The 55872-nt window shown below is 54.9% G+C and carries 60 protein-coding genes (2 of these 60 cut by a window edge); 34 read left to right on the top strand and 26 right to left on the bottom strand.

The features are described 5' to 3' along the window. The 5 genes in view from purB to rluE are tightly spaced (at most 48 nt apart) and all read right to left on the bottom strand, a layout consistent with a single transcriptional unit that may run on beyond the window. Nucleotides 1-268: the beginning of an adenylosuccinate lyase gene (gene purB / locus RCF31_RS05190; protein WP_313686246.1), read on the bottom strand. The gene continues 1103 nt to the left of window position 1, outside the view; the window shows 268 of its 1371 coding nt (coding positions 1-268); the start codon lies at nt 266-268; its stop codon lies off the left edge, out of view. Between the two features lie 48 nt (nt 269-316). Further along, nucleotides 317-958: a high frequency lysogenization protein HflD gene (gene hflD, locus RCF31_RS05185; RefSeq protein WP_416412713.1), complete on the bottom strand. Its 642-nt coding sequence runs from the start codon at nt 956-958 to the stop codon at nt 317-319. Nucleotides 959-992: 34 nt separating this feature from the next. Then, on the bottom strand, nt 993-2105 hold the full coding sequence (gene mnmA, locus RCF31_RS05180; protein WP_084873921.1) for a tRNA 2-thiouridine(34) synthase MnmA: 1113 nt from the start codon (nt 2103-2105) through the stop codon (nt 993-995). 39 nt (nt 2106-2144) lie between these two features. Next, a complete protein-coding gene (locus RCF31_RS05175) occupies nt 2145-2621 on the bottom strand; it encodes an NUDIX domain-containing protein (protein ID WP_299452139.1) in 477 nt (158 codons plus the stop codon). A gap of 16 nt (nt 2622-2637) precedes the next feature. Continuing rightward, nucleotides 2638-3288, bottom strand: a complete 651-nt coding sequence (gene rluE, locus RCF31_RS05170) for a 23S rRNA pseudouridine(2457) synthase RluE (protein WP_299452141.1) — start codon at nt 3286-3288, stop codon at nt 2638-2640. Nucleotides 3289-3419: 131 nt separating this feature from the next. Here rluE and icd point away from each other — a divergent pair, with 131 nt between their 5' ends. Then, nucleotides 3420-4670, top strand: a complete 1251-nt coding sequence (gene icd, locus RCF31_RS05165; RefSeq protein ID WP_084873924.1) for an NADP-dependent isocitrate dehydrogenase — start codon at nt 3420-3422, stop codon at nt 4668-4670. A gap of 124 nt (nt 4671-4794) precedes the next feature. On the opposite strand, the gene RCF31_RS05160 is transcribed toward icd, so the two are convergent. Then, nucleotides 4795-5250: a hypothetical protein gene (locus tag RCF31_RS05160; protein ID WP_416412711.1), complete on the bottom strand. Its 456-nt coding sequence runs from the start codon at nt 5248-5250 to the stop codon at nt 4795-4797. Between the two features lie 357 nt (nt 5251-5607). Here RCF31_RS05160 and RCF31_RS05155 point away from each other — a divergent pair, with 357 nt between their 5' ends. Next, nucleotides 5608-6324, top strand: a complete 717-nt coding sequence (locus tag RCF31_RS05155; protein WP_416412710.1) for an autoinducer binding domain-containing protein — start codon at nt 5608-5610, stop codon at nt 6322-6324. A 179-nt stretch (nt 6325-6503) separates the two neighbouring features. Here the strand turns inward: RCF31_RS05155 and RCF31_RS05150 are convergent, their stop codons facing one another. Further along, a complete protein-coding gene (locus tag RCF31_RS05150) occupies nt 6504-6914 on the bottom strand; it encodes an Exc2 family lipoprotein (RefSeq protein ID WP_416412709.1) in 411 nt (136 codons plus the stop codon). A gap of 239 nt (nt 6915-7153) precedes the next feature. Between RCF31_RS05150 and RCF31_RS05145 the strand changes: the two genes are divergently transcribed. Both RCF31_RS05145 and RCF31_RS05140 read left to right on the top strand, forming a co-directional pair. Beyond that, entirely contained in the window at nt 7154-7351 is a 198-nt protein-coding gene (locus RCF31_RS05145) for a DUF6404 family protein (RefSeq protein WP_416412708.1), read from the top strand. 122 nt (nt 7352-7473) lie between these two features. Continuing rightward, on the top strand, nt 7474-7665 hold the full coding sequence (locus RCF31_RS05140; RefSeq protein ID WP_416412707.1) for a hypothetical protein: 192 nt from the start codon (nt 7474-7476) through the stop codon (nt 7663-7665). A gap of 83 nt (nt 7666-7748) precedes the next feature. On the opposite strand, the gene RCF31_RS05135 is transcribed toward RCF31_RS05140, so the two are convergent. Both RCF31_RS05135 and RCF31_RS05130 read right to left on the bottom strand, forming a co-directional pair. Continuing rightward, nucleotides 7749-10748, bottom strand: coding sequence for a glycosyl hydrolase family 18 protein (locus tag RCF31_RS05135; protein ID WP_416412706.1), 3000 nt, complete (start codon nt 10746-10748; stop codon nt 7749-7751). A 189-nt stretch (nt 10749-10937) separates the two neighbouring features. After that, nucleotides 10938-11186: a DUF883 family protein gene (locus RCF31_RS05130; protein WP_084873934.1), complete on the bottom strand. Its 249-nt coding sequence runs from the start codon at nt 11184-11186 to the stop codon at nt 10938-10940. A gap of 152 nt (nt 11187-11338) precedes the next feature. Here RCF31_RS05130 and RCF31_RS05125 point away from each other — a divergent pair, with 152 nt between their 5' ends. After that, nucleotides 11339-11545: a DUF2767 family protein gene (locus RCF31_RS05125; RefSeq protein ID WP_299452160.1), complete on the top strand. Its 207-nt coding sequence runs from the start codon at nt 11339-11341 to the stop codon at nt 11543-11545. 26 nt (nt 11546-11571) lie between these two features. Here RCF31_RS05125 and RCF31_RS05120 read toward each other — a convergent pair whose 3' ends face one another. Together RCF31_RS05120 and RCF31_RS05115 are read right to left on the bottom strand one after the other, a co-directional pair. Further along, a complete protein-coding gene (locus tag RCF31_RS05120) occupies nt 11572-12579 on the bottom strand; it encodes a Ppx/GppA phosphatase family protein (RefSeq protein WP_416412704.1) in 1008 nt (335 codons plus the stop codon). 53 nt (nt 12580-12632) lie between these two features. Beyond that, nucleotides 12633-12962, bottom strand: coding sequence for a hypothetical protein (locus RCF31_RS05115; protein ID WP_416412703.1), 330 nt, complete (start codon nt 12960-12962; stop codon nt 12633-12635). 211 nt (nt 12963-13173) lie between these two features. Between RCF31_RS05115 and RCF31_RS05110 the strand changes: the two genes are divergently transcribed. Next, entirely contained in the window at nt 13174-13356 is a 183-nt protein-coding gene (locus RCF31_RS05110; RefSeq protein ID WP_299452167.1) for a hypothetical protein, read from the top strand. Nucleotides 13357-13397: 41 nt separating this feature from the next. Here the strand turns inward: RCF31_RS05110 and RCF31_RS05105 are convergent, their stop codons facing one another. Together RCF31_RS05105 and RCF31_RS05100 are read right to left on the bottom strand one after the other, a co-directional pair. Then, a complete protein-coding gene (locus RCF31_RS05105) occupies nt 13398-13754 on the bottom strand; it encodes a DUF4186 domain-containing protein (RefSeq protein ID WP_416412702.1) in 357 nt (118 codons plus the stop codon). Between the two features lie 99 nt (nt 13755-13853). Further along, a complete protein-coding gene (locus RCF31_RS05100; RefSeq protein WP_416412701.1) occupies nt 13854-14711 on the bottom strand; it encodes a hypothetical protein in 858 nt (285 codons plus the stop codon). 228 nt (nt 14712-14939) lie between these two features. On the opposite strand from RCF31_RS05100, the gene RCF31_RS05095 reads away from it, so the two are divergent. The 3 genes from RCF31_RS05095 to RCF31_RS05085 all read left to right on the top strand — a co-directional run bounded on the left by RCF31_RS05095 (nt 14940) and on the right by RCF31_RS05085 (nt 16111). Beyond that, complete coding sequence (locus RCF31_RS05095; RefSeq protein ID WP_084873940.1) at nt 14940-15164, top strand: YgdI/YgdR family lipoprotein; 225 nt, start codon at nt 14940-14942, stop codon at nt 15162-15164. Nucleotides 15165-15287: 123 nt separating this feature from the next. Then, complete coding sequence (locus tag RCF31_RS05090) at nt 15288-15671, top strand: hypothetical protein (protein ID WP_416412700.1); 384 nt, start codon at nt 15288-15290, stop codon at nt 15669-15671. Nucleotides 15672-15697: 26 nt separating this feature from the next. Further along, the gene (locus tag RCF31_RS05085; protein ID WP_416412699.1) at nt 15698-16111 is read left to right on the top strand and encodes a GNAT family N-acetyltransferase; all 414 of its coding nucleotides are present in this window, start codon (nt 15698-15700) and stop codon (nt 16109-16111) included. On the opposite strand, the gene RCF31_RS05080 is transcribed toward RCF31_RS05085, so the two are convergent. Beyond that, nucleotides 16112-16774, bottom strand: a complete 663-nt coding sequence (locus RCF31_RS05080; protein ID WP_084873943.1) for an MBL fold metallo-hydrolase — start codon at nt 16772-16774, stop codon at nt 16112-16114. Between the two features lie 24 nt (nt 16775-16798). Continuing rightward, nucleotides 16799-17722: a muramoyltetrapeptide carboxypeptidase gene (ldcA, locus tag RCF31_RS05075; RefSeq protein WP_299452185.1), complete on the bottom strand. Its 924-nt coding sequence runs from the start codon at nt 17720-17722 to the stop codon at nt 16799-16801. Between the two features lie 182 nt (nt 17723-17904). Between ldcA and emtA the strand changes: the two genes are divergently transcribed. Beyond that, nucleotides 17905-18516 carry a membrane-bound lytic murein transglycosylase EmtA gene (gene emtA / locus RCF31_RS05070; protein ID WP_244193611.1) on the top strand — a complete coding sequence of 204 codons (612 nt, stop codon included), beginning with the start codon at nt 17905-17907 and terminating at the stop codon, nt 18514-18516. A 10-nt stretch (nt 18517-18526) separates the two neighbouring features. Here the strand turns inward: emtA and RCF31_RS05065 are convergent, their stop codons facing one another. Further along, the gene (locus RCF31_RS05065) at nt 18527-19477 is read right to left on the bottom strand and encodes a sugar-binding transcriptional regulator (RefSeq protein WP_299452188.1); all 951 of its coding nucleotides are present in this window, start codon (nt 19475-19477) and stop codon (nt 18527-18529) included. A 184-nt stretch (nt 19478-19661) separates the two neighbouring features. Between RCF31_RS05065 and RCF31_RS05060 the strand changes: the two genes are divergently transcribed. From RCF31_RS05060 to RCF31_RS05030, 7 genes are all read left to right on the top strand, one after another. Further along, complete coding sequence (locus tag RCF31_RS05060) at nt 19662-20603, top strand: D-ribose ABC transporter substrate-binding protein (RefSeq protein ID WP_299452191.1); 942 nt, start codon at nt 19662-19664, stop codon at nt 20601-20603. Nucleotides 20604-20616: 13 nt separating this feature from the next. Further along, on the top strand, nt 20617-21228 hold the full coding sequence (locus tag RCF31_RS05055; protein WP_299452194.1) for a DUF2291 family protein: 612 nt from the start codon (nt 20617-20619) through the stop codon (nt 21226-21228). After that, on the top strand, nt 21228-22742 hold the full coding sequence (locus RCF31_RS05050; RefSeq protein WP_299453146.1) for a sugar ABC transporter ATP-binding protein: 1515 nt from the start codon (nt 21228-21230) through the stop codon (nt 22740-22742). The genes RCF31_RS05055 and RCF31_RS05050 overlap by 1 nt, the downstream gene beginning before the upstream one ends. Before the next feature lie 2 nt (nt 22743-22744). Next, a complete protein-coding gene (locus tag RCF31_RS05045) occupies nt 22745-23854 on the top strand; it encodes an ABC transporter permease (RefSeq protein ID WP_416412698.1) in 1110 nt (369 codons plus the stop codon). Nucleotides 23855-23945: 91 nt separating this feature from the next. After that, nucleotides 23946-24776 carry a transketolase gene (locus RCF31_RS05040; protein ID WP_416412697.1) on the top strand — a complete coding sequence of 277 codons (831 nt, stop codon included), beginning with the start codon at nt 23946-23948 and terminating at the stop codon, nt 24774-24776. Then, nucleotides 24769-25713: a transketolase family protein gene (locus tag RCF31_RS05035; protein WP_299452201.1), complete on the top strand. Its 945-nt coding sequence runs from the start codon at nt 24769-24771 to the stop codon at nt 25711-25713. The genes RCF31_RS05040 and RCF31_RS05035 overlap by 8 nt, the downstream gene beginning before the upstream one ends. Nucleotides 25714-25715: 2 nt before the next feature. Beyond that, nucleotides 25716-27203 (top strand): FGGY family carbohydrate kinase, encoded by a 1488-nt coding sequence (locus tag RCF31_RS05030; RefSeq protein ID WP_416412696.1) that lies wholly within the window; start codon nt 25716-25718, stop codon nt 27201-27203. Nucleotides 27204-27242: 39 nt separating this feature from the next. Here RCF31_RS05030 and RCF31_RS05025 read toward each other — a convergent pair whose 3' ends face one another. Next, entirely contained in the window at nt 27243-27977 is a 735-nt protein-coding gene (locus tag RCF31_RS05025; protein ID WP_299452207.1) for a flagellar brake protein, read from the bottom strand. Between the two features lie 183 nt (nt 27978-28160). On the opposite strand from RCF31_RS05025, the gene RCF31_RS05020 reads away from it, so the two are divergent. After that, nucleotides 28161-28409, top strand: a complete 249-nt coding sequence (locus RCF31_RS05020; protein WP_299452209.1) for a GlsB/YeaQ/YmgE family stress response membrane protein — start codon at nt 28161-28163, stop codon at nt 28407-28409. An 85-nt stretch (nt 28410-28494) separates the two neighbouring features. Here RCF31_RS05020 and RCF31_RS05015 read toward each other — a convergent pair whose 3' ends face one another. Both RCF31_RS05015 and treA read right to left on the bottom strand, forming a co-directional pair. Next, nucleotides 28495-30594, bottom strand: coding sequence for a TonB-dependent siderophore receptor (locus RCF31_RS05015; protein ID WP_416412695.1), 2100 nt, complete (start codon nt 30592-30594; stop codon nt 28495-28497). A 247-nt stretch (nt 30595-30841) separates the two neighbouring features. Beyond that, nucleotides 30842-32521, bottom strand: a complete 1680-nt coding sequence (gene treA / locus RCF31_RS05010; RefSeq protein WP_416412694.1) for an alpha,alpha-trehalase TreA — start codon at nt 32519-32521, stop codon at nt 30842-30844. A gap of 208 nt (nt 32522-32729) precedes the next feature. On the opposite strand from treA, the gene ghrA reads away from it, so the two are divergent. Genes ghrA through RCF31_RS04995 form a run of 3 tightly spaced genes read left to right on the top strand, consistent with a single transcriptional unit; the run spans nt 32730 to nt 35040 of the window. Next, a complete protein-coding gene (ghrA, locus tag RCF31_RS05005; RefSeq protein ID WP_416412693.1) occupies nt 32730-33668 on the top strand; it encodes a glyoxylate/hydroxypyruvate reductase GhrA in 939 nt (312 codons plus the stop codon). Between the two features lie 47 nt (nt 33669-33715). Next, entirely contained in the window at nt 33716-34453 is a 738-nt protein-coding gene (locus RCF31_RS05000) for a phosphatase (RefSeq protein WP_208714704.1), read from the top strand. A 26-nt stretch (nt 34454-34479) separates the two neighbouring features. Next, complete coding sequence (locus tag RCF31_RS04995) at nt 34480-35040, top strand: TorD/DmsD family molecular chaperone (RefSeq protein WP_084873960.1); 561 nt, start codon at nt 34480-34482, stop codon at nt 35038-35040. 1 nt (nt 35041) lies between these two features. Here RCF31_RS04995 and RCF31_RS04990 read toward each other — a convergent pair whose 3' ends face one another. Beyond that, the gene (locus tag RCF31_RS04990) at nt 35042-36406 is read right to left on the bottom strand and encodes a CoA transferase (protein WP_416412692.1); all 1365 of its coding nucleotides are present in this window, start codon (nt 36404-36406) and stop codon (nt 35042-35044) included. 36 nt (nt 36407-36442) lie between these two features. Then, nucleotides 36443-37327 (bottom strand): DMT family transporter, encoded by an 885-nt coding sequence (locus RCF31_RS04985; protein WP_208717104.1) that lies wholly within the window; start codon nt 37325-37327, stop codon nt 36443-36445. Nucleotides 37328-37510: 183 nt separating this feature from the next. Between RCF31_RS04985 and RCF31_RS04980 the strand changes: the two genes are divergently transcribed. Beyond that, entirely contained in the window at nt 37511-38236 is a 726-nt protein-coding gene (locus RCF31_RS04980; RefSeq protein WP_416412691.1) for a glutamine amidotransferase, read from the top strand. Here RCF31_RS04980 and RCF31_RS04975 read toward each other — a convergent pair. Then, a complete protein-coding gene (locus RCF31_RS04975; RefSeq protein ID WP_299452226.1) occupies nt 38224-38787 on the bottom strand; it encodes a class I SAM-dependent methyltransferase in 564 nt (187 codons plus the stop codon). The two genes, RCF31_RS04980 and RCF31_RS04975, sit on opposite strands and share 13 nt — an antisense overlap. A 315-nt stretch (nt 38788-39102) precedes the next feature. Between RCF31_RS04975 and RCF31_RS04970 the strand changes: the two genes are divergently transcribed. From RCF31_RS04970 to glnT, 11 genes are all read left to right on the top strand, one after another. Beyond that, nucleotides 39103-40623: an aldehyde dehydrogenase family protein gene (locus RCF31_RS04970; RefSeq protein ID WP_084873965.1), complete on the top strand. Its 1521-nt coding sequence runs from the start codon at nt 39103-39105 to the stop codon at nt 40621-40623. A 123-nt stretch (nt 40624-40746) separates the two neighbouring features. Then, nucleotides 40747-42084 carry an aryl-sulfate sulfotransferase gene (locus tag RCF31_RS04965; RefSeq protein WP_416412690.1) on the top strand — a complete coding sequence of 446 codons (1338 nt, stop codon included), beginning with the start codon at nt 40747-40749 and terminating at the stop codon, nt 42082-42084. Nucleotides 42085-42337: 253 nt separating this feature from the next. After that, nucleotides 42338-43225 carry an ABC transporter substrate-binding protein gene (locus tag RCF31_RS04960; protein ID WP_416412689.1) on the top strand — a complete coding sequence of 296 codons (888 nt, stop codon included), beginning with the start codon at nt 42338-42340 and terminating at the stop codon, nt 43223-43225. After that, the gene (locus RCF31_RS04955; protein ID WP_416412688.1) at nt 43222-44859 is read left to right on the top strand and encodes an FAD-dependent oxidoreductase; all 1638 of its coding nucleotides are present in this window, start codon (nt 43222-43224) and stop codon (nt 44857-44859) included. The genes RCF31_RS04960 and RCF31_RS04955 overlap by 4 nt, the downstream gene beginning before the upstream one ends. Further along, nucleotides 44847-45614, top strand: coding sequence for an SDR family NAD(P)-dependent oxidoreductase (locus RCF31_RS04950; protein WP_416412687.1), 768 nt, complete (start codon nt 44847-44849; stop codon nt 45612-45614). The genes RCF31_RS04955 and RCF31_RS04950 overlap by 13 nt, the downstream gene beginning before the upstream one ends. Beyond that, a complete protein-coding gene (locus RCF31_RS04945; RefSeq protein ID WP_299452239.1) occupies nt 45611-46393 on the top strand; it encodes an amino acid ABC transporter ATP-binding protein in 783 nt (260 codons plus the stop codon). Before RCF31_RS04950 ends, RCF31_RS04945 begins: the two co-directional genes overlap by 4 nt. A 67-nt stretch (nt 46394-46460) precedes the next feature. Next, nucleotides 46461-47342: an amino acid ABC transporter permease gene (locus tag RCF31_RS04940; protein ID WP_416412686.1), complete on the top strand. Its 882-nt coding sequence runs from the start codon at nt 46461-46463 to the stop codon at nt 47340-47342. A gap of 2 nt (nt 47343-47344) precedes the next feature. Next, a complete protein-coding gene (locus RCF31_RS04935) occupies nt 47345-48412 on the top strand; it encodes an LLM class flavin-dependent oxidoreductase (RefSeq protein ID WP_416412685.1) in 1068 nt (355 codons plus the stop codon). Nucleotide 48413: 1 nt separating this feature from the next. Further along, nucleotides 48414-49577, top strand: a complete 1164-nt coding sequence (locus RCF31_RS04930) for an aromatic ring-hydroxylating oxygenase subunit alpha (protein ID WP_416412684.1) — start codon at nt 48414-48416, stop codon at nt 49575-49577. 10 nt (nt 49578-49587) lie between these two features. Further along, nucleotides 49588-50574 (top strand): aldo/keto reductase, encoded by a 987-nt coding sequence (locus tag RCF31_RS04925; RefSeq protein WP_416412683.1) that lies wholly within the window; start codon nt 49588-49590, stop codon nt 50572-50574. A 12-nt stretch (nt 50575-50586) separates the two neighbouring features. Further along, entirely contained in the window at nt 50587-51954 is a 1368-nt protein-coding gene (gene glnT, locus RCF31_RS04920; RefSeq protein WP_299452252.1) for a type III glutamate--ammonia ligase, read from the top strand. Nucleotides 51955-52000: 46 nt separating this feature from the next. Here glnT and RCF31_RS04915 read toward each other — a convergent pair whose 3' ends face one another. Continuing rightward, entirely contained in the window at nt 52001-52624 is a 624-nt protein-coding gene (locus tag RCF31_RS04915) for a TetR/AcrR family transcriptional regulator (RefSeq protein WP_416412682.1), read from the bottom strand. Nucleotides 52625-52686: 62 nt separating this feature from the next. On the opposite strand from RCF31_RS04915, the gene RCF31_RS04910 reads away from it, so the two are divergent. Further along, nucleotides 52687-53688 (top strand): alpha/beta fold hydrolase, encoded by a 1002-nt coding sequence (locus RCF31_RS04910; RefSeq protein WP_416412680.1) that lies wholly within the window; start codon nt 52687-52689, stop codon nt 53686-53688. Here the strand turns inward: RCF31_RS04910 and RCF31_RS04905 are convergent. From RCF31_RS04905 to fumA, 3 genes are all read right to left on the bottom strand, one after another. Beyond that, complete coding sequence (locus tag RCF31_RS04905; RefSeq protein ID WP_299452259.1) at nt 53685-54110, bottom strand: DUF3830 family protein; 426 nt, start codon at nt 54108-54110, stop codon at nt 53685-53687. The two genes, RCF31_RS04910 and RCF31_RS04905, sit on opposite strands and share 4 nt — an antisense overlap. A 17-nt stretch (nt 54111-54127) precedes the next feature. Then, nucleotides 54128-54604, bottom strand: coding sequence for a hypothetical protein (locus RCF31_RS04900; protein WP_084873978.1), 477 nt, complete (start codon nt 54602-54604; stop codon nt 54128-54130). 272 nt (nt 54605-54876) lie between these two features. Further along, nucleotides 54877-55872: the 3' portion of a class I fumarate hydratase FumA gene (gene fumA / locus RCF31_RS04895; protein ID WP_310617961.1), read on the bottom strand. 648 nt of this gene lie beyond the right edge of the window; only the last 996 of its 1644 coding nucleotides appear in the window; its start codon lies off the right edge, out of view; it ends in the stop codon at nt 54877-54879.

Here is a 55872-nt window from a genome sequence, read left to right as displayed (position 1 = left end):
TGGTGGTGCGCTCGATGGTTTTAATGCGTGCAGCGTCGGTTTCGTTGAAATTAGTGACAATCGCATCAAGGAAAGCGTTTGCGTCAGCATCAAATGCAGGAACTTCCTTGATCTCTGCGGTCGCGGCCAGTTTCTGTAACCAGCGAACTTCAACCTCAACGCGGAATTTCAGCAAACCGTATTCGCTGAAAATCGCGCGCAGTGGGCTGACTTTATCGCCGTAACGACCATCGACAGGTGAGACGGCGGTCAGAGAGGATAATTCCATCAGTGCAACTCCTGAATCGTTTAACAAAGCGTGATGCCGGAAGGGCGCTTAATACGCCGTTCCCAGCCGGGATAAAATGGTTTTTGCCTCACGCAGCAAGCGCTGGCGCGAGAACATCAGCTGCAGGCGGCCACCGCCAACCTGCTGCCATAATACGGCAGAACGGATGCCCGCCAGCAAGGTGGCGCGTACCCGGTTCTGGATCTGGCTGCTCTGCAATACCTGTGGCGAGCCGGTCACCTGAATGCGCGGGCCAAGTGGGCTGATTACATCAACATAAATGGCGGCCATGGCGCTGGTGATGGTGTCGGATTCCAGCTCATAATGCGCCAGCTGACGATCAAGCTGGCTGATGCGCTGGGCCAGAGTGTTGAGTGCTTGTTTATTGCTGTGCAGCTTGCGCTCCAGCACCACCAGACTCAGGGTATAGCGCATCAACTCCGCGCCTGCACCCTGACGGCTGCTGCTGTTCAGCACCGCCATCATGGTTTCCAGACCGAGTCGCAGGTTGGCTTCATCATTGCCATACACCGCCAGCGTTGAGCCAGGATTGAGATCCAGCAGGCTGCGCAGCGAGATATTCAGTGCGGTGTTATTACAATTGCCCTGATGCGCCAGCTGCTGCACCAGATGGGCCGCCTGACACACGCCCGCCAGCGCCAGCGTAATCTCATAATAATTCTTAGCCACGGTTACTCCTGTATACGCGTCGGCAACGCCGACCTCAGGCCGCTGCCCAGGGCAGACGCTGCTCGATAATGCCGCCACCGAGGCACACTTCACCCAGGTAGAACACGGCAGATTGTCCCGGCGTAACAGCTGCAACCGGCTCATCAAAACGGACTTCAATACGGTCATCACCCAGCGGGATAATTTCGCAGGGGATGTCGGTCTGGCGGTAACGGGTTTTCACCGTGCAGCGCAGTGGGGCGGTGATCGGCTGGCGATCAACCCAATGCAGCTGCTGGGCAATCAAGCCCACGGACATCAGGCGCGGATGATCGCCGCCCTGTGCCACAATCAGGCGATTGCGTTCGACATCTTTATCGACCACGTACCAGGGATCGTCATTGCTTTCTTTACGTCCGCCAATACCCAGCCCCTTACGCTGACCCAGAGTGTGATACATCAGACCCTGATGTTCACCGACGATTTCGCCATCAACGGTTTCAATGGCACCCGGCTGGGCAGGCAGATAACGGCCAAGGAAATCGCGGAATTTGCGTTCGCCGATAAAGCAGATGCCGGTGGAGTCTTTTTTCTTCGCGGTGATCAGATCAAGCTGCTCGGCAATGCGGCGGACTTCCGGTTTTTCCAGCTCGCCGACCGGGAACAGGCTTTGTGCGACCTGTTGGTGGCTGAGGGTGTAGAGGAAGTAGCTTTGATCTTTGTTGCCATCCAGGCCGCGCAGCAGGCGGCTCTGACCATCAACATCCTGACGGCGGACATAATGGCCGGTGGCGATAAAGTCAGCACCGAGATCTTCTGCGGCGAATTCAAGAAACGCTTTAAACTTGATCTCTTTATTACACAGAATGTCGGGATTTGGCGTACGGCCCGCTTTGTATTCTTCGAGGAAATGTTCAAAAACATTGTCCCAGTACTCTGCGGCGAAGTTGACCTTATGCAGTTTGATACCGAGTTTGTCGCAGACGGCCTGCGCATCAGCCAGGTCTTCAGCGGCAGTACAATACTCCTCGCCGTCGTCTTCCTCCCAGTTCTTCATGAACAGGCCCTCCACCTTATAGCCCTGCTGTTGCAGTAACCAGGCGGAAACGGAAGAATCGACGCCGCCGGACATACCGACGATCACTTTTTTCTGGCTGTTGTCAGACATGACACACTCTTAAATTACGATAAAAACAGGCGGCGTATTCTAGCACGCGGAAGCCGGGTGCGCACCCTCATGAAACGGCCACTGGAACGGTGCGACCAGTTGTAACGGGTAGCGCGCTCCCTGTTGCCACAATCGCACACTTTCAGCCACCAGTGGTGAACGCAGGTTATCCGCAGTGATAATCTGCTCTGGCGTCAACCACCAGCAGCAATCGATGTCATCATCATGCGGGGTGGTAGCGGCACGTTGTGCCAAATCCAGGCCAAACAGAAACCGCACAAAAGGCGTATTATCCGGGGCGATCCATTGCTGTACGCCAAGAAAATAGTGCGGTGCGGCATCAATACCGGTTTCTTCGAATAACTCGCGTTGTGCGGCTTCCAGCAGGGTCTCATCCGCCTCCAGATGACCGGCGGGTTGGTTCCAGGTGGCGCGCCCGCGAATGCGTTCTTCCACCACCAGTAACTGACCTTCCGCCTGCACGATGCAGGCGACGGTGACATGAGGTTTAAACATCGATCCTCCCGGATTGTTAACCTGAAGTTATAAAATTCGGACTGATATCACGCCACTCACCCGGTGCCAGATTATCCAGCTGATGTTCCCCCATGGCGAAACGGATCAAGCGCAGGGTAGGGAAACCAATGTGCGCCGTCATACGCCGCACCTGACGGTTACGGCCTTCATATAAGGTGATTTTCAGCCAGCTAACCGGAATGGCTTTGCGTTCGCGGATCGGCGGTTGGCGCGGCCAGAGCCACTCCGGCTCTGGTACCCGTTCGACGCCTGCGGGCAGGGTCGGGCCATCATTTAAGGTCACGCCACTGCGCAGGCGGGATAAATCTGATTCCTGCGGTTCGCCTTCCACCTGCACAAAATAGATTTTCCCGGTGCGTTTGCCTGGCTGGGTCAGCTGCGCCTGTAACGCGCCATCGTTGGTTAAAATCATCAGCCCTTCGCTGTCGCGATCGAGGCGCCCCGCGGCGTAGACGTCGGTTACCGGCACAAAATCCTTCAGCGTCCGGCGTCCGGCCTCATCGCTGAATTGCGGTAAAACATCGAAAGGTTTGTTAAAGAGTATGACGCGCACTGGACCCCGAGGCCGCGTATCACGGCGGACAGGCTTGCGTGACGGGGCGCTGAATCGTTTATCCTGGTGAATTCGTTGGGAAGTTTTTCGCATGGGCTTTGCAGTTGGTGACAATCAGCGCATTATAACGCGAAACTGCGGTGATTGGCGCGGCGGAAATATTCAAGTAGTATTGACGCGCATCTTACAAATCATTAACAAAAAATCGCTCGAAGGAGAGGTTAATGGAAAGCAAAGTAGTTGTTCCGGCGGAAGGTCAGAAAATCACCCTGGATCAGGGCAAACTGGTAGTGCCAAATAACCCGGTCATCCCCTACATTGAAGGTGACGGCATCGGTGTTGACGTTTCCCCCGTGATGCTGAAGGTGGTTGATGCCGCTGTGAAGAAAGCCTACAACGGCGAGCGAAAAATTTCCTGGATGGAAATTTACACCGGTGAGAAGTCAGTAGAACTCTATGGCCAGGATGTCTGGCTGCCGCAGGAAACCCTCGATTTAATCAAAGAATACCGCGTTGCCATCAAAGGCCCGCTGACCACTCCGGTTGGTGGCGGTATTCGTTCTCTGAACGTTGCACTGCGTCAGGAGCTGGATCTGTACGTTTGTCTGCGTCCGGTTCGCTACTACAAAGGCACCCCAAGCCCGGTAAAACGTCCTGAAGATACCGATATGGTGATCTTCCGTGAAAACTCCGAAGATATCTATGCGGGTATCGAGTGGAAAGCCGGTACGCCTGAAGCTGACAAAGTGATCAAATTCCTGCGTGAAGAGATGGGCGTGAAGAAAATTCGCTTCCCGCAGCAGTGTGGTATCGGCGTGAAGCCGTGTTCAGAAGAAGGTACCAAACGTCTGGTGCGTGCTGCCGTGGAATACACCATCACTAACGATCGTGATTCCCTGACGCTGGTTCACAAAGGTAACATCATGAAGTTCACCGAAGGTTCTTTCAAAGACTGGGGCTACCAGCTGGTGAAAGAAGAATTCGGCGGTGAGCTGATCGATGGCGGCCCGTGGATGAAGTTCAAAAACCCGAACACCGGCAAAGAGATCATCGTGAAAGACGTGATCGCTGACGCCTTCCTGCAGCAGATCCTGCTGCGTCCGGCTGAGTATGATGTTATCGCCTGTATGAACCTGAACGGTGACTACATTTCTGACGCCCTGGCGGCGCAGGTTGGCGGCATCGGTATCGCACCGGGTGCAAACATCGGTGATGAATGCGCACTGTTCGAAGCAACTCACGGCACTGCACCGAAGTATGCAGGCCAGGATAAAGTGAACCCGGGTTCCGTCATCCTGTCCGCAGAAATGATGCTGCGTCATCTGGAGTGGTTCGAAGCCGCAGACCTGATCGTTAAAGGCATGGAAGGCGCAATCGCCAACAAAACCGTGACCTATGACTTCGAACGTCTGATGGAAGGCGCTAAACTGCTGAAATGTTCAGAGTTTGGCGACGCGATTATCGCGAATATGTAATCTGCCTTAGCGGGCAGAGTACAGAACGGGAGCCAATGGCTCCCGTTTTTGTTGGGTTTTGTGACCCAACAATAATTGATATCGATACCTTGAATCTTATAAGGACTAACATAAATAATATTGGCTAGTAATTATTGTTAATAGCAATAATTCGTATAACGAATTTGCTGCAATCTTTTTTTGTACAGATGCCGCTGTACCATAATTCGCCAGTATCACCGACCATTACACCGATATCTCTTGCAAAGAGGTCTGAATATTTTTTTTCAAGAATTATTTCGCTAAATTTCTTATCAAAAACCTTATCGTACACACGAATGAGATCCTGTGTATTTTTGATATTCGTTTTGCGTTTATTAACGTATACGGTAATTGGGTAATCAACCAATGAAGCGATTGTTTTACTATCTTTATCAGCGACTGCTTTCTGCAACTTATCAAAGAAGTCATGGTATTGTTGATGTGTTCCTTCCCCCATCAACTGGTCAATTCTGACATCCATTTCTGTATCTGTGGCAGCATAAGCGCTGCCCGCCACTGCGAGAGTTAACAATGCACCGGCAAAAAGACTTTTTATCATGATATATATCCATTAATTAAAAGGTACTGATTCTTCAATCCGGCGGTGATAAAGAGGAGCAAGGACCTTAGGTTTTCCCACCTTATCCCCCTTAGCATCATGTTTATATACATAGATGTACTGAAGCATTTTTTCCTGACAGATTCCATATCGCCTTTATCTGCCGACTCTATTATGGAAGAAGGATTTCCGACATTGTAAGAAAAGGAAACCAATGCGACAACTTTATCCGGGTGTCGTTTAGTGATGGCGATCATAACATTACGGCAATCACATGACCGCAAGTGATCTATACTCTACGGCTTTATGAAGTATGACTGATGGGATGTAAAACTAACCGGAAGCAAAGGACATGCAATGTTAAATTTTTATGCTAATGAATATATAAATGAACAGGTCAAAATTTTTTTAGAGAGAAACTATCCGAAGCTTAAAGGTTATAAGTATGGATACTTTATTATAAGCAAAAAGGACTTGAATGACATCTGTATCATTAATAATTACCCTGAGTGGTTTGACTTATATGTTAAACATAGTCATCAAATGGCAGATCCGGTAGTAATGAAGGCATTGACTAGAGTGGAGGGTTTTGGCTGGAGTGAGGAAATCATTATCTCGTCAAAGCCTGCCTTTAAAAAAGTCATGTTGCATGCTATGGAGTTCGATATTAATAATGGACATACATATATCATTCACGACAATAATGACAATCTCGCTCTGTTGTCAATTTTTAATGATAATGTAATTGATGGGGTGGGATTATATTCATCGAACATTGATCAAGTTCTGTCTTATTTCGTAAAAACGCATAAGAAATTATTGTTTTTATATGATTTGACTAAACAAAATGACAATAAATATGATATTTTTTTCACAAAAAGAGAAAATGAAATTCTTTACTGGGCCGCGACAGGAAAAACATACAAGGAAATTGCAGTTCATCTGAATATAGCCGTTTCTACTGTAAAATTTCATATGGCAAAAATTGTGTTCAAGTTAGATGCTGTTAATGCAAAACATGCTATAAAATTAGCCTCGGATCTAAGATTAATTCCTGCACCTTCAGATATATAAACGATAATTTTACAAGGGAGTATATGCGACTTTTGTTAGTATTCTGGGTTACGGGGTCATATATGACCCCGTAACAGAATGATTAAACGACACCAATAACGAGTTAGGGTACTGAATAACAGGATGCCTGCTGTCGCACCTTTACTCATTTTTTCATTTGCCCAAATGGTTATTCACAATCACTCCCGTCCTTCAAAACCATCCATATAGGTGTCTGATATTGCCTTGGTCATATTTTCTCGCCAGCGGGGCGATACATTTCCCTTGTATTCTTTACCGGCGAATTGGGATGTGCCATGAATGGATTTTATGAATTCATCACTACGGTAATAATTAACGCGTTGTTGTATATCCGTTGCCGTCAGTCCGGCCTCACGATCTTTTTTCCCCTGTTGCCAGAACTGTTCGAAAAAAGGCGTCATCAGGCGGATTGAATCCGCTTTATTCATTCTGAAATTAGGATCATTGTCATCAATAGTATGAACAAAATGAATAGCATGGCGTTTTGCGCTATTGTCCGATTGGGCGCAACTACTAAGAAAAACCAATGATAGCGCGATGGCGCTTATCGTCAGGGTATTTTTAAGCATGTTATATTCCATTATTTAGGTAAATATCAGGAAAAAGTTTGTGATTATTGCCGTCATTCCATCTGGGATATTTGATATATGACTGTAAAGCCGCAAAAAGGGTGCCTGTTTACCGTCCGGATTGTCAATCTTTTCCTTCAGAAAATAATCCAGGGTGATGCAGATAACATTCCCGATAGCTGAACGGTGTTTTTTGTCGGGTAAACCGTTATCGTCAGCGCTCAATGACAGGAGGGGTTATGCAGGGTGTAATGAAATTCATTAAGGGCTGGCTGGTTTTTTCACTGCTATGGGGCATTTTTATGTGGTTTGTTTCCTGGAAAGCGCAGGGAAAAGAACCCGGCCTGGCGATAGTGATGAGCCTGTATGCTGGCCTGATTTATCAGGCGTTAATGACCATGGTGGCGCGCTACAAAACCCGTAAATCACAGGCCTGATTTTTCGCATCTGCTCAAGGCTCAACACGCAGCTTTGCGCTGCACTGACACTAATTTGCAAAGCCTCAGGCAAGCTAGGCGCACTTTTGGATCATTTTGTGGGTGAGTGGATAATGAGGAAGATGCCGCTAGCTGCCTGGTTTTTTCTGTTGCTGTCATTTGGATCCTGTGCTCAGCCGGTACCCGCGCCCCCCAGTATGCATGTGAACAGTGGTCGTCACTTCAATGCTGGTAACAACGGTATGGCGGATGTGGCAGAAACGCCGGATGAACATATTCAGGAAAGGCGTGATGATGTGGGATACCATCAGTAATGCTGGATGGAGCCTGAATGTTGATGAATAAAAAGCTGCGATCGCAATGATCGCAGCGAAGATGAGTGGTTAACTCTGCAATGTTACTTGTTGTAATACTTCCAGGCCTGAGTCCAGCTGATACCTGTTTCTGGCTCGTAATGTAACTGAGACCATTCACCGGTCTGGCTACACCAGCCTGCAATGACACATTGGAACAGCTTGCCTTTGTGTTGCACCACATCACCGGCTTTATAGTCGCTACCGTAAACCCATTCCGGATACCCCGTGGAATCAGAGAGTGCTGGAACGGTGATATCTTTCACCAGTGTGCGGGATTCCTTACCAGCAGCGACGGACACAGTGACTTTCAGGTTCTGTACCTGATTGGTTTTGTTAACCGTAAAACTCTGTGTAGCCAGCCCATTGCTGCCACCCTGGGCACCCGATGGAAGTGTCCATTGATAGGTCGGCACGTTGGTTGCTGTGGCAGAAGAAGACACGCCACCGGCAAAAGTGATGTTGCTGCCGTTGTCCGTGGGGAGGATGACTAATCCCAGAGCATCAATAAATGCCTGATCATGGTTTTGTGCCTCCTGAGTGACTTCAATCGGATGAGTTTGCGTGGCGGAGCGCGCACCTTTCACACTCGAAGCATTGACTTCGACAAGGTAGTTCCCGGCGGCCAGACCAGCTTTAATCTGTCCATTCTGGTCAATACCATTATCCACAATCTGGGAGCCCTGTTTCAGGGTCCATTGATAACTGGCCTGGTCAAAATTCGCCCTGGCCTGCATTTGGGCCGGATTGGCGGATGGCATACTGTCTGCACCGGTAATCTCGACGTCGGGTTTCACCACGTTAATGGTTACGATGGCTTCGCCGGATTTTTGCTTGCTGTTAGTGGCGGTCAAACGGAATGTTGCTGAGACATCGAACAGTCCCTTGGGTACCACAATTTCAGCGGATTCTTTATCGTAGGATTTAAGCGTAATTTCGCTGTTACCCTCCGTACGTTCCCACTTCCAGCTCACATCCTGCTGATTACTGCTGCCGGTAACCGTATAGCCAAAACCCATATCATTGGTACCGACGACGGAGAGCGTCGTGGTATTCAGCGATACCACCGGGGCCAGACTTTCGTCGGCGCTGGAGGTGCAGAAGTCTTGGCCGTTAAAGTTGTAACTGGCCGGCCCGGAGAGGATCTCATTGACTTTGGTCGGGATACCCTGCTGCGAATCGATAACCCTGGTATCAACAACACCGTTATAGTCTTCGGTAAAGTTATAGTAGCTGCCGTTCGCCAGCTTATTACAAACGGCCGCGTTCATACTATTCAGAATCAAACCATTGTCGTTACTGGCCGCCCAGACAAACAGGCCACCTAATTTATATTTTTTAAGCAGGTCACCTTTGGCAATGACTGAACGTTGCGAGTCAAAGGTTTCAACCTGAGCCGTTGGATTACCATTTACCGAGGCAATGGGTTTCCAGATATAGGCAGCTTCAGCTTGTTTATCGTAATAGGTATCCTGCTTCTTGCTGATAAAGGTATCGTACAATTCGCGATAGTCAGTCACACCATTTTCAAAGGTTCCATTACTGCCAAGCCCTTTACGGCTGACTTCTTCGCCATTGGCAATCCCATGCCAGAAAAGTTTGTCATGCTGCGGTTTGACACTGACACTATGCCAGCCCCGGCTATAGGCAGCGGCACCTACCACCAGTTTTTCGGAGGGGAAGTCCGGGTTATTATCGAGAATGGCTTTCACTGCACCTTCGGTACTGAAACCGCGTTGCGCCTGTTCGCCAGTCATATCGTTACCCTGGCTGTCAATAACGATATTGCCCGCTTCGTCTTTGATTTTGTTCTGATTACCTTGTTGGTAATAGGTTCCGGCAATCGGTTTGGCATAGACTCCCGCATGATGGCCCGGGTTACGGGCAAAGGCACCGTACATGTCGTAAGTCATGATATTGATAAAATCAAAATCATCTTTCAGGCTGTTGAAGTCGATTGCGGCGAGTTTAGCGGGTGAGGCGCTGACGGCGGCACTCAGTTGTTTACGTTGCGCGCCGCTATATTGGGTATCCATCGCGGAACGAAGTTGTTTGACCAGCGCTGTATAGTGTTCTCTTTCATTCTGATAACCATCAATCGCCAGGTCGCCCATGGCTGACGTTCCGGTAAAACCAATGAATTCCCAGTCCAGATCGATACCGTCCACGAAAGGATATTCGCTCAGGAAATTCATAATGGATTTAACGAAAATATCACGTCCTTCTTTGGTTTCTACCATGGCGTGGAACGGCGCACTCATTGACCAGCCGCCGACGGAGACCATCACTTTCAGCTGCGGGTTCGCTTTCTTCATTCTTTCCAGCGCCTTCAAACCAAAATATGAGGCCTGAGGATCGTAACGCGAGACAGAAAAATCACCCTGCTGTTTAGCCGGTGTATCATTACCCGCCCAGCTGGTTTCTCCGTTCTCAATCGGGAAATTACCCTGGCCGCACATGGCTTTAAGGATTTTTTGCCCGCGCTCGTTACCCTCAGCGATCAGCCCGGTATTGTTGGTCACTGGCAAGGTCACATTACCTGGACGTTGTGCACCAAAATCACAAAGACCGAGGAAGCTCCAGAATATATGAGTAAGGTTTTTCGCCGGAACTAAATCGGCGGTATACGAGCGTTCCCAATAAGCCCACTCATCGAAGTACATGCCGACGATCTTATTGCTGTTGAGCTGAAAGGGGACATTCTTTTCCAGATTCGCTGCAAATCCATTCTCATTTTCACTGAGAATCAGGTTGCTGCTATTCCCTGATGAAGGATAAATATCACCTGGGTTAGCATATTCAACTTTGTAAACCTGGTAATTTTTTGGGCTGTGCGGATGCAGCCCCTCCATATCACTACTCCATGCTTTCCATTGTATTTTTGTTTTCAGTCGGTCACCACGATGGCGGCTTACATCACCTGCGCTACCACTATGATTCTCTGCAATGGTGCCACTTTCGTCTGGTGTGACTTCGACCGCAAATGCATTACCACCATAAATCGCTGATAATGTCGCTATTGCAATTACTGATAACTTCTTCATCCCTAAATCTCCAGTGTTTAATTCCGTAACAAGAATAAACAAAATATGTCAAAAGGAGCTTGAGGAAGTTCTTTGCAATAATAAGAATGAGAGAAGTGGTAGGAGAAATTTCTAAGTAGGGCAGAATAATAAAAAGAGAGGAACAGTCGGCAGGATGATATTTGCGCCTCCATGCGCAACCTGAAATGCTTATTTCCTTCCCAGCAGGAAACCGACGACTATGCCGACACTGGCTGCCAGTGCTAATCCGGTCACCGGATTTTCACGTACGCTTTTAATGACGCAATCAGCAGCATCCTGGGCCGCATAGCTGGCTTTTGCCGGATAACGTCGGGCTGCGCCTTTGAGCTGATGGCGGCGAGAACCAGTGACTTCTCCCACTTTCTCTTCTACTGCCCCTGCTGCTTCATTCAGTTTTGCTTCCGCTTTTCCAGTCATAAATGACTCCCTGATGGTTGTGAATCTCTCTTTCAGCGTAGTCAGGGAATACGTCACCAGCAACCGTGAAGAACAACGGGTTGTAACAGGGGTTTGCAGGAAAGCGGAATTCTGTCCAGGCTTGGTACAGGTAACCAGCGTCAGGAGGAGTGATGAAACGTGACGTATTGAATGAGGACGATTATGACGAAGTTTGCCGGGTGATTGGTGATGCGGTGATTGTGCTGGCGGAATGCGGGCACGAAACCAAAAGAGAAGAAATCACTGACCTGCTGAAGCGGACCCGCCACCATCGCGCCCATGATGAGCGCGATGAGCAACGTATGCTGGAACATGCTATCCGGCTGGTCAAGCCATGATAAAAATACCGGACGTCCGGCCTGATTTATTCCAGCAGCACACCCTGAATCAGGCTGGCTTTCACCACCGTGACATCCTTAATGTCCAGAGCGCGCATATATCCTTCGACCAGCAGCAAATTGCTCACGTCGGTGGCGCGATAATCGCCAGTCAGTTCGCTATCGCCTTTCCAGACCTGTTGCTTTGACGCCTGCTCTAGCGCTGCCAGATCGTATTGATTGCCTCTGATTTTCAGCTGATTCTTAATAGAAAAACCGTGCACACCCCCGATACCGATCACCCGACGGTTGCGGAGGTCCTGTTTAATTTGCGCCGGGACATCGTTGTGGGCATAAAACTCGACAAAACGCAGTACGGAAGGGCGCCAGGAGCCGATGGGATTCGGAGAGGTCGCGGAAGGCTGGTTTTTCAACACATCAACAATGAAATTTTTCAGCGTCACCGACGCCAGCTTACCCTGATACACATCGGATACCGCTTTCCCCTGCTTTTCGCGCCAGGCAGTCATCTGCATTGAGCCGCCACCAATATCCCACACCAACAGATCTTCATCGCGGAGTTTAGGGTCATTGAGGGCCGCTTTAGCGGAGCGGAAACCCAGCTCAGCTTCCTGCTGCTGGCTGATAATTTTCAGCTGCACGCCCGCCTGGTGATTGAAACGATCAATCACCGCCTGGCCGTTACCGGCAGAACGAAAAACGGCAGTCGCAACGCCGCTGATACGTTGTGGATGATAGCGTTGCGCTTGCGTCACCAGCTGTTGTAAGGCATGCAATCCCTGCTGCTGAATCGCCTCATCCAGCTGATTGTTGCCGGAGTGGGCCAGGGCGTCGTTGAAACCAATCGGGCGCTGGTCCTCAAATAATACTTTTCCCAGTTGATGCTGGCAGATATTGACTTCAGTGACGGCAATTTTGGTGGTGCCAGAACCCATATCGATACCGGCTCGCGTTTGCCAGCAATCGTCGGCAAAGGCCAGAGACGGCAGGGTGATAACAAACAACAGCGATACAACACGCACAGCAAATCTCATAGTGACTCCTGTCAGAGAAAAGATAAATGAAACGTTAACCTGCGACGCACGGCTTACGGGCATGTCCAGGTGATCATGGTGTTTTGATAGGGGTTGATTAGACGGAACTGTTTATCCGACAGTCGCTGGGCGTAATAGCCTTCGGGCGTCACTGCCGAGGGAACATACTGAAAACGGTCAGAGGAGTGCAATCTGCCGCTTTGCACGGTGACATCATCTTTGGTGACAGAAAACGCGTTAACCAGGTCAAAAATACGCGCTTCGGTGTTGCCCATCGCCTGGCCATAAATGGTGGTGACCTCGCCGGGACAATCCACGCCTTTTGGGGTGGAACTGCAGCCAGCCAGTAACAATAAGGTGAGAACTACGGTGATTCGCAACATGGTCCTGTTCCTGATTCGATCCCTGGTTTGCCGTGGCAGCAAAGTCTGCACAATGACCACGATATGCTGATCATAGCAGGTCTGGTGCCGCTTCCCATTTGCTATTTGTGTAATCGTTAAGCGAGGGGAATGTTAAAGGGTGACTTTGCTAGCAGATAAACGGTATTCTTGCCAACATTGCGCATCAGCTTAGCAGAACAAGGGAAAAGTAATGAAAGAAGAAGAAGCCAGTCTAATGATTCTTCAGCACGCCATTGATAAACTCGAAGCCGATCAAAAACAGCAGGTCATGAACTGTGTTTCGGCGCTGCGTGAGGTGATGCAGCAATTCAATCCTGATGACGCCGGTCTGGCGCTGATGTTAGTGGCGGCTGAGGTTGCCGCCGAAGAGTAGGGCCAGCAGCGCGCCGTCAGGTCCACACGGCGCGAGTTTCTTCACTGATTCATTTCTCCCACCAGCCAGCGGTGGATCACCCGCACGATATAATGCTGCTGCTCCACGGAAAGTGGCTGGTGTGCGGCAATACCGTGCCATTTCGCCAGGCAGCCGCGACAACAGGTTGCGGTCGCATGTTGGGCGATAAAGACCGGGTGACCGCGCATCGGCGTCTGCTTGCCATCGTTGTGCGGTTCGGCTTCCGCCAGACGACGCGCGATAAAATCCGTAGCGTGCTGGTCGATGATATCCGGTCCCTTATCCAGACAATATTGACGTTCTTTCGCTCCCAGATGGAAGCGACGGCGAAAGGGCGATTGCGCCAGGCGAGCAAACAGCGCGTTTTCATCTCTCATAATATCCTCCGGTCGCAATAATAACGCATTATCGGGTTTTATACTGTGTAAAATCACAGGGATCAGGCATTTCTGCTCTCGACCGGAGGTACCCTTTATTTAAGTACTGGAAGGTCTTGCTGCCAAAATTGAAACGCAGGTAACTTTTTGCGGCGTACCCGTTATATAGTATTCAGCAAACTCATGCTGTGTTGGCGTATCGTCAGGGAAGAGAATAATAACATCTTCATCAGATACGTTGTTCCTGTTGCAATATGCTTCGACGATATTGCAGGCAATTGGCATTTTATATGCTCCATATTTGTCAATATAAACAGCGTCCTGGTAAGGAACATCGATGTTTTTATTATCTACACGATCTGTTAAAGCGTAAGTGAATTGTGGAAATCTTCCCTGTGTTTTTTCTGGAACAGGTTCAAAAAATGTTTCCTTTGATAAGGCATCAGAGAGACCATATTTGGCTAAAAATTCCGGGATATCACAGGCATTTTCGGGTGCGCCAAGTCGGCAGGAAATGACGCAGCGAAAGGCCGCTCTTTCATTGACTTCCCTGAAACGGTTAATGACAAGCTGCTGTTTGTTTTCATCGGGTGTGCCAACCAGCACCTGACCACCATCGGAAGAGCGTTGCTTTAATGTATTATCATGATCCCAGCAGATAAAAAATAGAGGTGGATTTTTCCCTTCTTTCTTACGTTCTGTAATGATGTCATTCATGGTTTTATCTACGGCATCAAGCGTGGCCATCAGGTGCGCTTCTTTTACGGGTTCGGCATGGATATGAACGCCATCAATTTCGTCATGGTTGACATTATATTTTGTATAACTTTCCATGTTGATCTGGTTATTATTGCTGGCTTTTTTGCAACCCAGCAGGCCACTAAAGCATTTTGCTTTGGGTGGTTCATCACGGTGAGTGCGATAGAATTCGCCACGGGATATATTGAAGTCGTTCATGTTATTCCTCATTTGCCATTAAAGTAGGATGTGTTGCCCTGACGATTCTAGAATGACCAGATAAAGCGGCTTCATGATTATTTCGTGAGTTTTCCCGGACACGGTTTTTCATATGATGGTCGGATTTCCGGCAGAGAAAAAAGCGGTTGGGGTCACATTAATCCTTATCCTGGTTCGATTGTCCTCCGGCTGTGCTAAACCTGATGATGAGTCCAAAAGGAGGATGAGATGAAAAAGACACTGTTTCTGATTGGTACTTTTAGTCTGGGTCTGCTGCTGGCAGGCTGTGCTTCTGATCATGTTATGCATACCAATGATGGTCAAACCATTGTCACCGAGGGCAAACCGGTGGTGGATAAGGACACTGGCATGATTACTTACAAAGATATCTACGGCAAAGAACAGCAGATAAATCAAAGTCAGATCAAAGACATGTCTTCAGTCGATCAATGATTTAGTCGTGCGATAACGTTGCGGCCCGCATCTGGCGGGCCATTTAGCGCCGCAACGCAGTATTCTGTGATACCCTCCGTAAAACCCCAATGAAATCATTATCTAACCTCAGCGGAGAATCCAATGAAGGCGATAGCTATTGTCGCTGGCCTGGTGGCGTGCCAGATCGCACCCGCCTGGAGTGAAAGCGAATTCCAGGTCACCTGTCCGGGACGGCCCACGATGACGGTGTCGCGTGCTGAGTACGGTCTTAGCATGTTGATGTGGCCGACACACCATTTCCAGATTGCGGCTGGTCAGCAACGTACCCATTTGCAGGATGGTGATCAGGTGGCAATCACCCGCTTCCGCAATGGCGATCAGTTGATCGTCAATAAAAACAACGGCGACACCTTTTTCGTTTACGCCGGCAGCGATAAGCTGTTGCCCTGCGCTCGCACTGAAAAACGCGATATTGATATCCTCTCGCTGGAGCGTTACGACGATAACCAGCATCCACCTTCATAATGAATTGCCGCCACAAGGAGCCGCCAATGCAACTTAAGGTTACAGAAAAGGTGACACATCAGGATCTTGATGAAGTTCGACTGGGGCTAACTGCGTTTAACAGCCGCTTTATCAATATTGATGAATTGAAATCGATTGGCGTGTTTGTCACCGATGATGAGGGTAAAAAACTGGCCGGGCTGACAGGTTCCACGGCTGGCAACTGGTTGCGCATTGATATGTTGTGGGTGAGTGATGCCCTGCGTGGTCAGGGTGTGGGCAGTAAATTGATGCAGGCGGCGGAAGAAGAAGCACGTGCGCGTGGCTGCTGTTATGCCCAGGTGGATACCGCCAGCTTCCAGGCCCGACCTTTTTACGAAAAACTGGGTTATACGCTACGTTTTAGCCTGGATAACTATCCGCGCCACCATCAGCGTCATTATCTGAGCAAAACCCTCTGATTACCCCGGCGGCTGCTGGCGTAAATCCAGCGGCGCCTGTTCCGCTTCATCAATGGCCGCCAGCCAGCTTTGCAGCGTCATTTTCTGCCATGCCAGATGACCCCGCGTGGTGCTCATCAACACCACGTCCGGGCGCAATGAACGATACAGATCGAGTGACTGGAGCAGCTCAGCCGGATTGCTCTCCGGCACCAGTACGCTAATCCAGCGGTTATGTTCACGCGTCAGGGTATCCCCCACAAACAAATAGGTACGCCCATACGGAGAGTGGTAGAGATAACTGCTGCTGCCGGGGGTGTGGCCAGGGGTGGGTAACAGATGAAAATCGCCGAAATGCGCTTCCTGCTGGCTGAAGGTGTCATCCGGTTCTATCACTCGGCTGACGGGCCCAAGCGCGCGGTTGTGACAATATAGCGCGCTATTAAAACGCTGCTGAATCACCAGCGCACCCGGCGCGGCCTCATGCCAGTGGGTGAGATAATGACGAATGACACCGCCAGTATCGGCCAGCACTTCGTGATCGAGCGGGTTTTCAACCCGGCCAATCAGCAGGTTGCCGCGCGGATGGCGCAGCATAAACCCATGCATCATCAGATCACTTTCCGCCTCTTCGGCGGGAAATTCAGGTGTGGAGATCCACAAATCGTCGTATAGCGGCTTCATTGTCGGTCTCCTGCGGCAATGCCGTTAGCGCAATGTCGGGTGGCCGGTAAAGGCGAACTGAGCTTCTCCGTTACGAATCTGCAAACTGGCGCTGGCACCAAGGGGGAGCGTGACGGTGTCGGCTGCATGACCAAAAGCCAAATCGCTGATCACCGGTAGCTGATACTCATCCCGGATACGCTGCCAGACGGTGGCAAAATCAAAGCCGTTGTCGTAGTCAGAAAGGGAGGTGCTGGTGAAGCTGCCGGTAACGATCGCCTTTTGCCGCGCCAGGATGCCGCTTTGATGCAGCTGAATCAGCATGCGTTCAATGCGGAAAGGATGTTCATTCACATCCTCGATCACCAGAATGCCATCTTCAATCTGCGGCAACCAGGGGGTGCCAATCAGCGAGCAAATCATCGCCAGATTGCCGCCCCATAAAGTTCCCTGCCAGCGTCCTTCATCTGGGCTGCTGCTACGCCAGTTAAGATTGACTGTAGGTGATGTCAGCGCCTGCCAAAAGTGGCTAACGGTAAAATCAGATAATGCCTCGGCGCCAAAATTGCCTGCCAGCATCGGTCCGCTGAAAGTGATGAGCCCGGTCTGCGCCAGCAACGCCAGCTGAATGGCAGTGAAATCGCTGTGACCACACAAGGCAACCGGCTGGTTCAGCAACTGGCGCTGTAAACCCACATAGTCAAGGTTATCCAGCAGCCGTGACGCACCATAACCGCCGCGTACCGCCAGCACAATGTCCGGCAACGGGCTGAGTGAGGCCAGCTGATTGACGTCGTCCAGCCGTTGTTGGTCATCACCGGCAAAACGCTGAAAACGGCGTGCAATGACGGTTTGATTTTCAAGATGATGCCCCTCAGCCTGCAAACGCGTCACTGCGCGCTGGGCGGCATCCTGATTGTGGCAGTAACCGGAAGGGGCGATCAGACGTATCGAACGGGGGGCAACCATAACTCTCATCCTGCTGTGGGCTGGCTTGCCGATGATGACGAAATGCGTTACGGAAGTCACGATCTGGCAAGGTTTTTTACGTATTTAGGACAAACGGCAATTTTACCTGGTCGTAAGCCAGGTATGATAGCTTGCGCCGAATCTATTGCGGAATACAAAATTCAGTGAAAATCCGACTACTTATGCTCTCTGCGCTGTTGCTGGCGGGATGTGCCAGCGAACCGCAAACCGTTGTGACTCCAGAGAAAAATACACCTTTAACCCAGGCACCACCGTCGAAAATTAATGACGCATGGTCCATGTTTACTGAAGATGCCGCCAGTCATTATGGTGTTGATGAGAAGTTAATCAGCGCCATTATTAGTGTCGAGTCGGGGGGAAACCCCACCGTGACCAGCCGCTCCAATGCGGTTGGGCTCATGCAGATTAAAGCCTCCACAGCGGGCCGTGCGGTGTATCGCGCCCAGGGACGTCGTGGTCAGCCAAGCTCCTCTGAACTCCGCGATCCCGCAAAAAATATTGATATCGGCACCGCCTATATCCGTATCCTGCAGGAATCAGAATTAGCAGGCATCCGTAATCCGCTAACATTGCGTTACGCCACCATTGTCTCCTATGCCAACGGGGCAGGGGCGTTGTTGCGCACCTTCTCGCGTGACCGTGACCGCGCCATTGCGATGATCAATGCCATGAGTCCTGACGAGTTTTATCAGCATGTGCAGAACAAACATCCGGCGGCCCAGGCACCGCGTTATTTGTGGAAAGTCACCACAGCGTATCGCACCATCGGTTAACGTCTGACGATTATCCCTCCAGCAGAAGTCTGGCGGTGGGATAATCGACAATCAGCACATTCACGTAGCCGCCGCGTAATGCGCCGCGAATCGCCTGGGCTTTTTCCTTACCACCGGCCAGCGCCACCACCTGCGGGCAACTTTTGACCTGCGCCAGTTCCATCCCAATCACCGGATCTTCTGCCGTGCTCAGCACCGGTTTCCCCTCGGCATCAAAGTAATGCAGGCATATATCGCCCACCGCACCGCGTTGCGCCAGGGTGCGCAACATCTCTTCGTCGTAATAGTTGCCGGAATTACGCAGCAGCGCCGAGGGTTCGAGATCGCCAATGCCGACAATCGCCAGGTCCACCTGCTCAAATTTCTCCAGTACCACCGCAACATCAGGGTTAACCGACAAGCGCTGGCGATCCTGCACTGAATGTTCAATCGACTGAGACGGCAGCAGCCATGCCGGACAATTCAACAGCGCCGCCAGATTTTGCGTCAGGATGGTGGCCTGCACATTGCCGTTGGTCCCCACACCGCCCAGCAGCTGGATCACGCCACGACAGGGGGCATTAAGCGGATGCAGCGCATCCACCATGGCGCGGATGGTGCCGCTCCATGAGGAGATGCCGATCAACTCATCGGCGCGTAAACGGGTTTCCAGATAATGTGCCGCCGCCGAGCCAATGGATTGCTTAATTTGCAGGGCGGATGCCTGCTCCGGTACATCCACCACAATCGCCTGCGGCAGCTGGTAAGCCTGCTCAATGGCTTTCTCCAGCTCGGGAAACACGTTGGCCGGGGGTACCACACTGATTTTAACAACACCTTCTTTCACACTGCGGTTGAGGATGCGTGAGACAAAGGATTGCGACAGTTTCAGCAACTGCGCGATGTCCGATTGCTTCATCCCCTCGAGGTAATACAGGGTGGCAATTTTCACCATCAGCCGTTGTTCGTCCTGTTTTGCCATGGTTTTTTCCCTCTTCAGATCTGCCTGGTATTGTTAATCACCCGCTCAAAAATAACAACGCAGAACAATTTGTGATCGTTTTCGCTTTTTCAGGATCCGGCATTGGACGACATCCATTGGCGGGTGCATAGTCATTATGCATATAAAATCGCAATTGAATATATATTCAAGCGGAGAAAAACCAATGAACGCGAACCTCGTCAAAGTTACCCTGCTGGCTTCACTCCTGACGTTGTCTGCTGCCTCGCAGGCGGCGGATAAGGGCCTGCTGGCCATTATTACCCCGTCACACGATAACCCGTTTTTTAAAGCCGAAGCGGATGGTGCGCAGGAAAAAGCCAAAGCCCTCGGTTATACCACGCTGGTCGCTTCACACGATGATGACGTCAACAAGCAAAACCAGTTGATCGAAACGGCCATTGCGCGCAAAGCCAAAGCGATCATCCTGGATAACGCCGGGGCGGATGCCACCGTCGGGCCGGTACAGAAAGCCAAAGATGCCGGTATCCCCACCTTCCTGATTGACCGTGAAATCAATAAAACCGGTGTGGCGGTAGCGCAAATCGTCTCCAACAACTATCAGGGCGCGCAGCTGGGCGCAGAGAAGTTCGCTAAATTGCTGGGCGGAAAGGGCGACTATGTTGAGCTGCTGGGTAAGGAATCCGACACCAATGCTGGCGTGCGTTCGCAGGGCTACCACGATGTGCTGGATGATTACACAGACATGAAAATGGTGGCACAGCAGAGCGCCAACTGGAGCCAGACTGAAGCCTTTAGTCGCATGGAAACCATTCTGCAGAAGAACCCGAATATTGTCGGGGTGATCTCTGGTAACGACACCATGGCACTGGGTGCGGAAGCCGCACTGAAAGCCGCAGGCAAAACCAACGTGATTGTGGTCGGTTTTGACGGCAGCGATTACACCCGCGACTCGATCCTGAATAAAGGCAATATCAAAGCCACGGTATTACAGCCGGGCTGGGATCAGGCGCAGATGGCGGTGGAACAGGCGGATTACTACCTGACCCACGGCAAAGCGCAGAAGGAAGAGAAACAGCTGATGGATTGCGTGCTGATCGACGACAGCAACGCTGCGAAGCTGAAAACCTTCCGTCTGGCGCAGTAACGCGGAGGTCGGCATGAAGGGCAAGGCAGCAGGCAGATTGATCATGGCGGCGCTGACGTTGCTGCTGACGGCATGCACCGTGGTGGATCTTGATGCAAACGGCAATCCCATCATGCCGAAAGATCCCCACGCGAAACCGGGTTACACCAATCAGACGCCGCAGCAAATCGCGGAAGAAAGCTGGCAAAGCCGGGTCGCACAGCCAGCAGAAAAACAGGCGCTGAGCTGGGGTGATATGGAAACCAAAAGCCATACGTTGAAAGCGGGCACCAGCGAAAGCGTGTTTGTGCGCGCCGGCGGCATGGTGACGGCGTTGGATAGCAGCAACGATCGCGAGCGCGTCCTGACCGTCACCATCAATGGTAAACCGGTGAAGGTGTTGATCGGTCCGGTGTTGCGCAGCAATGCGATTCGTGATGCGGCGGGCTTCCGTTTCGAAGAGTTCACCAATCAGGTGCAGTACGCACAGCTGACCAAAGCACTCAATCGCCACGCGGTGAAACAGCTACCCACGGTGGATGCCAGCTGGGTGGGTAAACCGCTACAGGCGATTCTGGCGGTCACCATGGGGCCGGGTACGGTGGATGAAGTGGTGGCTGTGCAGTTGCAACAGGGGAACGGATGATGAGCGACGAAATTATCCTGCAGGCGAATCATATCTCGATGTTGTTCCCCGGCACGCTGGCGCTGGATCGGGTGGATTATCGTGTCTGGCGCGGCAAAGTGAACGTCATTATCGGCGAAAACGGTGCCGGTAAATCGACGCTGATGAAAATTCTTGCCGGAGTCCAGCAGCCTACTACCGGCGAAATGTTTCTTAACGGACAGAAAGTGGTGTTCGCGAGTACACGCGATGCGGCACGACACGGCATCGGCATGGTGCATCAGGAGCTGAACCTGTTTGAAAACCTCAGCGTGTCTGAAAACATTTTTCTCGGGCGCGAGATTCAGCGTGGTATCCGCCCGATCAACGAAGCAGAACAGGCGCGCCGCACCGCCGCGCTGATGCAGCGCCTTGATCAGCCGATCTCGCCGCAGGAAAAGGTGGGCAACCTCAAAGTCGGACAGCAGCAACTGGTGGAAATCGCCAAAGCGCTGGCGGAGGACGCCGACATCCTGATCCTCGACGAACCCACCTCGGCGCTGAGTAAAACCGAAGTGGAGATTCTGTTCCGGGTGATCCGTGAACTGACGCGCCAGGGCGTCTCGATTATTTATATCTCGCACCGGCTGGAGGAGCTGATGGCGATTGGTGATGTGATCACCATTCTGCGCGACGGTCGCTTTCAGGCGGAAGCGCAGGTGAGCGAGATCGATGTGCCGTGGATTGTGCGCGAGATGCTCGGCAGCGAACCGGTTAGCAACTTTCTGCCGCCGAATCGCCAGTTTGGCGCGGCGGTGCTGGAGGCAGAACACATCACCTGTGTCAGCCCGAATGGCAACACGCTGGTGGATGATGTCAGCTTCCATGTGCGTTCCGGGGAGATTGTCGGCATCTACGGGCTAATGGGTGCCGGGCGTACCGAGCTGTTCGAGTGCCTGCTGGGTAGCCAGCGTAACTATCTCGGCAAGCTATGGCTCGATAGCAAGCCGTTGCCTACGCGTTTGCCAACCGCAGAACGTATCCGCATGGGGATGAGCCTGGTGCCGGAAGATCGTAAACGTGCCGGGATCTTTCCCATCTCTTCTGTCGCCAGCAATCTGACCATCGCCAGCCTGTGGCGACGCCTGTCGCACCGCATGGTCATTGCCCAGCAGGCGGAGCGCGAAGCGGTGAACAGCACGGTGGGCAATCTGGCGATCAAAGTGTCATCGCCGGAGGTGGCCATCAGCGCCTTAAGCGGCGGTAATCAACAGAAGGTGGTGATTGGTCGCTCGCTGTTAACCAATCCGCGCCTGCTGCTGTTGGACGAACCGAGCCGCGGCATTGATGTCGGGGCCAAAGCAGAGGTGTTCCGCATGATGGTGCGCCTGTCGGAGCAGGGCATTGCGGTGCTGTTTTCCACCTCCGATCTGAAAGAAATCATGGCCGTGGCCGACCGTATTCTGGTGATGTCCGGCGGCAAACTTACAGCCGATCTTCCGCGCGCAGAAGCAGAAGAAGCGGCGCTGGTTAAAGCAAGCGCACAGGGGTTCTGAAGATGAAAAGCAACAGCGCCGTGGCGTTCGCCGCCCAGCCAGCAAAAGCCTTTAACTCACGCGAAGGGCTGATCCTGCTGCTGTTAAAACTGCGCACCTTTATCGCGTTGTTCCTGATCGTGGGTTTCTTCTCGGTGACGGTGCCGGATTTTCTCGCACTGGGCAGCATGGTGATTATGGTGAAGCATATCGCCATCAACGCCTTCCTGGCGTTGGGTATCACCTTTGTCATTATCACCGCCGGTATTGATCTCTCCATCGGTGCGACGCTCGGGTTGTGCGGCATGATCGCGGGCTGGCTCATCACCAAAGGTATCGTGCTGCCAATGTTTGGTATCGCCATCTTCCCCAGCGTGTGGGTAATTGTGCCGCTGGTTTTGCTGGCAGGAGCCTTAATTGGTGCCGCCAACGGCTGGATCATTACGCGCTATAACGTCGCACCCTTTATCTGCACCCTTGGCACCATGTACATCCTGCGCGGTACCGCGATGCTCACCTCCGGCGGCGAGACGTTTCCTGGCCTGCAAGGCAATCCGCTGCTCGGCAATACCGGCTTTGACAAAATCGGTGCCGGGTACTTTCTCGGCCTGCCGTGGGCCATCTGGATGATGGTGCTGCTGGCGCTGGTGATCGCCTATATCGCCCGGCGGTTGCCGTTTGGCCGCCAGGTGTATGCGATTGGCGATAACGAGCGGGCGGCAGAACTCTCCGGGGTGAAGGTGAAGCAGGTGAAAATCTGGGTTTATACCTTGTCCGGATTCTGTGCAGCGATCGCCGGGATTGTGGTGTCATCGCAGCTGGTGGCCAGCCATCCCGCCAACGGCACCTCGTTTGAAATGAACGCCATCGCGGCAGTGGTGCTGGGCGGTACTTCGCTGGCAGGGGGGCGCGGCACCATTCTCGGCACGCTGGTGGGGGCCTTCGTTATCGGCTTTCTCGCTGATGGTTTAATCATGATGGGGGTCAGCGAATTCTGGCAAATGGTGATTAAAGGCATCGTGATTATTGTCGCGGTAATCATTGACCAGATGCAAAGCCGGATGCAGCAAAAAGCCGCGGTAGTGGCGCAGAAGGCGCTGATCGAGGAGGGGGACAGCAACGCAAAAGTTTAATCGGTTGGGGTGCAGGCGGCCCTTGTCTGTCCCCCTTTTTTTGCTATGCAGGAATATATATTCAGATTCGATTTAAAATTCAGAGGTAACCATGAATCCTTTCAAATACTCTGTGGCTGAGCTGACCGCCAAAGCGCGGGCGGTGCGTCGGCGGATTATCCAGCTCAATGCGGGCAGCCCGGCAGGTGGACACACCGGCGCCGATCTGTCGCAGGTGGAAATCCTGACAGCCCTCTATTTCCGCATTCTCAATTGTGCGCCCGATCGGACTAACGATTCACAGCGCGATATCTATATCCAGTCCAAAGGCCATGCGGTGGGCGGTTATTACTGCGTGCTGGCGGAAGCGGGCTATTTCCCTGGCGACTGGCTGCCAACCTATCAGCATGCCGATTCGCACCTGCCGGGCCATCCGGTACGACAAAAAACCCCGGGTGTCGAGCTGAATACCGGCGCGCTCGGCCACGGTTTACCGGTGGCTGTCGGGATCGCGCTGGCAGCGAAAAAGGATGGCAGCAACCGCATGATTTATGTGGTGACCGGCGACGGTGAACTGGCGGAGGGCAGTAACTGGGAAGCGGCGCTGGTGGCGGCGCATTATGGCCTCGATAACCTGGTGATTATCAACGATAAGAACAAGTTACAGCTGGCAGGACATACGCGCGACATCATGAACACCGATCCTCTGCCGGAAAAATGGCGCGCATTCGGTTTAGAAGTCACCGAATGCAACGGTAACGATATGGCAGCGGTGGTGGCGACGCTGGAAAACCTGCCGCGCAATGGCAAACCCCAGGTGGTGGTGGCTGATACCGAAAAAGGCTTTGGTGTTTCGTTTATTCAAAGCAAGGCCGAGTGGCATCACCGGGTACCGAAGGGAGAAGAAGTCGCACAGGCACTGGAGGAGCTGAAAGATGAGTAATGCACAACACCTGGCCAACGTGATGGTCAACGCGTTTATTGACGCGGTCAATCGTGGTATCGATCTGGTGCCGGTGGTGGCGGATTCGACATCTACCGCCAAAATATCTCCCTTTATCAAGGCATTCCCGGATCGGCTGGTGAATGTCGGCATCGCCGAGCAAACCCTGGTGGGCACCGCTGCCGGGCTGGCGATCGGCGGCAAAGTGGCGGCGACCTGTAACGCTGCGCCTTTTCTGATTTCACGCGCCAATGAACAGGTGAAAGTCGATGTTTGCTACAACAACACCAACGTTAAGCTGTTCGGCCTGAATGCCGGGGCCAGTTACGGCCCGCTGGCCAGCACCCACCACAGCATTGACGACATCGCCGTGATGCGTGGCTTTGGCAACATCGAAATCTATGCGCCTTCCTGCCCGCTGGAGTGTCGTCAGATCATTGATTACGCGCTGGAACATGTTGGACCGGTGTATATCCGTCTTGATGGTAAAGACCTGCCGCAACTGCACGATGAAAACTACCAGTTCCGCCCGGGCCAGATTGATGTATTGCGCACCGGGCGCGACATTGCGCTGGTGGCGATGGGATCGACGGTACACGAAATTGTCACGGCGGCAGAGCAGTTGCAGACGCAGGGGATCGATGCAGGTGTGATCGCCATTCCATCGATTCGCCCTTGTGATACCCAACAGCTGCGCGACCTGTTAAATCACTATCCAGCGGTGATCACCGTGGAAGAACATAACGTTAACGGCGGCGTAGGCAGCCTGGTGGCGGAGGTGCTGGCCGAAGGGGGCTGTGGCATCCCGCTGTTACGGCTGGGTATCCCGGATGGGCAATACGCCATCGCCGGAGATCGCGCCTCTACCCGTGCCCGGCATAGCATTGATGCTGCTGGCGTAGTGAACAATGCAGTGCGCATTTGCGCAGGAGCGTGAACATGGCAGGGCCGTTAATACTGGCGATTGATGAGGGCACTACCAACGCCAAAGCGATTGCCGTGGACCGCAGTGGCACGGTAGTGGCACGTGGCAGCCAGCCGCTGACGCTGGCCCATCCGCAACCGGGGCTGGCGGAGCAGGACCCGCTGGCGATCTGGCAGGCGGTAAAACAGGCGGTGACGGATTGCCTGGCACAATGCGGCGGCGCACCGGTAGCCGCCGTGGCGATCAGCAATCAACGTGAGTCGGTGCTGATCTGGCAGCGGCGTGACGGGCAGCCGCTCACCCCGCTGGTGAGCTGGCAGGACCGCCGTTCCGAATCGTTCTGCCGTGATTTGCGCCAGGCGGGCAAAGCGGCACGCATCACTGGCCTGACCGGGCTGGCGGTTGACCCGATGTTTCCCGCCGCCAAACTGACCGGCATGCTGGCGACGCTGCCGGACGGTCTGGCGCGTGCGCAGGCAGGAGAGCTGTGCATCGGCACCGTTGATAGCTGGTTAAGCTGGCAACTCACCGGCGGCGAGTGTTTTGTGACCGACCATGCCAATGCGGCCCGCACCCAGTTGTATAGCCTGCATGCGGGTGACTGGGATGATGAGCTGCTGGCGTTGTTTCATATTCCGCGCGCTGCCCTGCCACAAATTGTTCCTTCTGCCAGTGCGCAGGGAGTGGTGACCCTTGGCGATATCCCCGGTTTAGCACCCGGTACGCCGCTGCTGGCGCGTATCGGTGATTCCCATGCGGCGTTACAGGCACAGCGCAGCGGCAGCGAGGAGGTGGTGAAGGCCACTTACGGCACCGGATCGTCGCTGATGATGTCGATGGCTACGCCGTTGCTGACGGAAAACGGCCTCAGCACCACGGTGGCCTGGCATGACGGCACTTTGCGTTTTGCCTTTGAGGGCAATATCACCCACACAGGTTCTGGCGCAGCCTGGCTCGGGCGCATGATTGGTGTCAGCGATCCACGGGAACTGACGCGCATGGCGCAAAGCACGCCAGATAACCAGGGTGTCTATTTTGTTCCGGCGCTGTCCGGATTGGGCGCGCCCTGGTGGGATCTGAAAGCACGCGGCATGTTATGCGGCTTAACCGATGCGGCGACACCTGAGGTGCTGGCGCGGGTGGCACTGGAATCGATCACCTTTCAGATCGCCGATGTGTTTTTCGCCATGGAACAGGCGAGTGGCGTGCAGCTGGCGACGCTGTGCGTGGATGGCAGCGCCACGGAAAACAGCTGGCTGATGCAGCTGCAGGCCGATGTGCTACAGCGTCCGCTGCACCGGGCACCGACGCCGGAAGTGTCGGCGCTGGGCGCAGCATTGCTGGCCGGACGTACGCTGAGCTGGTGGCAGCAGGGCAGTGAAATGGCGGCGTTGCAGGGTGGCAGCGTGATCTATCCACGTGAGGAGCGGGCGAAACAGATACAGGAAAACTATAAAGGCTGGCTGGACGCAGTCTCACGCTGCCGTTATCAGCCCCATTAGTCTGGAACAGTGCGGCGCGGGCAGGCCGCGCCGTGATGGTTACTGGAATCGATTTGCCTTGTCACGTGCCAGGCGTTCCAGCGCAAAGATCACCTGCTGCAGCTGGCGCTCCTGCACCGGTTCAATCGCAGTAAAGCGAAAACTCAGACGCGGGGTGATGCGGGTTTCATTTTTGCTGGTGACGGTGCTGCGCTCGCCAATATGCAGCAGTTGTGCCGTCACCTCAAAATGACCATATTCCCCCAGTTCGACGCGCAGATTTTTAAACGAGTCGCCCTGGCTCAGGCCTTCGGGCAGCTTTTCATCCACCAGCACTCCAATGCCACCCAGCGACAGATCCTGCAAACGAAAACGCACTTTGTTGCCGTCCGGCCATTCACTGTGGCACCAGAATGCCGGCTCCAGTGGCGCGCTGACGCGAAAAAATTCGCGGCGCTGAATTTGCCACACCAGCTCCGGCAAAGGGGCACTGAAGGCAGGCAGCCCTTCATAAGTCACTTGCTGCAAACCGCTCAGGCTGAATTCCACCTTCGCTCCCTGGGTTTCCGCCGCGATGTTGACTTCGCCGCTACTTAACGCCAGGGCGTTATCCTGCGCATTGCTGCCGAGGTCGAAGATCACCTGATCTTCGTCCGTTGCCAGCATTCGACTAATAAACTGACTGTGGGAGACGCTCACCATCAGCGGGGTCTGATAACGTAACAGGTCTTTCATCACATTCAGAACCGCCAATGTGCCTCGTTTCAGATATTGTTCTTTATCGGCTTCTTTCACGTCCTGCTCCACTTTCCGATCGTTACCATCACGCCTGCGCGGCTTTGCGACTGTTATCGGTACAGGATAAAGAAGCTTTAGTCTGCTAACTATTTTTTCCCGTTGCGTTTGTGCAGCAGATCAAAAATCCCGGACTATACTTATCGCTGTGAACACCTTGATTAATAAAGTAAGGAGCAACAAATGGGTATCATTTCATGGATTATTTTTGGCCTGATTGCCGGGATTATTGCTAAATGGATTATGCCAGGTAAAGACGGCGGTGGATTTATTATGACCGTGGTTCTCGGCGTGGTGGGTGCGGTTGTCGGCGGCTGGATCAGTACCCTGTTTGGCTTTGGTAAGGTGGATGGATTTAACTTCGGCAGCTTCGTGGTGGCGGTCATTGGTTCCATCGTGGTGCTGTGGATTTACCGTAAAGTTCGCAGTTAGTTATTACCGCATTCCGTAGCGGCGCGATTTATCGCGCGTCTTTTAAAACCCGCGCGATAAATCGCGCCGCTACGGGACTTAAGATTTAAAAATCATAGCCGATGGTTGCCGTCACGGTACGTTCCGCACCACGGTAGCAATAACCGGTACCATAACAGGCTGCAAGGTATTTACGGTCAGTCAGGTTATTGGCGGTCACCTGCAACCACGCCCCTTTCAGACCTGAGTTCCACGCGCTCAAATCAGCACGCACTGAAGCATCAAACAGCGTCACTGACGGCAGACGCGTGGTGTTTTCGTTATCTGCCCATTGCTTGCCAATGTAACGTATCCCCGCACCGGCACTCAGACCATAATCAAACTGATAATGACCCCAGAAGGACGCCATGCTGTTGGGGGTGACGTAAGGCGTATGACCATCGTTACCATCCACCGAGTCCTTAAAGCGCAGGTGGTTCAGGGTATAACCGGCGAGGGTGCTGAAGCGCGGAGTGAGCTGATTGCGTGCCTCCAGTTCGATCCCCTGTGAATGGACCTTGCCGGAAGGCGTATAGGTGCCGGATATCACGTCACGGTTGGCGACATCGTTCTGTGTCAGGTCGTACACCGCAACCGAGTACATATCCCGTGTGCCCACCGGCTGGTATTTCACCCCGGCTTCATATTGCTCGGAGGTGGTCGGTTTCAACTGGTTGCCATTGGGATCGGTCAGCGAGGCGGGCGTAATTGCCTGGCTCCAGCTGACATAAGGCGAAATACCATTATCCAAGGCATACAGCAGGGCTGCACGGCCACTGATATGGTCGTCCTGGCGGCGGCTGGTGCCATTTTCGGAGACGATACGATCATAACGGCCGGAAAGATCCATATGCCAGCGATCCAGCTGTAACTCATCCTGTAAATAGAGACCGGTTTGATAGTAACGGCGCGTCTCTGCGGCCCAGTCATAATCCGGCATGGTACCCACCGCTTCGCCGGTCCACGGATTGAGTGAGCTGGCATAGCCGCTGGCACTCAAAATATCGTTCTTATAACGATGATACTCAGCGCCGAGGGTGACACGATGCTGCAATGCGCCGGTGCTGAAATCTGCCTGCAACTGGTTATCCGTCGCCCACGCTGACAGCGAGGAGCGCTCACCGGAATAATAACGGGTCAGCAGGTCCGGGTTGGTGGCATCCCAGCCAATCTGGTAGACCTGGTCCAGATCAACATTGGAGTGGCTGTAGCTGCCGGTGGTATGCACCGACCACACTTCATTGAAACGATGGGAGAAATCATAGCTATAGATCTGCTCATGACGTTTGAATTGATCGAGGGCACTATCCCCTTCATAGAAACTGTCGCTCAGCTTGCGGCCATTATGGCTGTACAGCGTACCTTCGGCAGGGACGGACCCGTGATAACCACCGGAAGGATCTTTTTGCAGGTAAGCACGCAGAATCAGGCTGGTATCTTCGTCCGGCTGCCACATCAACTGGGGCGAAATGGCGTACTTCTCTTCGCGGGTATGATCGTATTGCGTGTCGCTGTTGCGGGTGATGCCGGTGAGACGAAACGCCCATTGATCGTTGATTGCATTGGTGTAATCAAAGGCGGCGCTGTTGGTGGCATTGGTGCCGGTTGACAGCCGGAAGTGCCCCTCTTCGGCGAACTGCGGGCGTTTGCTCACCATATTCACCAGGCCGCCGGGTACCGTCTGACCATATAACGCCGAGGAAGGACCTTTGATCACGTCGATGCGATCGAGGAACCAGGGATCCACCTGCAACACATTGAAACTGCCGCCATCACTCATCACGCGCAGGCCGTCGAGGAAGGTGTTATCCACATCGCCACCGTGGAAGCCGCGCAGCGAGATGGTGTCATAACGGGTGGCGGCACCGCCAAAGTTGGTAAACACGCCGGGGGTGTAATTCAGGGCCTGATTAAGATCGGTTGCCCCCTGGTCTTCCATCTGTTGCCGTGTGACCACCGAAATTGACTGTGGTGTGGTGATGAGTGGCTGGTCGGTTTTACTCGCGCCGCTGCTGCGGGTGGCCAGGTAACCCTGGGTCGGCGAAGTGGCGTTCTCCTGTGGTTGAGCGGTCACCACCAGCGCATCCTCGGCGAAACTGATGCCGGGCAACGCCAGTGCCAGTGTGCAAAACACACGGCAACGATTGAGGGTAAACAGGCGGGTCATGATAAGTCCTCAGACAGAAAAAGGCAGTGGGCTGCCAGAAAGCGTTAATAGAAATAAAAATTAGAGTGAGAATTATTATCTTTTAGATAAGGTCATTTCAAGATGTAAAAAAAACGCCGCATTGCTGTGAGGAAAATTAACAGTCCGAGGGAGCTACGGGGGAATTGAAGGGGCAATGCCGTAGCGGCGCGATTTATCGCGCGGTTTTTAAAGACGCGCGATAAATCGCGCCGCTACAGGATGTGTATTAATGCGCCGTGGTTAGCGTTGGCATATTGGGAATATCCCGTGCGCTATTACAGGTTTTATCTTTCGGACAATATTTGTCGAGCAGCATCAGCGTCACGCCATTAGTCCAGCCGAAGCCGTCCTGCAGGGGATATTCACCACCGCCGCCACCGCCAAGCTGGGCACCTTCCACCACGTATTTTTCTACCAGCTTGTGCTGTTTGTCATAGGTCATCTGGACGTTTTGCAGGAAGCGCTGACCAATCTGCTGTGCAAGCTGCGGCTGCTTATAATGTTCCAGCCCGGTCACGGCTACCCATTGCAGGGGGGCCCAGCCATTCGGTGCATCCCATTGCTGGCCGTTATTCACCGTGGTGGTCACCAGTCCACCGGGTTTCAGCAGCTGTTTCTCCACTGCGCTAGCCGTGCGATCCGCCTGTTTATCACTGGCGAGCTGCATATAAAGCGGGAACAGGGTGGCGGCGGTTAGCTGTGGTTGCACCTGCTTTTTCTGCCAGTTGTAATCGGCGTACCAACCCTGCTGCTCATTCCACAGATAACGATTAATCGCCGCCTGGCGTTTCTCTGCCTGCGCGGCAAACTGCTGTGCCCGATCGTTGTTTTTCGCCAGCTTCTCCGCTTTGGCTAAGGTCTGTTCCAGATGGAACAGCAAACTGTTCAGATCAACAGGTGCCAGCTGCGTGGTGCGGATCGAGGCCAGATTATGCGCATCAGTAAACCAGCGGGAACTGAAATCCCAGCCGGAGGCTGCACCTGCACGCAGATCGCGGTACACCTGCTTTATATCGCGTTGCGGTGCCTTCTGCGCGGTGTTGACGTCATCCAGCCAGGATTCGGTACGTGGCACATCGCGATCGTCCCAGTAGCGGTTAAGCAGGGTGCCGTCGCTCAGTTTGATCACCCTCTGGCTGGCCTGGCCTGCGGCGACGTTGTCACTGCCTGCCATCCAGTAGTCATATTCCTTCTGCAACTGCGGCAGATACTTCGTATACACGCCATCACCGTCATGGCTTGCCAGCAAATCGATCATCAGGCTGAAGAACGGCGGTTGCGAGCGACTCAGATAGTAGCTGCGATTACCGTTGGGGATATGACCGTAACGATCGAGCTCAGAGGCGAAGTTATCCACCATATCCTGTACCCGATCCCAGTGACCGCTCTCCGCCAGACCGAGCATGGTGAAGTAGCTATCCCAATAATAAACCTCACGGAAGCGACCACCGGGAACCACATAAGGTTTCGGCAGCGGCAGCAGCGAATCGTACTGGCCGGTGTTGGGGGTTGAACGCGTCAGGACCGGCCACAGGCCATCAATGTGCGCGCGCAGGCTCTGCCCGGCAGGTGGCACATAGTTATCCTGGGTGGCAGGCAGGGTGAAGTTGGCATTGACGAAATGTTTTAAATCGAAGTTGCGCTGGTTCTTTTGCATCTGCCAGTCGGCAAGAATCGAAGAGGGATTATATTTCGGGACCGCATCGGCAAAGGTTTTCTGGTCCGGATAAAATTTAGCCTGCTGAACGGCATTGAAGAGGGGGCCGAGACGCACGTCGGGTGGTTGTGGCTGGCTACTGAGCATCCGGTTGTTATCTGCGGCCCCGGCAGTGACGGCCCCCATCAGCAGGGCGGTACTGAGCAACAGGCGAAAATGCCCCGGCGTGAATACGACATTTTTTATCATCGGTTTTTCTCCTTGTCCGAAAAAGTGGTGCGCTAACGCATTGACCACCCAAACAACTTTAGTCGCTATCGGGGGGGATGGCCGCCTGCAGCGCCGGAAATGTGAAGCACCCTGAATTAATCACGGCAGAAATTGCATTAACGCTAAGGTTTTTACTTGCCCTGCGGCGCTATTTCCCTGAGTCTGAGGGAAAAAAATGGAGAGCAGTATGGAGATCATCTGGTATCACCCATCGATAGACCCGGAGAGCTGGCTCAGTGGGTTACAACAGCGATTGCCGCAGGCGCAGGTGCGGCAGTGGCAGCCAGGCGACAACGCCCCGGCGGATTACGCGGTGGTCCGTTCGCCGCCGGTAGAAATGCTCAGTGGACGGGCATTGAAAGGCGTTTTTGGCATGGGGGCGGGGGTAGACGAAATCCTGCAACAGGTACAGCAGCATCCGCAAATGTTAGCGGCCAGCGTACCGTTATTCCGGCTGGAAGATACCGGTATGGCGCTGCAGATGCAGGAGTATGCCACCTGGTGTGTACTGGGCTGGTTTCGTCGCTTCGCTGACTATCAACGCCTGCAACAGCAGGCGCAGTGGCAGCAGCTTGATGGTTACACGCGGGAAAATTTCACCATTGGCATCCTCGGCGCGGGCGTACTGGGCCGCAGCGTGGCACAGAGCCTGGTCCAGTGGGGGTTTCCGGTGCGTTGCTGGAGCCGCTCGCCGAAAACCCTGGCGGGAATACAAACCTTTCATGGCGCTGACCAGCTGGCAGCCTTTCTGGATGGCACCCAGGTGTTGATTGATCTGTTGCCGACCACAGCAGAAACCACCCACCTGATCGATAAAAAATTGTTTGCCTGTCTGCCACAAGGGGCATTTTTCCTCAATATTGCGCGTGGTGCGCATGTGGTGGAGGACGATTTGCTGGCGGCACTCAACAGCGGGCAGCTGGCGGCCGCGACGCTGGATGTGTTCCAGACCGAGCCATTACCGGCAGACCATCCACTCTGGTCACATCCGCATGTCACAATTACGCCACATAATGCCGCAATGACGTTGCCGCAAGAGGCGATGGATTATATTGCAGATGCCATACTTAAGCTGGAGCAGGGGCAGCAAGCCCCCGGTCTGGTTGATCGTCAGCGCGGTTATTAAATCACTTTGCCGTTTGCCTGTTGCAGACGGCCTGTCAGGAGAAACCGATGTATCCCGTCGATTTACATATGCATACCGTTGCCAGTACCCATGCCTACAGCACGCTGCATGACTATGTCGTGCAGGCGAAACAAAACGGTCTGAAGCTGTTCGCGATTACCGATCACGGTCCGGATATGGCCGATGCGCCGCATTACTGGCACTTCGTCAACATGCGCATCTGGCCGCGCGTGATTGATGGTGTCGGTGTGTTGCGTGGCATTGAAGCCAATATCAAAAATCAGCAGGGTGAGATCGACTGTAGCGGCCCGATGCTGGACGCGCTGGATTTGATCGTCGCCGGTTTCCATGAGCCGGTGTATGCCCCGCGCGATAAAGCCCACCATACCGAAGCGATGATCGCGGCGATGGCTGGCGGCCTGGTGCATATCATCAGCCATCCGGGTAATCCTAAGTTTCCGGTCGATATCCGCGCCATTGCCGAAGCGGCGGCGCATTATGATGTGGCGCTGGAGATCAACAACTCGTCGTTCACCCATTCACGCCCAGGCAGTGAGCCCAACTGTCGCGCTATCGCTGAAGCGGTGCGTGATGCCGGAGGCCGTCTGGCGTTTGGTTCCGATTCCCATACCGCCTTTACTCTCGGTCATTTCGAGCATTGTCTGCGCATTACGCGGGAAGTGGATTTTCCCGAAGATCGCGTGTTAAATGTCACGCCGCGCCGCCTGCTCGATTTTCTCGAACAGCGCACCGGCAAGCATATTGCCGAACTGGCGGATTTTTAAATTTTTTCCTCAAGGAATCCTGTTGTATGAATGAGTTTTCCATTCTTTGCCGCGTCATCGGCTCGCTGTTCAATCGTCAGCCGCAGGACCCGCTGCTGATGCCGCTGTTCACTTTGTTACGTGAAGGCAAATTACAGGCGCAGTGGCCGCTGGAGCAGGATGAGTTGCTGACCCGGTTGCAACAGAACAGCGACCCGCAGGCGCTGGCGGCGGATTACAACGCCTTGTTCGTGGGCAGCGATTGCAGCGTGCCGCCTTACGCATCGCAGTGGCCGAACGGGCCAACCGAAGCTGAGGTGCGCGCGTTTCTTAGCTCGCGTGGCATGCCGCTGGGTGAAGCCCCTGCGGATCATTTCGGTCAGTTGCTGCTGGCAGCTTCCTGGCTGGAAGACCAGTCGGCGGAAGATGAGTCTGCCGCACAACTGGCGCTGTTTGATGATTACCTGCTGCCGTGGTGCGGTGCGTTCCTGGGCAAAGTGGAAGCGCATGCCAGCACCGCGTTCTACCGTACGCTGGCGATGCTGAGCCGTGAAGCGATTCAGGCGATGCGCGACGAGCTGGCGGAAAGCGAAGACGACGCAGAGTAACTTACCAGCGGGGAGCGCTGCTGCCGAGTGGCACACCCGGTGTCGCCCACAGCTGGGGCGTGCCGGGCAAATATGACGCGGCACGCAGCCTTGCACCAATACCCCAGTGGGTAATTTCCAGCGCGGGCAGGGCATCGTCCGGTTGCGAGGCGATGCCGGTTTGCTCATTGCCAGGCGCAAAACCGTGCTGCTGCAACAGCAGCGCAGTGCGCGCCAGCGACAAACGCGCCTGCCAGCCGGTGCCGTTACTGCGTCGCTGGCGTAATCCTTCCAGTACTGCGGCAGCCAGCATATAACCGGTGGCGTGATCCAGCGCCTGCACCGGTAAGGGTGTCGGTACCGCGCTTCCGCTCCACTGCATCCCCTGATGTGCAATGCCGCTCGCCATTTGCACCAGGCTGTCGAAACCGCGTCGGTTGCGCCACGGACCACTCCATCCCCAGGCATTCAGGCTGACATCCACCAGCCCTGGTGACAGTTGCTGGCGTGTGGCAGCATCCAGCCCCAGTTTCTCCAGCGCATCAGCGCGATAGCCATGCACCAGCACATCCGCCTGGGACAGTAACCTACGTAGCTGTGCCAGCCCGTCACGGCTTTTCAGGTCCAGCCGGGCGCAGCGTTTGCCGCTGGTGATCTCCTCTTCCAGTGTCGGTTCCTGCCAGTCGGGGGGATCGATACGCAGCACCCGGGCACCAAGGCTGGCGAGAAAACGCGTGGCGACCGGGCCAGCAATGATGCGTGTCAGGTCCAGCACGCGAATGCCGTACAATGGCCGCGCCGCACTGAGTGCCCAGTCAGGGAGGGGGCCATCCGCCATGGCCTGACGGGCGAACAACGGTTCCTGGCTGACGGCGATCCCCTGCGGATGTTGTTGCCACTGCTGCACGCTGCGCATTTCGGCGGCGCAGCCACCCGCATCCACCACCGCCTGTTCCAGCGTCCCGGCTGACCACTGCCGCACTTCCGCCGCCAGCGCAGTGCGATCCGCATGCACGCCGAGCACGCTTTCCATCGCCTGCCGATGATGTGACGCGTTGGTATGCAGGCGGATCCAGCCATCTGCGGTGGCATAGTCACCGGCAAACGGGTCCCACAGCGCCGCGGGTGGGCGATTAAGGGGGATAAAGCTATGCTGGAACCAGCGCGAGGCCAGCCGCACATTAACACTTACCGGTGCCGGACGGCCCAGTAAATCGCTCAGCGCCTGGGTGGCGAGGCCGATGCTGGTGGCCGCCAGTTCACTGACGGCGTAGCAGGAACGAAAGGTATCGGGTTGGGAAAAGGCCAGCGGGGGCGCAGTGTCGTCTGCGCCGCGTAATCCCTGCCACATCTGCTGCCAGAGTGCGGCAGCGAGTGAATAATCCATGCGAAGCCTCCGGATAAATCGCGGTTCACAAGTCGCTCAGCGACGGCGCAGACGCGGAAATCGCGCGTGCATGCGCAGATTACGCAGGTTAATCACCGCAATCGCCGTACCCAGTACCACCAGAGAAGCGCCCAGGATCTTAAAACTGTTCAGGCTATCGCCCAGAATAGCAATTCCCATCAGCACCGCCAGTACCGGGGTCAGCAGCGAGTAGGGCATGATCAGATTGACGTTGTACTTTTTCAGCAGCGCGTACCACAGGGTATAAGCGACGATCGACGAAGCAAGGGCGCTGTAGAGAATGCCAAACCAGCCACGCCAGCCAGCATGGCTCAGAGAATAAAATTGTTGTGATTCAGTGAGCCAGGACGCCACACCGACAATCGGCACCGCCAGGAACGAAATCCATCCGGTTAGCGTTAGCGGCTTAATTGGCGGGGATTTTTTCACAATCATATTGCTCACTGCCCAGCCGGTGGCACTGCACAGCAGGATGCAAAGTACCCACCAGGCGGGAATGGTCGGGCTGCCGGACAGCACCACCACGCCACTCAGGGATATCGCGATGCCAATCAGCTGCACCAGGCGTAGCTTCTCTTTCAGTATCACCATCGCCAGCAGCATGGCGATCGGGGTGCCAAGCTGCACTACAATCGCACCGGTCCCGGCGTCGGTATAACGCATGCCGACAAACAACAGCGAGAAGTGCATAAAACCAAAGGTGAAGGCCAGAGCCAGCAGCCACGGCAATTGTTCACGGGTGATGCGGCAGAAGGGGATCAGCACAATCGCCACCACCACAAAGCGCATCCAGGTCAGGAACAGTGGCGGAAGCTCCAGTAATCCCCACTTTATCGCTATGTTGTTGAAGGCCCAGATGGAGACCACCATCAGAACCACAAAAAAATGCCGCACCGCCACAATGTCATCCTTCACACAAATTTTGTTTTCACCGGCTAATCATGGCATGAAGCGATGTATTTGGTGCAGAACGGGTAAAAATAATTTCTGTAAATGCTTAACTGCGAAAAATATAAGACATTGCAGGTAATTACTGTCAGACTGGTTTTCCGAAATATGACCTTGCAGAGGACAGTCTTCGGAATGACACAGACCCGCGCGTTACCCCTTGCCTTAATTCAACTTGAAGTCCCACCACCGGCCGTTGTGGCGCAAATTGGTGAACAACCCGCCTGGTTTATTGATGCTCTGGCATTACAGCCTGCTGATTACGTGATTGTGCGTCCGCACCTTGGCGATGCGCTACCTGCGTTTGACAGCATCAGCGGGGCGATCCTCAGCGGTTCCTGGGCGATGGTCACCGACCATGCCGAATGGAGTGAACGCACCGCCGCCTGGATTCGCGCTGCGCTGGAAGCGGAGTTGCCGCTGCTCGGCGTCTGCTACGGGCATCAGCTGATGGCCTATGCGCTGGGAGGCAAAGTGGCCGACAACCCCAATGGCTGGGAGCGGGGACTCAAGGCGCTGACGCGCCATCCGCAGGCAGAAAATGATCCCTGGCTGGGTGCGCTGCCGGATGATTTCGAGGCCTGGTTGTCGCATCGTCAGTCAGTGATCACCCCTCCGGCGCAGGCGCAGGTCCTGGCGTCCTCTGAACAGGATGGTTGCCAGATTTTGCGTTATTCCGCACAGGCGTTATCGGTGCAATTCCACCCGGAATTCAGCCGCAACATCATGTTAGCCTGTCTGCCACCGGGTGAGTCTGACGATGGCAGCGAGCTGGTGGGCGAAGATTGGGCGCGGGAACTGCTGCGCAGCTTCTGGCAGCAAACGCGACCTCAGCCGCGCGTGCAGGCTCAGGGCGCGTAATGACGGGTGCAGCGATAGACCCAGGCGGGTGGCACATTTTTCAGCACCCGCTGGCGCTGCCAGGTGAAATAACGTGACAGGCTGGGCTGCGTGAGCGAGGTGTACTGAAACTGCACAAACACGCCATGTGGACCCAGCGCATCATGGACGGCACGCAAAATCGCTTCGCGCGTGGTCGGCGGCAGCGAGAGCAATGGCAGACCAGAAAAGATCGCATCATATTCCCCGCACAAATACTCCGCTGAACAGGCGCGAACCTGCATCCGATCATCCGGCAAGGTGCGTAGCGTCTTGACCAGCTCCGGGCTGATCTCAAACACATCCAGTTGCGCCTGCGGTGACATGCGGTCCAGAATCTGCCGCGTCAGTACGCCATTTCCCGCCCCCAGCTCGGCAATACGCAGGCTGTGATCCCAGTTCACGGCATCCGTCATGGTACGGCACAACGTGGCGGAGGAGGGGGTAATGCTTCCCATCTTGCGGGGGTTACGAATGAACTGATGAACAAAGTTTGCTTTGGCGCGCATTAACGTCAGGGCTGAAGCCAACATCTCTTTCTCCTGGTTAGTGTCCTGTTTCATATTGACCCTATTTAAGGGCCATGTTTCGCTTTTTGCTGCGTGGCAGGCAAAACTCAGAATTATCTGTGTTTAAACGTTGCGCGATAAATCGCGCCGCTACAGATACATGCATTGTTAACCGTAGCGGCGCGATTTATCGCGCGCAGTAATCTGTAATGCCAGAATTTCCTTCGGCGCGGTCACAGTTTCCCATCGGCAGATCTGACAGCGTGGCTTTGATCGATCAATGTTAATAACAGGTTTCAAAGTTGTTGCATATCACTTCTGTCCCGCAAGGAGAAAACCATGCGTTACGCCGCTCCTGGAGAACAAGGTTCTCTGATTACACTACAACAGCGTTATGGCAACTTTATCAACGGTGAGTTTGTGCCACCGGTGAACGGTAACTACTTCGTTAACACCTCGCCGATCAATGCGTCGCCGATTGGTGAGTTCCCGCGTTCTGACCGTGATGATGTCGATAACGCTATCGCTGCCGCACACAAGGCGGCGGATGCCTGGGGAAAAACCTCGCCGCAGGCGCGTTCGCTGGTGCTGCTGAAAATCGCCGATCGTCTGGAGGAAAACCTCGAATACCTGGCCGTCAATGAAACCTGGGATAATGGTAAGCCGGTGCGCGAGACCCTCGCCGCCGATATGCCGCTGGCGGTGGACCACTTCCGCTATTTCGCCGGTTGCGTGCGCGCCCAGGAAGGGACGGCGGCGGAAATTGATGAATTCACCGCGTCTTACCACTTCCATGAACCGCTGGGCGTGGTGGGGCAGATTATCCCGTGGAATTTCCCGTTGCTGATGGCGGCGTGGAAACTGGCACCGGCGCTGGGAGCCGGTAACTGCGTGGTGCTGAAACCGGCGGAACAGACGCCGCTGTCCATCACCCTGTTTATGGAGTTGATTAAAGACCTGGTGCCACCCGGCGTGATTAACGTGGTCCATGGTTACGGTAAAGAAGCCGGTGAAGCGCTGGCCTCACATCCCGGCATCGCCAAAATTGCCTTTACCGGATCGACCGCCACCGGTGGCCATATCCTCGAACTGGCGGCGAAAAGCCTGATTCCGTCCACCGTCGAGCTGGGCGGTAAATCCCCCAATATCTTCTTCGAAGACATTATGCAGGCGGAGGAGAGCTTCATTGAGAAAGCGGCAGAAGGGGTGGTGCTGGGCTTCCTGAATCAGGGCGAAGTCTGTACCTGCCCGTCACGTGCGCTGGTGCAGGAATCGATCTTCGAACCGTTTATGGCGGCGGTGATGAAACGTATCAAAACCATTAAACGGGGCAATCCGCTGGATACCGAAACGATGATCGGGGCCCAGGCGTCACAGCAGCAGTTTGATAAAATCCTCTCCTATCTGGAAATTGCCCAGCAGGAAGGGGCGCAGGTGCTGCATGGCGGCGGCATTGAAAGCGTGGGTGAAGAGTTTGCCAGCGGCTACTATATCCAGCCGACGCTGCTGAAAGGTAGCAACAGCATGCGCGTGTTCCAGGAGGAAATCTTTGGGCCAGTGGTCGGGGTGCTGACGTTTAAAGATGAAGCGGAAGCCATCGCCCTCGCCAATGATTCCATGTACGGACTCGGTGCCGGTGTCTGGACGCGCGATATCAACCGGGCTTACCGTATGGGACGCGCGATTAAAGCCGGGCGTGTGTGGACCAACTGCTACCATCTCTACCCGGCCCACGCGGCGTTTGGCGGTTACAAAAAATCCGGCATTGGCCGCGAAACCCATAAAATGATGCTCGATCATTATCAGCAAACCAAAAATCTGCTGGTGAGCTACAGCACCCAGCCACTCGGCTTCTTCTGATCCTTCAGGCAGCGGGTTCGCCCGCTGCTTTTTTCCTGCCATGCCCCATTCGGACTAATCCTGTCACTATTCGCTTCTACCCTTTAAGGGCTTTTCCATTTCTCAGACACAGGATGGTGAACCATGCGATATGCGGCAAGGTTGTCTGGCGGCCTGCTACTGGCAGCCAGTTTTACCGCTTCAGCCATTCCCAGCGCCATACCCACTGGCGTGACCTGGTACGATCCCGCGCGCGCCTGGAACGGTTTTGTTTTGTTTCCCGGCAGTGATAACCAAACCCACCTGATCGATATGACCGGTAAAGAGGTGCAGCGCTGGCATTACGAAGGTTTTCCCAGCTGGCCGGTTCCGCTGGATCGGGCCGGTGGTCAACCCGGCCATCTGCTGGTGCAGCTGGAACGGCAGCAAAAGCTGGCAGCTGAGGCCAATCCCGGTAACGGGCTGGTGAATGCCAGCGTGGCGGAAGTGGACTGGAACGGCAAGGTACAGTGGCACTACGGTAGCCAGCAGCAGCCGGTGCATCAGCATCATGAGATCCAGCGTCTGCCCAATGGCAATACCCTGGTACTGGGGGCCGCGTTGCGGCAGCTGCCGGGTTATCCTTATCGGATTATTGATAACAGCATTGAAGAGGTCTCGCCGCAGGGTAAAAAAGTGTGGAGCTGGTCGGTGGCCGATCATCTGGATGAACTGGGTTTTTCTGCGGCGCAGCTTTTGATGCTCCGCGACAGCAACGATGCCGATTTCCTGCATATGAATACCGCAGCACCACTCGGTCCGAATCACTGGTTCGATCAGGGGGATCAACGGTTTGCCCCGGACAACATCCTGTTTAACTCTCGCAACGGCAATGTCGCGGTGATTATCGATCGTCACAGCGGCAAAGTGGTGTGGCGTATCGGGCCAGATTATCCGGCCCTGAAACTGGATACGCCGCTACCACGCCCGCTCGATCAGATGATTGGTGAACACGATGTACATATGATCGGGCCGGGATTACCTGGTGCCGGTAATCTGCTGATTTTCGACAACCAGGGCAATGCCGGTTTTCCACCCACCCGGCAGGGCTTTTTCTCTGCATCACGCGTGATTGAGGTAAACCCGCAGACCCGACAGATTGTCTGGGAATACACCGGTGAGAAATCGGGCCAGGCGATCTCCACCTTTTATAGCGCTTATATCAGCAATGCCCAGCGTCTGCCGAATGGCAACACGCTGATCAATGAAGGGCAGAGCGGACGGCTGTTTCAGGTGACGCCGCAGGGGCAAATCGTCTGGGAGTATGTCAGCCCGTTTTATGGCAAAGCGATGCCGCGCGACCATTATGTATCAAACACCGTTTATCGTGCCTACATGGTGGATTATCGCTGGGCGCCCGCAGGCACGCCGCACAGCGAGCAGGCAGTCGCCGCTGACTGCTCGCGCTATCAGGCATTGCCTGGGTGTCTGCCGTCAAAATAATCCAGGCTGGTCAATCTCTGCACCATTAGCTCACTTTCTGCACTCCGTTGGTGATTCTCTGTTCAACGCGCCAGGCCGCACCAGCCGCCGCCTGGCACGCTATCCCTTGCGCTCTGTGCGCCCATGATTAATTAATCAGTTATTTAAAAACTGGCATAGCGCTTGCAATTCTTCCTGCGCACCATCTTCGTTTTTTGCTTTTTTAAGTCATCAGGGTCTTCAGGCATGTTGCCTTTCTACTGGAGTTAAAAGCATGAGAATGAAAAGTCTGGTTGTTGCTGCATCGCTGTTGGTTTCTGTCCTCACGCAATCTGCTGTTCAGGCGGCTGACGCACCGCTGAAAATGCATGCTGACCTGCATGCCCAGCTGCCGGAAAAAATCCGCAGCAGTAAAACCCTCAACCTGGTCACCGATGCCCATTACCCGCCGTGCGAATCCTTCGCCGAAGATAATAAAACCATGGTCGGTTTCGAGCCGGATCTGTGGGATGCACTCGGCCAGGTACTGGGCGTTAAAGTCAAACCGGTGTCGATTGATTTCGCCGGTCTGATCCCTGGGGTGAAAAGTGGTCGCTACGATGTGGCGATGGAGTGCATCTCTGACAGTGACGAACGTGAAAAGCAGGTTTCGTTTGTTAACTATGCCTACGCCACCAGCGAGGTGTACACCCTCGCCAGCGAGACATCCATCACCAATGATCCGCTGACCCTGTGTGGCCTGAAAGTAGGCGTACAGACCGGCACTGACTTCGAAAAAGCCATCAGCGAGATCTACAGCCCGAACTGTACCAAAAACGGTAAACCGGCGATCCAGCAGGTGACATTGCCTTCTGCGGACGCGGTGCTGCTGGGCCTTTATTCGGGACGCGTGGATTTCGTCCTCAATGATGCGGCCTCGGTCGATGATATTAAGAAAAAAGCGCCACATCCGATCCGCACCGTGCAGATGCCGCTGATGCCGAAATACTACCTCGGCATCGTGGTGGCGAAAGAGAACACTCAGCTGGCGGATGTACTGCTGAAGGCGCTCAACGTGCTGCATGAAACCGGCACTTACGACAGGATCATGGAGAAGTGGGATCTGGAGGCGATGAAGCTGGATAAACCCGGCATCAACCTCACCAGCACGCAGCCATTATGACGGTGCAGCAACGCCAGTGTGATGTGCTGATCATCGGCTCCGGCGGCGCGGCGCTGTGTGCAGCGCTGCGCGCGGCGGTCGGAGGCTTATCCGTACTGGTGCTGGAAAAAAGCGCCTGGCTGGGTGGCACCACGGCGATGTCCGGTGGTGCCACCTGGGTGCCTGCTAACCACCATGCGCGCGCAGCCGGGCTGGCAGATTCAGCGCAGCAGGCACTCGACTATCTGCGCGCAGCGGCTCCCGATGGCTGGCAAAGCACCGAAGATGCGCTGTGGCAGGCCATGACGCAACAGGCCGCGTCAATGCTGGCATTTATTGAACAACACAGCGCATTGCGTTTTGCCCTCACTGGGGAGAGCGATCCTCTGTGGCCACTGGCGGGGGCAGTGCAGCAGGGTCGGATGCTGGCACCGCTGCCGTTACAACCCCGGCGGCGGTGGCGCTTACGGCCCACGCCGTTGCCGCGTCTGTTTACCTACCACGAACTGCTGAGCAGCGATCTCTGGCATCAGCCAGTGCGCACGTATCTGCGTCATCTGCCGCAGTTGCTGCGTCGCCAGTGGCGCGGAGAGCTGACCAAAGGCGCGGCGCTGGTGGCTGGTTTGCTTGATGCCTGCCAGGCGGCGGGCTGTGAGTTGATCACTGAAGCGGCGGCGGAGCGATTGCTGATGAATGGCAGCCATCAGGTCAGCGGTGTGCGTTATCTGCATCAGGGGAAAGTGCTGGAGGTGACAGCACGCTGCGGCGTGGTGATCGCCAGTGGGGGATTTGAATGGGATCAACAACGCCGCAGTCAGCACTTTCCCGGTCCGTACGACTTTATCGCCAGCCCGCGGGATAACAGCGGTGACGGACAGCGTATGGCAGAGGCAGCCGGTGCGCAGCTGGCACATATGGATCAGGCCACTATCAGTGGTGGTATCCCGGCGCTGCCGGGCCAGCCCTGGAGTGGTCTATCGATCTTCTTTCATTACGAACCTAACGCGATCCTGGTGAATCGTCACGGCCAGCGCTTTACCAATGAATTTGTCTTCAATCTGGGGGCCGAGCTGGATGCGCGTGATGATCAGGGACAACCGCGACATCTGCCGGTATGGCTGATCAGCGATGTGCATCTGCTGCGGCGTGCGCCACTGCTGCGTTACTACCGCTGGCGCTCACCCGGCTGGATCCGCCAGGCCGCAACGTTGGCACAGCTGGAGCAACAACTGGCGTTGCCGGACGGGGCGCTGCAAGCCAGTGTGGCGCGGTTTAATCAGAGCTGTGCGCAGGGGCTGGATGTGGATTTCTCGCGCCATCTCAGCGCTGCACATGGCAAAGCAGACCGGCGCTTGCAGGGCGGTCTGGCACCGATCTGCCATGCACCTTTTATTGCTATCCCCTTTAACCGTACCTTCCTCGCCACCAAAGGCGGGCCGCGTACCGATGCCAGCGGCAACGTGTTGCATCGGGATGGCCAGCCGCTGGCCGGGTTGTATTGCGCCGGTGCGGCGATGGCGAATCCGATCGGCAGCAAAGCGGTGGGGGCCGGGACGACACTCGGTCCCAATCTGACCTGGGGCTACATCTGTGGCACATCGCTGCTGGCGCGCCATCAGGCCTTAACTCAGGAGCCAACATTATGCACAGCGTAAAAACTGCGCTGATTACCGGCGGTTCGCGCGGCGTCGGGCTGCACATGGCCCGCGAGCTGGCGCAGCAGGGTTATGCCATCGCGTTGCTGGTACGCAACGATTGTGATGCGGCGCAACAGGCCGTTGTGCAATTACAACAGCAGGGCGCAGACGCGGCGTTCTGGCAGGTTGATATCACCGACCGCCATGCGGTGCAGCAGGTGCTGGCACAGGTGGTGCATACCCTCGGTACGCCGTGCCTGCTGGTGAATAACGCCGGTGCCTCGGCTGCGGCACCGTTGCTGGAACTGAGCGACGAACAATGGCAGCAGGTGCTGCATACCCAGCTGACCGGCACCTTTGTGATCAGTGTGGAAACGGTGCGGCTGATGGCACCGGGGGGCGTCATCATCAACATAGCCGGGGCCTCGGCCCATCGTTGTTACCCCAATGCCGGGGCCTTTGGGCCGTCGAAAGCCGGGGTGGTGAACCTCACGGCGCAGATGTCGATCGAATGGGCGTCCCTGGGCATCCGCGTCTGCGGTATCAGTCCGGGGCCGATCCGCGATCCCGATAGCCACTGGGCCACTGACGAACCGGAGCTGGCACGCGAGGTGGCGCGGCTACCGCTGCAACGACCGGTGAGCGGGGAGGAGGTGGCACGCAGTGTCGCTTTCCTCGCCTCGGATGCGGCGGCGTCTTTTACCGGCCAGATGCTGATCCTCGACAGCGGTGGCCTGAATACCTGGTACATGACCGAACAGGAGGCGAGATGAGCAAAACGTTAATGGTGGATGCCCGGCAGGTCACCAAATCGTTTCACGGCGTGGAGATCCTCAAAGGCGTGGATCTCAGCGTTGAGCAGGGGGAAGTGGTGTGCCTGATCGGTCCGTCCGGTTCCGGCAAATCCACCTTTCTGCGCTGTATCAATCATCTGGAGAAGATCGATGGCGGCGAGCTGTGGGTCAATGGCGGCATGGTGGGCTATCGCCTGCAAGGGGACAAGCTTTACGAGCTGAAGGAGGCCGACGTGGCGCGCAACCGCGTCAATATCGGCATGGTGTTTCAGCGCTTCAATCTGTTCGGCCATATGACGGCGCTGGAAAACGTAATGGAAGCGCCGATGACAGTGAAAAAAGTGCCGCGCGCGCAGGCCATGGCGGAAGCCAAAGCGCTGCTGGATCGCGTCGGGCTGAGCCATCGTTATCATTCACGCCCGGCGGCGCTCTCCGGCGGTCAACAGCAACGGGTGGCTATCGCCCGTGCCATGGCGATGAAACCCTCGCTGATGCTGTTTGATGAACCGACCAGTGCGCTCGATCCAGAGCTGGTGGGAGAGGTGCTGGCGGTAATGCGCGATCTGGCACGCGACGGTATGACCATGGTGATCGTCACTCACGAGATGGGCTTCGCCCGTGATGTGGCGAATCGTGTCGCTTTTATGGATAACGGCGCGATTATTGAAGTCTCTGAATCCAGACACTTTTTCGCCGCTCCCCGCCATCCGCGCACCCGGGATTTCCTCGCCCGTGTGCACGCGGTGAGCGCAGAGTGATTGACAGATGCCGACGCAAACTGTAGATCTTAATTAATCAGTTAATTAAATTTGTCCGGTTGAAACGATGAAGAGAACGCTGATGACGGATAAAACATTGACCTCCCCGCTGAACGCCACAGCGGATCATACCCGCCACGTGGTGGCACAGCGCTATCCAGGCCGCTGGATCTCTGCACTGGTGCTGGCCGTGCTGCTGGCGCTGGTGGCGCATTCGATGATCACCAACCCGAATTTCGCCTGGGGCACGGTGGGCAAATACCTGTTTTCACCCACTATCCTGCTCGGCTTGTGGACCACCTTCTGGCTGACGCTGGTGATTATGCTGCTGGCGATCGTGCTCAGCGTGGTACTGGCGGTGATGCGTCTCTCCAGTAACCCGCTGGTAGTCGGTTTCAGCCGGGGCTGGATCTGGTTCTTCCGGGGCACACCGGTGCTGGTGCAGCTGATTTTCTGGTACAACCTCGCGGCACTCTATCCGCAGGTCAGTCTCGGTATTCCCGGCCTGTTTACCCTGTGGAGCGGCAGCACCAACGATCTGATTACCCCACTGGCGGCCGCGATCCTCGGTCTTGGCCTGAATGAATCGGCTTATATGGCGGAGATTATCCGGGCGGGTATCTCGTCGGTGGATGATGGTCAGCAGGAAGCGGCGCGGGCGCTGGGTATGACGCGCGGCCAGTATCTGAAGCGGGTGATTCTGCCGCAGGCCATCCCTTTTATCATCCCGCCGACCGGCAATCAGGTGATTGGCATGCTGAAAACCACCTCGCTGGTGAGCGTGATTTCCCTGTCGGATTTGCTCTACTCGGCGCAGGCGATCTACTCGCGCACCTACGAAAACATTCCGTTGCTGATTGTCGCCTGTATCTGGTATCTGGCCGCCACCACCGTACTCAGTCTGTTGCAGGCGCGTGTTGAACATCACTATCGCTGGACGCGGGGCTAATTATGCAACTCGGTCTGTTTAATCTGATGTCCTACAAGGATAACCCGCGCGGTGTGCAAGGGGTGATTGAGGATATGCGCAGTATGGTGCTGCTGGCGGAAGAGATCGGTTTCGATACCGCCTGGTTTGCCGAGCATCACTTCACCAACTATTCACTCAGCGTATCGCCACTGATGCTGGTGGCTCATATGGCGGGGTATGCCCGACGTATCCGTTTAGGCACCGCCGTTGTGGTGCTGCCGTTATATCAACCAATGCGTATCGCGCAGGAGATAGCCCTGGTGGATCGCCTGACGGAAGGACGGCTGGTGCTGGGCATCGGCAGTGGTTACCAGGCGTGGGAGTTTGATCGTTACGGTTTAGATGTGGAAACCCGGGGTCAGCAACTGCTGGCGCACTGGCGGTTTATCAGCGATGCCCTGACTCAGGGACATACCCAGTCGCCGGACCGTTTCGGCCAGCCACTGCGTACCGATTTTCTGCTCGACACCCTGCAAAAGCCGCTGCCGCCGCTCTATCTCACCTCGTCCAATCCGCAGCTGGTTGCGCAGTTCCAGCGCTGGCAGGCGACGCCGTTTTTTACCGCTGGTTATCGCGGCAGCCACAAGCTGCAACAGATGGTGGCGGATGCACGCCTTGGCTGGCAGCAGGCGGGTCTGAATGCCGACATGCCAGTGGCGGTGCAGCAGTACATCCACGTCACGGAAAATCGTCAGCAGGCGCATGCCGCCGCCGAGCGGGCGTTGTTTGTGGCACGTATGATCGCCGCCCTGCGCGAGAACACCAGCGTCAGCGAGCAGGCGTTTATCCATGCGCCGCCGTTGCCGGATGAGCCGTCACTGGAGACGGTGAGTAACAACCTGATGATTGGCGACGCGGAAACCGTCGCCGAGCGCATGCTGGCGGAGATCCGTGCCATCCGCCCCAGCCATTACAACTGTTTCTTCCAGTTTGGCGATATGCCGATTGCCGATGCGCGCCGTTCACTGACGCTGTTTGGCGAACGCGTATTGCCGCTGCTGGAAAAAGAACTTGGTCCATTGACCCTTCGCACCACCAGAGGAGAGTGAAATGTATCGCGAGAAAATTGATGTGGTGTTTGACGACGGTGACAGCATCCTGCAACGCATGCTGGAACAGCAGCGACATGATGCCAGCCGCGCAGAGACGCTGCCGCCTGAGGCTTATAACAGCGACAGCTTTTTCCGCCTCGAAGAAGATAAGGTATTCCGCCAGGACTGGCTGTTTGTCGGCCATGTCTCGCAGGTCGCTAACCTGAATGATTTTTTCACCCTGGATGTAGTGGGTGAGCCGCTGCTGATTGTGCGCAACGATGAGGGTATTGCGGTGTTCTCCAATGTCTGTCTGCATCGCTGGGCACCGATTGCACAGGGCAGCGGTAACAGCCGATCGTTTATCTGTCCGTTCCACAACTGGACTTATAACACCCACGGCAAGCTGAGCGGTGCGCCATCCATGAATCAGGCGCAGGATTTTGACCGGCAGCAGTGCAGCCTGCCAAAGATTCGCCATGAGGTGGTATTCGGCATGATTTTCGTCACTTTCAATGCTGATGCGCCGTCGATGGCCGAACGGCTGGCCCCGATGGCAGAGCGTTTCGAGCGTTACCACTTTGCCGATCTGGTTACCGCCTACACGCTGGATTACGACTGCCCCTACAACTGGAAGATGGCCATCGAGACCTTTATGGAGTGCTACCACCACGCGGCGGTGCACCGCACCACGCTGGAGGACAGCTTCCCCGGTCGCCTCAGCTCCATCATTGATGATGGCCCGGGCTGGACCATCTGCCATCAGCCACTGCGCAAAAACGGTGAGCTGAGCGAGATTCTGACCGAAGGACTGCAACCCTTTAGCGGCCTGAACGAGGAGCAGATGCGCTATAGCGAGCTGGTGCTGCTGTATCCCAACTGCCTGATTTCACTCAACCCGGATCGTATCTCCATCAGCGCCATTTTGCCCATCTCCCCGCATGCCACCCAATGGCATCGTGTGGTGCTGGTATCGCCTGAATCCGCTGCGCGTGATGACTTTGCCGAGACCGCCGCGAGTATGAAGCAGGGTAGCCTGACCATTATCGATGAAGATCAGTGGATCAATGCCGAGCAGCAACGCGGCAGCCGTTCGCGTCTGGCCCGGCCGGGGCGGTTAAGCCACCTTGAAACCACCGTCTGGCATCTGGCCAATTACCTGAAAATCCGCATGGCGGAGTGAGGAGCAGGCAATGCGTTATGTGAAGCTGGGCCACTCCGGCCTGGACGTTTCGGCACTTTGCCTGGGAACGGTGACCTATGCGCCACCGGCGCGCAGTGGCCGGAGCTGGACGCTGGATGAAGAGGCCAGCCGGGTGTTGATCCGCGAGGCGCTGGAGCAGGGGATTAACTTTTTCGACAGCGCCAACATCTACGCCAAAGGAGCGAGTGAAGAAATTCTTGGCCGTGCACTGCGGGATTTTGCACAGCGTGATGAAGTGGTGATCACCAGCAAATTATATAACCCGATGCGCAGCGGCCCGAACAGCAAAGGACTATCGCGCAAGGCGATTATGCAGGAGTGCGATCACAGCCTGCGTCGTCTCGGCACCGACTATATCGACCTGTACGAAATCCATCGCTGGGACAACGACACGCCGATTGAAGAGACGCTGGAAGCGCTGCATGACCTGGTGAAGGCAGGCAAGGTGCGTTATCTCGGTGCTTCATCGATGTTCGCCTGGCAGTTCAGCAAAGCACTGCAAATCCAGAAGTACGAACGCTGGAGCCGCTTTATCGCCATGCAGAACCACCTCAACCTGATCTACCGCGAGGAGGAGCGCGAGATGTTGGCGCTGTGTCAGGCGGAAGGTGTGGCGGTGACGCCGTGGAGCCCGCTGGCGCGTGGTCGTCTGGCACGTCCGGTAGATGCGGCGAAAGCCAGCACGCGCGGCGCGGACGACAGCTATACCGATTTTCTCTATGCCGCGACCGCCCAGGCAGACAATGCGGTGATCCGTGTGGTGGAACAGGTGGCGCAAACGCGCGGCGTGCCGATGGCGCAGGTGGCGCTGGCCTGGCTTTACAGCCGTCCGGCGGTGGTCTCAGCGGTGATCGGGGCCACCCGTACCCTGCACCTGAGCGACGCATTGGCGGCGCTGGATCTGACGCTGAGCGCGGATGAAATCGCCGCGCTGGATGCACCCTATATTCCCCATTCTATTGTTGAACATGACTAAGGCAGGGCATTAATGAAAACCGCGCAACAGATCGCCGAGATCAAACAGGCCCTGATGGCCAAAGGGGTGGAGTATTGCATGGGGGCGTACGTGGATATCCACGGGGTGCCGAAGGGCAAAGTGGTGCCAATTGGGCATCTGGATCAGATGGCGCAGGGATCGGAACGTTATACCGGTTATGCTCTTGATGGTCTGGGCCAGTCGCCGCACGAAGACGAGCTGACTTCGGTTCCGGATCTCGACCATATCATCCAGCTGCCGTGGGAACCGAAAATTGCCTGGATGCCCGCCGATAACCACTTCAAGGGCGAACCCTATGCGCTCAGCACCCGGGTGGCATTGCAGAATGTCATCAAACAGGCCAACGCGATGGGTTTTGGCTTTAACCTTGGCATTGAGTGTGAGATCTACCTGCTGAAACGTGAGGAAGACGGGCGTCTGGTGGTGCCGGAGCGTGATAACAAACTGAATAAACCCTGCTATGACTTGCAGGGCTTTGTCGACCAGTTTGGCTGGCTGGATGAAGTCTCTTCCACCATCAATGCGCTGGGCTGGGATCTTTACTCACTCGACCATGAAGACGGCAACTCGCAATACGAGTTCGACTTTAACTATGCTGACGCGCTGACCACCTGCGATCGTTTTATCTTCTTCCGCTTTATGGCGAAACATTACGCCAAACAGCGCGGGCTGATTGCTACCACCATGCCGAAGCCGTTTGCCGATAAAACCGGCACTGGTGCGCATTTCAATATGTCGCTGTATGACATCAACAGCGGGGCCAATCTGTTTAAACGTGATGCCACCAGCGCCGATGATCCCTGGGGACTGGGGCTGAGCGACACCGGTTATCACTTTATCGGTGGTTTGCTGAAACATGGGCGCGCCCTTTGCGCCGCGTTTGCCCCGACGGTGAACAGCTACAAACGTCTGGTGCGCCAGGGGGCAATGAGCTACTTCTCATGGGCACCGGTATTTAACTCGTGGGGGTCGAATAACCGTACCAACGCGGTGCGCGTCCCGGCAGGCGGCGGGCGTTGTGAATCGCGTAATGCTGATGGCGCGGTGAACCCTTATCTGGCGGCAACGCTGGCGCTGGCGGCCGGCCTGGAAGGGATTCGCGAGAAGATCGACCCGCGTCAGCCGAATGAAGACAATCTGTATGCCATCAGCGAAGCAGAACGCCGCGAGCGCGGCATCGACTTCCTGCCGCAAAACCTGCTGGAAGCGGTGGAAGCCTTTGATGCCGATCCGTTTGTCGCGGCGACATTGGGGGATGCGCTGAAGAAAGAGTTTATCCACTACAAGTTGCAGGAGTGGAACAGCTATCACCTGCATGTCAGCCAGTGGGAAATTGATCGCTACAGCACCATTTTTTGATGCCATCCGTAGCGGCGCGATTTATCGCGCCGCTACGAAAATGCTTTCAGGCGTCGAGTCTTTCAAACACAAAATTGCGCATCACGTTGATCGCCTGCTTGTATTTGAAATTGGGGAACATCACGTTGCGGAACAGCACGCCATCCAGATAGGTCGAGATCAGCATCGCCATGTCGGTCGGATTCACCTCGCGGAACAGGCCGCTGGCGATCCCTTCTTTAATGGTGTTCTTCAGAATCAGTGATTCTTTTTCGTAGAACTTTTTGATGGCTTTATCGATGCTGGCGATGCGGCCATTGGTGCTGGAGTAATCGAGGCTGATTTTGGCCAGTTTCTGTAACAGATGGAACTGAAGAATATGGATTTCGATCCACAGGAAGATCAGGTCACGCGGGCCATTGGCGCTGGCTTTGATGTCGTCAAACTGCACAAAAGCACGTTCCACCGCCGATTCAATCACCTTGATAAACAGGTCTTCTTTGGAACCGAAATAGTAATAAATCAGCGCCGAATTCAGCCCGGTAGCGGTGGCGATATCCTTAATCCGCACTGATGAGTAATTCTGGGTAGCAAACAGATCAAATGCCGACGATTGCAGCAACTCTGCCACGTCGCGCTGGGTTTTACGGGGTTTCCTGCTGCCGGGTTCTGCGGCTGGGGCATCCTTCATGGCGACATCCTTATGAAATTAACTAATTAATTAACTCTATCATATCGATAACGGAGAACGGCATGGGTTTATGCGCTTTTTATCGACTCGGCGAGTTGCCGCTGGTTAGCGGTGAAACGCTGCTTGAGACCTGCATCGGCTATCAAACCTTTGGTCAGCTTAACGCCAATCGCGACAACACGGTGGTGATTTTTAGTTATTACAGCGGCACCCATGCCAGCTATCTGCCGTTGATTGGCACCGGGAAAACCCTCGACCCGGCGCGCTGGTTTATCGTGCTGGTGAATAAGCTGGGCAATGGCGTCTCAACATCGCCGTCCAATTCAGTTTTACAGCCGGGTGCGGCTTTCCCCCGCGTCACGTTGCTGGATAATCTGCGTGCGCAGGAACGGTTACTGTTTGAACACCTGGGCATTCATCGAATCGCGCTGGCGTATGGCTGGTCAATGGGCGCGATGCAGGCATGGCATCTGGCCGTGGCGCGACCGCAACAGGTGCAGAGCCTGCTGGCGGTGTGTGGTTCAGCCCGTTGCTGGCCGAATAATCAGGTGTTTCTCGATGGGGTGCGTGCGGCGCTATGCTGTGACGCGCAGTTTGCTGAGGGTCATTACTCAACGCCGCCGCTGCGCGGTCTGGCGGCTTTTGGCCGGGTTTACGCAGGCTGGGCCTATTCCACCGCGTTCTTCCGTGAAGCACGCTGGCACGATCTGGGCTTTGACTCACTGGAGGCGCTGCTGGTGGACTGGGAACGGGATCATCAGGCGCTGGACGCCAATGATTTGTTGAGTGCGCTGTATAGCTGGTATCACGCTGATGTCGGTTTGCTGGCCGGGGGCGACTGGCGCGCGGCGCTGGCGCAGATTGGCGCGCGTTGCATCGTCATGCCGTGCGACAACGATCGCTATTTTACGCTGGAAGAGGCGGCGCTGGAGGTGGCGGAATTGCGTCAGGGCGAGTTACGTCCGCTGGTTTCACCTTATGGGCATTGTGCCGGTGCACCCGCTCGATTTGCGGAGGCATCGGCACAGATTGACAGCGCCATGCAGGCGCTGCTTTATCTTTAATCGATAATACTGAGTTCGACAATGCGGCCCTGATCGAACCAGGTTTCCAGCCCGGTGACGCGCAGTTCCAGCTTGCCTTCGATCACCTGGCCGATATAGGAGATCGGCAGCGGCTCGTCAGCTGTATCGTCACCATACACCACGCACATCTGCTGGCGCGGACTGTAGTAGCACACGGCACCGGTGACTTCACCGTACTGTTCGCGGCGCAGTTTACCGACATCCTGCGTCAGGTATTTGTTTTCCCACGGAGCGACGATCGGCAGGGTGAAGAACACCATGTCGCCAATCAGTTTGCCGTGTTGCAGCACGCTTTTCAGCGGCAGTTTTTCGCGCAACACTTTCGCCAGATTGGGCACTTTGTCTTCCCATACTTCGATGACGCAAATCTTCTTGTCGGCAACATGCATAGCCAGTTTCATGATGTTTTCTCTCCCAGTCAGGCTTTAACGCGACGAAAACCGTCCCCGAGACCCCAGGGAAGAATAAAATCAACCCACATATGCAGGCGGTTAGCCCAGGACAGGGCGCTGTGGGACAAGCGCACCAGATCGCTCAGGGTTTCACACTCGCCAGCCACCTCGACATAGGTGTGCAGCATTCGGGCGGCATCCGGCAGGCTGACGAAGTCAAAGAAGTTGGCTTTGTAACCCATGATTTCTTTGATCAGCAATTGCAGGGTTTTCAGATCCGCTGTCGGGTTGTCTTCCCCAACACGGATCAGTCCCCACAGCATTTCATCCGCCAGCGTGCGGGTTTCCCCTTCGGCAAAAATGATGGTGCTGAGGTACTGACCACGGGCACCGGTGCCGCGTGGCACTTCCCCCCTACCGAGTGCGGCAATTTCTGCCGGTTGTTCAAACCAGATCTTTTCGCGTTGCGCGTCAAACAGCGCTATCGCTTCATCGACCGTCATAACGTTCTCCTGGTGTTGGCGTGAATGTGGCGCATGCCACGAATTTAATTAATCAGATAATTAAATTGAGCAATATTTGTGCCATGAGAAAGAGAAAAATTAATCAGTTAATTAATAACGATTTAGCGCAGAGGGGGTGGGTTGAGGTGTTGATCTGATCGTCATCCTGCGATGCCGGGGTGCAGCTTGCACCAATGTGTAGCGGCGCGATTTATCGCGCCATTCGGCGGGGGGGAGGAAAGGGTGCGCATTGCTGCGCACCTCAGGGAAGGTTACTTCACGCAGGCCGCGCACTGATTATGGATCTGCTGGAAGAAATCATTACCTTTATCATCCACCAGAATAAACGCCGGGAAGTTCTCCACTTCAATCTTCCAGATCGCTTCCATTCCCAGTTCAGGGTACTCGACGCACTCAAGACTCTTAATGCTCTGCTGCGCCAGTACCGCGGCCGGACCGCCGATACTGCCGAGATAGAAGCCGCCGTGTTTATGGCAGGCATCGGTTACCTGCTGGCTACGGTTACCTTTCGCCAGCATCACCATGCTGCCGCCGTTGGCCTGGAGCAGATCTACATAGGAATCCATACGACCGGCGGTCGTCGGGCCAAGTGACCCAGACGCATAACCTTCCGGCGTTTTGGCCGGACCGGCGTAATACACCGGATGATCCTTGATGTACTGCGGCAGACCTTCACCGTTATCAATGCGTTCTTTCAGTTTGGCATGGGCAATGTCGCGCGCCACGATAATGGTACCGTTCAATGACAGACGAGTGGATACCGGGAACGATGACAGCTGGGCGAGAATGTCTGACATCGGGCGATTGAGGTCTACGTGCACCACTTCGCCTTCGCCCTGCTGACGCAGCGCTTCCGGGATAAAGCGACCCGGATTGTCTTCCAGTTTCTCGATCCAGATCCCTTCGCGATTAATCTTCGCCTTAATGTTACGGTCCGCCGAGCAGGAAACGCCCATGCCAACCGGGCAGGAGGCGCCATGACGAGGCAGACGTACCACACGGATATCGTGAGCAAAGTATTTGCCACCGAACTGCGCACCGAGTCCCAGCTTCTGCGAGGCTTCCAGCAGTTCCTGCTCCAGCTGCACATCACGGAAGGCCTGACCGTGTTCATTACCTTCGGTCGGCAGCGAGTCGTAGTAGTGGGTAGAGGCCAGCTTCACCGTCTTCAGCGTGCTTTCTGCCGAGGTGCCGCCAATCACAAACGCGATATGGTAGGGCGGACAGGCGGCGGTGCCGAGTGACAT

The sequence above is a fragment of the Pantoea sp. App145 genome (genome assembly GCF_047947045.1).
Taxonomy (GTDB): domain Bacteria; phylum Pseudomonadota; class Gammaproteobacteria; order Enterobacterales; family Enterobacteriaceae; genus Pantoea.
The sequence above is the reverse complement of the archived record's forward strand: the minus strand, read 5'-3'. Positions and strand labels throughout refer to the sequence as shown.

Coding starts and splice junctions, on each gene's coding strand:
- glnT (WP_299452252.1), top strand. CDS start 50,587: ATGAAAACCGCGCAACAGATCGCCGAGATCAAACAGGCCCTGATGGCC.
- RCF31_RS05055 (WP_299452194.1), top strand. CDS start 20,617: ATGAAGGGCAAGGCAGCAGGCAGATTGATCATGGCGGCGCTGACGTTG.
- RCF31_RS05125 (WP_299452160.1), top strand. CDS start 11,339: ATGAAACGTGACGTATTGAATGAGGACGATTATGACGAAGTTTGCCGG.
- ldcA (WP_299452185.1), bottom strand. CDS start 17,722: ATGGTTGCCCCCCGTTCGATACGTCTGATCGCCCCTTCCGGTTACTGC.
- RCF31_RS05145 (WP_416412708.1), top strand. CDS start 7,154: ATGCAGGGTGTAATGAAATTCATTAAGGGCTGGCTGGTTTTTTCACTG.
- RCF31_RS05095 (WP_084873940.1), top strand. CDS start 14,940: ATGAAAAAGACACTGTTTCTGATTGGTACTTTTAGTCTGGGTCTGCTG.
- RCF31_RS05060 (WP_299452191.1), top strand. CDS start 19,662: ATGAACGCGAACCTCGTCAAAGTTACCCTGCTGGCTTCACTCCTGACG.
- RCF31_RS04995 (WP_084873960.1), top strand. CDS start 34,480: ATGAATGAGTTTTCCATTCTTTGCCGCGTCATCGGCTCGCTGTTCAAT.
- RCF31_RS04960 (WP_416412689.1), top strand. CDS start 42,338: ATGAGAATGAAAAGTCTGGTTGTTGCTGCATCGCTGTTGGTTTCTGTC.
- ghrA (WP_416412693.1), top strand. CDS start 32,730: ATGGAGATCATCTGGTATCACCCATCGATAGACCCGGAGAGCTGGCTC.
- RCF31_RS05040 (WP_416412697.1), top strand. CDS start 23,946: ATGAATCCTTTCAAATACTCTGTGGCTGAGCTGACCGCCAAAGCGCGG.
- RCF31_RS05175 (WP_299452139.1), bottom strand. CDS start 2,621: ATGTTTAAACCTCATGTCACCGTCGCCTGCATCGTGCAGGCGGAAGGT.
- RCF31_RS05000 (WP_208714704.1), top strand. CDS start 33,716: ATGTATCCCGTCGATTTACATATGCATACCGTTGCCAGTACCCATGCC.
- RCF31_RS05110 (WP_299452167.1), top strand. CDS start 13,174: ATGAAAGAAGAAGAAGCCAGTCTAATGATTCTTCAGCACGCCATTGAT.
- RCF31_RS05160 (WP_416412711.1), bottom strand. CDS start 5,250: ATGATAAAAAGTCTTTTTGCCGGTGCATTGTTAACTCTCGCAGTGGCG.
- RCF31_RS05130 (WP_084873934.1), bottom strand. CDS start 11,186: ATGACTGGAAAAGCGGAAGCAAAACTGAATGAAGCAGCAGGGGCAGTA.
- RCF31_RS04980 (WP_416412691.1), top strand. CDS start 37,511: ATGACACAGACCCGCGCGTTACCCCTTGCCTTAATTCAACTTGAAGTC.
- RCF31_RS05050 (WP_299453146.1), top strand. CDS start 21,228: ATGAGCGACGAAATTATCCTGCAGGCGAATCATATCTCGATGTTGTTC.
- RCF31_RS05080 (WP_084873943.1), bottom strand. CDS start 16,774: ATGAAGCCGCTATACGACGATTTGTGGATCTCCACACCTGAATTTCCC.
- RCF31_RS04965 (WP_416412690.1), top strand. CDS start 40,747: ATGCGATATGCGGCAAGGTTGTCTGGCGGCCTGCTACTGGCAGCCAGT.
- RCF31_RS05135 (WP_416412706.1), bottom strand. CDS start 10,748: ATGAAGAAGTTATCAGTAATTGCAATAGCGACATTATCAGCGATTTAT.
- RCF31_RS05045 (WP_416412698.1), top strand. CDS start 22,745: ATGAAAAGCAACAGCGCCGTGGCGTTCGCCGCCCAGCCAGCAAAAGCC.
- RCF31_RS04940 (WP_416412686.1), top strand. CDS start 46,461: ATGAAGAGAACGCTGATGACGGATAAAACATTGACCTCCCCGCTGAAC.
- RCF31_RS04970 (WP_084873965.1), top strand. CDS start 39,103: ATGCGTTACGCCGCTCCTGGAGAACAAGGTTCTCTGATTACACTACAA.
- RCF31_RS04945 (WP_299452239.1), top strand. CDS start 45,611: ATGAGCAAAACGTTAATGGTGGATGCCCGGCAGGTCACCAAATCGTTT.
- mnmA (WP_084873921.1), bottom strand. CDS start 2,105: ATGTCTGACAACAGCCAGAAAAAAGTGATCGTCGGTATGTCCGGCGGC.
- RCF31_RS05030 (WP_416412696.1), top strand. CDS start 25,716: ATGGCAGGGCCGTTAATACTGGCGATTGATGAGGGCACTACCAACGCC.
- RCF31_RS04925 (WP_416412683.1), top strand. CDS start 49,588: ATGCGTTATGTGAAGCTGGGCCACTCCGGCCTGGACGTTTCGGCACTT.
- RCF31_RS05100 (WP_416412701.1), bottom strand. CDS start 14,711: ATGAACGACTTCAATATATCCCGTGGCGAATTCTATCGCACTCACCGT.
- RCF31_RS04950 (WP_416412687.1), top strand. CDS start 44,847: ATGCACAGCGTAAAAACTGCGCTGATTACCGGCGGTTCGCGCGGCGTC.
- RCF31_RS04900 (WP_084873978.1), bottom strand. CDS start 54,604: ATGACGGTCGATGAAGCGATAGCGCTGTTTGACGCGCAACGCGAAAAG.
- RCF31_RS05105 (WP_416412702.1), bottom strand. CDS start 13,754: ATGAGAGATGAAAACGCGCTGTTTGCTCGCCTGGCGCAATCGCCCTTT.
- RCF31_RS05090 (WP_416412700.1), top strand. CDS start 15,288: ATGAAGGCGATAGCTATTGTCGCTGGCCTGGTGGCGTGCCAGATCGCA.
- RCF31_RS05150 (WP_416412709.1), bottom strand. CDS start 6,914: ATGCTTAAAAATACCCTGACGATAAGCGCCATCGCGCTATCATTGGTT.
- RCF31_RS04930 (WP_416412684.1), top strand. CDS start 48,414: ATGTATCGCGAGAAAATTGATGTGGTGTTTGACGACGGTGACAGCATC.
- RCF31_RS04935 (WP_416412685.1), top strand. CDS start 47,345: ATGCAACTCGGTCTGTTTAATCTGATGTCCTACAAGGATAACCCGCGC.
- RCF31_RS04905 (WP_299452259.1), bottom strand. CDS start 54,110: ATGAAACTGGCTATGCATGTTGCCGACAAGAAGATTTGCGTCATCGAA.
- emtA (WP_244193611.1), top strand. CDS start 17,905: ATGCTCTCTGCGCTGTTGCTGGCGGGATGTGCCAGCGAACCGCAAACC.
- RCF31_RS04990 (WP_416412692.1), bottom strand. CDS start 36,406: ATGGATTATTCACTCGCTGCCGCACTCTGGCAGCAGATGTGGCAGGGA.
- rluE (WP_299452141.1), bottom strand. CDS start 3,288: ATGCGAAAAACTTCCCAACGAATTCACCAGGATAAACGATTCAGCGCC.
- RCF31_RS05155 (WP_416412710.1), top strand. CDS start 5,608: ATGTTAAATTTTTATGCTAATGAATATATAAATGAACAGGTCAAAATT.
- RCF31_RS04975 (WP_299452226.1), bottom strand. CDS start 38,787: ATGTTGGCTTCAGCCCTGACGTTAATGCGCGCCAAAGCAAACTTTGTT.
- RCF31_RS05115 (WP_416412703.1), bottom strand. CDS start 12,962: ATGTTGCGAATCACCGTAGTTCTCACCTTATTGTTACTGGCTGGCTGC.
- RCF31_RS04955 (WP_416412688.1), top strand. CDS start 43,222: ATGACGGTGCAGCAACGCCAGTGTGATGTGCTGATCATCGGCTCCGGC.
- RCF31_RS05065 (WP_299452188.1), bottom strand. CDS start 19,477: ATGGCAAAACAGGACGAACAACGGCTGATGGTGAAAATTGCCACCCTG.
- RCF31_RS05120 (WP_416412704.1), bottom strand. CDS start 12,579: ATGAGATTTGCTGTGCGTGTTGTATCGCTGTTGTTTGTTATCACCCTG.
- RCF31_RS05085 (WP_416412699.1), top strand. CDS start 15,698: ATGCAACTTAAGGTTACAGAAAAGGTGACACATCAGGATCTTGATGAA.
- RCF31_RS05015 (WP_416412695.1), bottom strand. CDS start 30,594: ATGACCCGCCTGTTTACCCTCAATCGTTGCCGTGTGTTTTGCACACTG.
- RCF31_RS05020 (WP_299452209.1), top strand. CDS start 28,161: ATGGGTATCATTTCATGGATTATTTTTGGCCTGATTGCCGGGATTATT.
- RCF31_RS04910 (WP_416412680.1), top strand. CDS start 52,687: ATGGGTTTATGCGCTTTTTATCGACTCGGCGAGTTGCCGCTGGTTAGC.
- icd (WP_084873924.1), top strand. CDS start 3,420: ATGGAAAGCAAAGTAGTTGTTCCGGCGGAAGGTCAGAAAATCACCCTG.
- RCF31_RS05140 (WP_416412707.1), top strand. CDS start 7,474: ATGCCGCTAGCTGCCTGGTTTTTTCTGTTGCTGTCATTTGGATCCTGT.
- RCF31_RS04915 (WP_416412682.1), bottom strand. CDS start 52,624: ATGAAGGATGCCCCAGCCGCAGAACCCGGCAGCAGGAAACCCCGTAAA.
- treA (WP_416412694.1), bottom strand. CDS start 32,521: ATGATAAAAAATGTCGTATTCACGCCGGGGCATTTTCGCCTGTTGCTC.
- RCF31_RS05035 (WP_299452201.1), top strand. CDS start 24,769: ATGAGTAATGCACAACACCTGGCCAACGTGATGGTCAACGCGTTTATT.